Source organism: Novosphingobium nitrogenifigens DSM 19370 (genome assembly GCF_000192575.1).
GTDB lineage: Bacteria > Pseudomonadota > Alphaproteobacteria > Sphingomonadales > Sphingomonadaceae > Novosphingobium > Novosphingobium nitrogenifigens.
This window is the reverse complement of the sequence record NZ_GL876935.1, coordinates 26,894-84,564: the sequence shown is the minus strand read 5'-3', so window position 1 is coordinate 84,564 and position 57,671 is coordinate 26,894. Positions and strand designations below refer to the sequence as shown.

General features: G+C 63.4%; 48 protein-coding genes (1 of these 48 cut by a window edge). 33 read left to right on the top strand and 15 right to left on the bottom strand.

Features of this window, described 5'->3' with window-relative positions; genetic code table 11:
• Positions 1-583, top strand: the 3' portion of a protein-coding gene (locus tag Y88_RS16575) for a cytochrome c biogenesis CcdA family protein (protein ID WP_008071315.1). 143 nt of this gene lie to the left of the window's left edge; 583 of the gene's 726 nt are visible here — the last part of the coding sequence; its start codon lies beyond the left edge, outside the window; its stop codon occupies positions 581-583.
• On the opposite strand, the gene Y88_RS16570 is transcribed toward Y88_RS16575, so the two are convergent.
• The 4 genes from Y88_RS16570 to Y88_RS16555 all read right to left on the bottom strand — a co-directional run bounded on the left by Y88_RS16570 (position 580) and on the right by Y88_RS16555 (position 7,333).
• Positions 580-2,007: an efflux transporter outer membrane subunit gene (locus Y88_RS16570; RefSeq protein WP_008071314.1), complete on the bottom strand. Its 1,428-nt coding sequence runs from the start codon at positions 2,005-2,007 to the stop codon at positions 580-582. The genes Y88_RS16575 and Y88_RS16570 overlap by 4 nt on opposite strands.
• 28 nt (positions 2,008-2,035) lie before the next feature.
• Positions 2,036-3,241: an efflux RND transporter periplasmic adaptor subunit gene (locus Y88_RS16565; protein ID WP_008071312.1), complete on the bottom strand. Its 1,206-nt coding sequence runs from the start codon at positions 3,239-3,241 to the stop codon at positions 2,036-2,038.
• A complete protein-coding gene (locus tag Y88_RS16560) occupies positions 3,234-6,410 on the bottom strand; it encodes an efflux RND transporter permease subunit (RefSeq protein WP_008071309.1) in 3,177 nt (1,058 codons plus the stop codon). Before Y88_RS16560 ends, Y88_RS16565 begins: the two co-directional genes overlap by 8 nt.
• Positions 6,411-6,574: 164 nt before the next feature.
• Positions 6,575-7,333 carry an IclR family transcriptional regulator gene (locus Y88_RS16555; RefSeq protein ID WP_008071306.1) on the bottom strand — a complete coding sequence of 253 codons (759 nt, stop codon included), beginning with the start codon at positions 7,331-7,333 and terminating at the stop codon, positions 6,575-6,577.
• Between the two features lie 105 nt (positions 7,334-7,438).
• Here Y88_RS16555 and Y88_RS16550 point away from each other — a divergent pair, with 105 nt between their 5' ends.
• The 3 genes from Y88_RS16550 to dmpG are packed head-to-tail and all read left to right on the top strand — an operon-like array spanning position 7,439 to position 10,223.
• Positions 7,439-8,221, top strand: coding sequence for a 2-keto-4-pentenoate hydratase (locus Y88_RS16550; protein WP_008071304.1), 783 nt, complete (start codon positions 7,439-7,441; stop codon positions 8,219-8,221).
• Positions 8,222-8,226: 5 nt separating this feature from the next.
• A complete protein-coding gene (locus Y88_RS16545) occupies positions 8,227-9,180 on the top strand; it encodes an acetaldehyde dehydrogenase (acetylating) (RefSeq protein WP_018075636.1) in 954 nt (317 codons plus the stop codon).
• Entirely contained in the window at positions 9,177-10,223 is a 1,047-nt protein-coding gene (dmpG, locus tag Y88_RS16540; RefSeq protein WP_008071300.1) for a 4-hydroxy-2-oxovalerate aldolase, read from the top strand. Before Y88_RS16545 ends, dmpG begins: the two co-directional genes overlap by 4 nt.
• Positions 10,224-10,270: 47 nt before the next feature.
• Here the strand turns inward: dmpG and Y88_RS16535 are convergent, their stop codons facing one another.
• Together Y88_RS16535 and Y88_RS16530 are read right to left on the bottom strand one after the other, a co-directional pair.
• Positions 10,271-11,047: an enoyl-CoA hydratase-related protein gene (locus Y88_RS16535; RefSeq protein WP_008071297.1), complete on the bottom strand. Its 777-nt coding sequence runs from the start codon at positions 11,045-11,047 to the stop codon at positions 10,271-10,273.
• Between the two features lie 2 nt (positions 11,048-11,049).
• The gene (locus Y88_RS16530; protein WP_008071295.1) at positions 11,050-12,078 is read right to left on the bottom strand and encodes a zinc-binding dehydrogenase; all 1,029 of its coding nucleotides are present in this window, start codon (positions 12,076-12,078) and stop codon (positions 11,050-11,052) included.
• Between the two features lie 135 nt (positions 12,079-12,213).
• Between Y88_RS16530 and Y88_RS16525 the strand changes: the two genes are divergently transcribed.
• The gene (locus tag Y88_RS16525) at positions 12,214-13,380 is read left to right on the top strand and encodes an acyl-CoA dehydrogenase family protein (protein WP_008071293.1); all 1,167 of its coding nucleotides are present in this window, start codon (positions 12,214-12,216) and stop codon (positions 13,378-13,380) included.
• 37 nt (positions 13,381-13,417) lie between these two features.
• Here Y88_RS16525 and Y88_RS16520 read toward each other — a convergent pair whose 3' ends face one another.
• Complete coding sequence (locus Y88_RS16520) at positions 13,418-13,930, bottom strand: MarR family winged helix-turn-helix transcriptional regulator (RefSeq protein WP_008071291.1); 513 nt, start codon at positions 13,928-13,930, stop codon at positions 13,418-13,420.
• 230 nt (positions 13,931-14,160) lie between these two features.
• Between Y88_RS16520 and Y88_RS16515 the strand changes: the two genes are divergently transcribed.
• From Y88_RS16515 to Y88_RS16465, 11 genes are all read left to right on the top strand, one after another.
• Positions 14,161-14,931, top strand: coding sequence for an SDR family NAD(P)-dependent oxidoreductase (locus Y88_RS16515; RefSeq protein ID WP_026166905.1), 771 nt, complete (start codon positions 14,161-14,163; stop codon positions 14,929-14,931).
• 12 nt (positions 14,932-14,943) lie between these two features.
• Positions 14,944-15,726: a 2-ketocyclohexanecarboxyl-CoA hydrolase gene (gene badI, locus Y88_RS16510; RefSeq protein WP_008071280.1), complete on the top strand. Its 783-nt coding sequence runs from the start codon at positions 14,944-14,946 to the stop codon at positions 15,724-15,726.
• Between the two features lie 264 nt (positions 15,727-15,990).
• Positions 15,991-17,151 carry a cyclohexanecarboxyl-CoA dehydrogenase gene (gene aliB, locus Y88_RS16505; RefSeq protein WP_008071278.1) on the top strand — a complete coding sequence of 387 codons (1,161 nt, stop codon included), beginning with the start codon at positions 15,991-15,993 and terminating at the stop codon, positions 17,149-17,151.
• Positions 17,152-17,178: 27 nt separating this feature from the next.
• Positions 17,179-18,849, top strand: coding sequence for a cyclohexanecarboxylate-CoA ligase (locus Y88_RS16500; RefSeq protein WP_008071276.1), 1,671 nt, complete (start codon positions 17,179-17,181; stop codon positions 18,847-18,849).
• On the top strand, positions 18,846-20,897 hold the full coding sequence (locus Y88_RS16495) for a 3-hydroxyacyl-CoA dehydrogenase NAD-binding domain-containing protein (RefSeq protein ID WP_008071275.1): 2,052 nt from the start codon (positions 18,846-18,848) through the stop codon (positions 20,895-20,897). Before Y88_RS16500 ends, Y88_RS16495 begins: the two co-directional genes overlap by 4 nt.
• Complete coding sequence (gene pcaF / locus Y88_RS16490; protein ID WP_008071273.1) at positions 20,894-22,096, top strand: 3-oxoadipyl-CoA thiolase; 1,203 nt, start codon at positions 20,894-20,896, stop codon at positions 22,094-22,096. Before Y88_RS16495 ends, pcaF begins: the two co-directional genes overlap by 4 nt.
• A gap of 20 nt (positions 22,097-22,116) precedes the next feature.
• A complete protein-coding gene (locus tag Y88_RS16485) occupies positions 22,117-23,337 on the top strand; it encodes an acyl-CoA dehydrogenase (protein WP_008071271.1) in 1,221 nt (406 codons plus the stop codon).
• A 13-nt stretch (positions 23,338-23,350) separates the two neighbouring features.
• A complete protein-coding gene (locus Y88_RS16480; protein WP_008071269.1) occupies positions 23,351-24,097 on the top strand; it encodes an electron transfer flavoprotein subunit beta/FixA family protein in 747 nt (248 codons plus the stop codon).
• A gap of 2 nt (positions 24,098-24,099) precedes the next feature.
• On the top strand, positions 24,100-25,026 hold the full coding sequence (locus tag Y88_RS16475; protein ID WP_008071267.1) for an electron transfer flavoprotein subunit alpha/FixB family protein: 927 nt from the start codon (positions 24,100-24,102) through the stop codon (positions 25,024-25,026).
• 6 nt (positions 25,027-25,032) lie between these two features.
• Positions 25,033-25,470 (top strand): acyl-CoA thioesterase, encoded by a 438-nt coding sequence (locus Y88_RS16470; protein ID WP_008071265.1) that lies wholly within the window; start codon positions 25,033-25,035, stop codon positions 25,468-25,470.
• A gap of 156 nt (positions 25,471-25,626) precedes the next feature.
• Positions 25,627-27,978, top strand: a complete 2,352-nt coding sequence (locus tag Y88_RS16465) for a TonB-dependent receptor (protein ID WP_018075637.1) — start codon at positions 25,627-25,629, stop codon at positions 27,976-27,978.
• Positions 27,979-28,078: 100 nt separating this feature from the next.
• Here Y88_RS16465 and Y88_RS16460 read toward each other — a convergent pair whose 3' ends face one another.
• The gene (locus Y88_RS16460) at positions 28,079-30,880 is read right to left on the bottom strand and encodes a TonB-dependent receptor domain-containing protein (RefSeq protein WP_232281124.1); all 2,802 of its coding nucleotides are present in this window, start codon (positions 30,878-30,880) and stop codon (positions 28,079-28,081) included.
• Here Y88_RS16460 and Y88_RS19655 point away from each other — a divergent pair.
• Entirely contained in the window at positions 30,879-31,307 is a 429-nt protein-coding gene (locus tag Y88_RS19655) for a hypothetical protein (RefSeq protein WP_232281123.1), read from the top strand. The two genes, Y88_RS16460 and Y88_RS19655, sit on opposite strands and share 2 nt — an antisense overlap.
• 96 nt (positions 31,308-31,403) lie before the next feature.
• On the opposite strand, the gene Y88_RS16455 is transcribed toward Y88_RS19655, so the two are convergent.
• Complete coding sequence (locus Y88_RS16455; RefSeq protein ID WP_232281122.1) at positions 31,404-31,973, bottom strand: hypothetical protein; 570 nt, start codon at positions 31,971-31,973, stop codon at positions 31,404-31,406.
• 68 nt (positions 31,974-32,041) lie between these two features.
• Complete coding sequence (gene uvrB, locus Y88_RS16450) at positions 32,042-34,234, bottom strand: excinuclease ABC subunit UvrB (protein WP_008071257.1); 2,193 nt, start codon at positions 34,232-34,234, stop codon at positions 32,042-32,044.
• A 149-nt stretch (positions 34,235-34,383) separates the two neighbouring features.
• Between uvrB and Y88_RS16445 the strand changes: the two genes are divergently transcribed.
• The 8 genes from Y88_RS16445 (at position 34,384) to Y88_RS16410 (ending at position 42,919) form a co-directional block, all read left to right on the top strand.
• Entirely contained in the window at positions 34,384-34,956 is a 573-nt protein-coding gene (locus tag Y88_RS16445) for a DUF3617 domain-containing protein (RefSeq protein ID WP_008071255.1), read from the top strand.
• A gap of 107 nt (positions 34,957-35,063) precedes the next feature.
• Entirely contained in the window at positions 35,064-35,921 is an 858-nt protein-coding gene (locus Y88_RS16440; RefSeq protein WP_018075638.1) for an alpha/beta hydrolase family protein, read from the top strand.
• 97 nt (positions 35,922-36,018) lie between these two features.
• Positions 36,019-37,335: an MFS transporter gene (locus tag Y88_RS16435; RefSeq protein WP_232281121.1), complete on the top strand. Its 1,317-nt coding sequence runs from the start codon at positions 36,019-36,021 to the stop codon at positions 37,333-37,335.
• Between the two features lie 232 nt (positions 37,336-37,567).
• On the top strand, positions 37,568-39,001 hold the full coding sequence (locus Y88_RS16430; RefSeq protein ID WP_008071242.1) for a circularly permuted type 2 ATP-grasp protein: 1,434 nt from the start codon (positions 37,568-37,570) through the stop codon (positions 38,999-39,001).
• Positions 39,002-39,092: 91 nt separating this feature from the next.
• Positions 39,093-40,040 (top strand): alpha-E domain-containing protein, encoded by a 948-nt coding sequence (locus tag Y88_RS16425; RefSeq protein WP_008071241.1) that lies wholly within the window; start codon positions 39,093-39,095, stop codon positions 40,038-40,040.
• A 23-nt stretch (positions 40,041-40,063) separates the two neighbouring features.
• Positions 40,064-40,894, top strand: coding sequence for a transglutaminase family protein (locus Y88_RS16420; protein ID WP_008071240.1), 831 nt, complete (start codon positions 40,064-40,066; stop codon positions 40,892-40,894).
• A 110-nt stretch (positions 40,895-41,004) separates the two neighbouring features.
• A complete protein-coding gene (locus tag Y88_RS16415; protein ID WP_008071239.1) occupies positions 41,005-41,826 on the top strand; it encodes a proteasome-type protease in 822 nt (273 codons plus the stop codon).
• A gap of 475 nt (positions 41,827-42,301) precedes the next feature.
• Positions 42,302-42,919, top strand: a complete 618-nt coding sequence (locus Y88_RS16410) for a response regulator transcription factor (protein ID WP_008071238.1) — start codon at positions 42,302-42,304, stop codon at positions 42,917-42,919.
• 206 nt (positions 42,920-43,125) lie between these two features.
• Here the strand turns inward: Y88_RS16410 and Y88_RS16405 are convergent, their stop codons facing one another.
• The gene (locus Y88_RS16405; RefSeq protein WP_408637199.1) at positions 43,126-43,806 is read right to left on the bottom strand and encodes an extensin family protein; all 681 of its coding nucleotides are present in this window, start codon (positions 43,804-43,806) and stop codon (positions 43,126-43,128) included.
• Positions 43,807-43,931: 125 nt separating this feature from the next.
• Positions 43,932-44,546, bottom strand: coding sequence for a TetR/AcrR family transcriptional regulator (locus tag Y88_RS16400; protein WP_008071236.1), 615 nt, complete (start codon positions 44,544-44,546; stop codon positions 43,932-43,934).
• A gap of 233 nt (positions 44,547-44,779) precedes the next feature.
• On the opposite strand from Y88_RS16400, the gene Y88_RS16395 reads away from it, so the two are divergent.
• The 4 genes from Y88_RS16395 to Y88_RS16380 all read left to right on the top strand — a co-directional run bounded on the left by Y88_RS16395 (position 44,780) and on the right by Y88_RS16380 (position 50,594).
• Positions 44,780-46,324: a DcaP family trimeric outer membrane transporter gene (locus tag Y88_RS16395; protein ID WP_008071235.1), complete on the top strand. Its 1,545-nt coding sequence runs from the start codon at positions 44,780-44,782 to the stop codon at positions 46,322-46,324.
• 213 nt (positions 46,325-46,537) lie between these two features.
• Positions 46,538-47,677, top strand: coding sequence for a phosphoserine transaminase (locus tag Y88_RS16390; RefSeq protein WP_008071234.1), 1,140 nt, complete (start codon positions 46,538-46,540; stop codon positions 47,675-47,677).
• 136 nt (positions 47,678-47,813) lie between these two features.
• Entirely contained in the window at positions 47,814-49,400 is a 1,587-nt protein-coding gene (gene serA / locus Y88_RS16385) for a phosphoglycerate dehydrogenase (protein WP_008071233.1), read from the top strand.
• A 75-nt stretch (positions 49,401-49,475) separates the two neighbouring features.
• Positions 49,476-50,594, top strand: coding sequence for an ATP phosphoribosyltransferase regulatory subunit (locus Y88_RS16380; RefSeq protein WP_008071231.1), 1,119 nt, complete (start codon positions 49,476-49,478; stop codon positions 50,592-50,594).
• 16 nt (positions 50,595-50,610) lie between these two features.
• On the opposite strand, the gene Y88_RS16375 is transcribed toward Y88_RS16380, so the two are convergent.
• Complete coding sequence (locus tag Y88_RS16375; RefSeq protein ID WP_018075641.1) at positions 50,611-51,534, bottom strand: alpha/beta hydrolase family protein; 924 nt, start codon at positions 51,532-51,534, stop codon at positions 50,611-50,613.
• Between the two features lie 196 nt (positions 51,535-51,730).
• Between Y88_RS16375 and Y88_RS16370 the strand changes: the two genes are divergently transcribed.
• The 3 genes from Y88_RS16370 to Y88_RS16360 all read left to right on the top strand — a co-directional run bounded on the left by Y88_RS16370 (position 51,731) and on the right by Y88_RS16360 (position 54,663).
• The gene (locus tag Y88_RS16370) at positions 51,731-53,020 is read left to right on the top strand and encodes an adenylosuccinate synthase (RefSeq protein WP_008071227.1); all 1,290 of its coding nucleotides are present in this window, start codon (positions 51,731-51,733) and stop codon (positions 53,018-53,020) included.
• Positions 53,021-53,023: 3 nt separating this feature from the next.
• Positions 53,024-53,548: a L,D-transpeptidase family protein gene (locus Y88_RS16365; protein WP_008071226.1), complete on the top strand. Its 525-nt coding sequence runs from the start codon at positions 53,024-53,026 to the stop codon at positions 53,546-53,548.
• An 86-nt stretch (positions 53,549-53,634) separates the two neighbouring features.
• Entirely contained in the window at positions 53,635-54,663 is a 1,029-nt protein-coding gene (locus Y88_RS16360) for a winged helix DNA-binding protein (RefSeq protein ID WP_050805649.1), read from the top strand.
• A gap of 15 nt (positions 54,664-54,678) precedes the next feature.
• Here the strand turns inward: Y88_RS16360 and Y88_RS16355 are convergent, their stop codons facing one another.
• Positions 54,679-55,641, bottom strand: coding sequence for an NAD(P)/FAD-dependent oxidoreductase (locus Y88_RS16355; protein ID WP_008071224.1), 963 nt, complete (start codon positions 55,639-55,641; stop codon positions 54,679-54,681).
• Entirely contained in the window at positions 55,634-56,287 is a 654-nt protein-coding gene (folE, locus tag Y88_RS16350) for a GTP cyclohydrolase I FolE (RefSeq protein WP_008071223.1), read from the bottom strand. The genes Y88_RS16355 and folE overlap by 8 nt, the downstream gene beginning before the upstream one ends.
• A 104-nt stretch (positions 56,288-56,391) precedes the next feature.
• On the opposite strand from folE, the gene Y88_RS16345 reads away from it, so the two are divergent.
• A complete protein-coding gene (locus Y88_RS16345; protein ID WP_008071222.1) occupies positions 56,392-56,982 on the top strand; it encodes a PAS domain-containing protein in 591 nt (196 codons plus the stop codon).
• The last annotated feature ends 689 nt before the right edge of the window (positions 56,983-57,671 follow it).

Sequence of the window (57,671 nt, the reverse complement as noted above, 5' to 3'; positions counted from 1 at the left end):
GCTGGTCGTGTCGTTCACGGGTGTCGGGCTTGCGGTGGCATCGGCCGGGACGCTCGCGGGCCTCGATGCCGACGGGTTGCGGGTGGTCGGCGCGGTCATGCTGCTGCTCGCCGGGATCGTCCTTGCCATCCCCATTGCGCAAGGACGGCTGGCCGCGCTTGCGACGCCGCTGGCGGGGTGGGCGGCCCGGCGTCAGGCGGGGCTTGCCGCCTATGGCCTTGCCGGACAGGCGGGCATCGGCGTGCTGCTCGGCTTGGTCTGGAGCCCCTGCGTCGGTCCGACGCTCGGCGCGGCGACGGTGGTGGCGAGCCAGGGCGGCAGCCTTGGTGCAGCGGCCGTCGTCATGGTCGCGTTCGCGCTGGGGATGGTGGTCGTGCTTTTGGGCTTGTCCTTTGCCACCCGGACCCTGCTTGCCCGGCGCGGCAGCCAGATCATGGCAGCGGCAAGCCGGGGCAAGCTGGTTCTGGGCGGCGTGATGATCGCGGTCGGGTTGATGGTCCTGACCGGCACCGATCACCTTGTCGAAGGGCTGATCCTGTCGCTCTCCCCCGACTGGTTGGTCGATGCGTCCACGAGCATCTAACGCGCAGGTTTCACGCCGCAGCCGGTCCCGCATTCGATCGGTCCGCCGAGCGCACGGACGATGGCAACCGTCGCCTGCGCACGGCGGGTTTGTACGGTGAGGAACGCGCGCTGGGCGGTCAGGGCGTCTGTCTGGGCGGTCACCACTTCGAAATAGTTTGCGGCCCCTTCGCGATAGCGCGTGAAGGCAAGGCGGCTCGATGCCTCGGCAGCTTCCGCAGCGGCCTTCTGATCGACCGCTTCGAGCTTCAACTGGCGTGCGGCGGCAAGAGCATCCTCGACTTCGCGGAAAGCGGTCAGGACGCTGGTGCGGTAATTGGCGGCAGCCTCGTCAAGTTGCGCACGGGCCAGCCGCACGCCCGCGATCCGCTTGCCCGCGTCGAAGATCGGCGCGCTGACGCCGAGCGGGCCAAGCGCCCAGAAGGCATTGGGCGAGGAAAGCAGACCCGATCCGGTGCTTTCGAAACCACCGGCAAGGCCGAGCGTGACCGTTGGGAACAAGGCCGCACGGGCAACGCCGATGCGGGCATTGGCGGCAGCGACCCGGCGTTCGGCGGCGGAAATGTCGGGACGACGCTGAATGAGCGTCGAGGGCGTGCCGACCGGAACTGCGGGGGCATCGACCACCCGCGGGACCGGAGCGATGCGAAAACCGCTGGCAACTTCGCCCACCAGAGCCGCCAGTTCATGCTCCGTCGCGGCGCGCTGGGCGGCAACGTCGGAGACTTGCGCGCGGGCATTGCCGAGCACGGTGCGCGCGCGGTTTTCGTCGAGCCCGGTGGCGACCCCGCCTTCATGCCGCTTGCGTGTCAGGTCGAGCGCGCGGGTATAGGCTTCGACCGAGCGGATCAGCAGGTCTTCTTCCGCGTCGAGACCGCGCAGCCGGGCATAGGCATCGGCGACCGAGGCTTGCAGGCTCAGGCGGATCGAGGCGAGATCAGCGTCGCTTGCCTTTGATTCAGCCCGTGCGGCCGCGACCGAATTGCGCACCCGGCCCCACAGGTCGACTTCATAGGAAAGCTGCGAACCGATGCGGTAGTCATCGTACGTCGCGCTGTGTCCGGCACTGAGCGGGCGATCACGGGCCACGCGGTTGCGTGCGGCTGAGGCGGTCGCGTCGATTTCGGGCAGGTATTGCGCGGCCTGTTGATGGAGGACGGCGCGGGCTTCCTCGCGGCGGGCAAGAGCGGCCTCAAGCGTCGGGCTGGCTTTCGCTGCGCGGGTTTCGAGATCGTCGAGAACCGGATCGCCGAACCCGGCCCACCATTCGCCGCGATCCGATCCGTCGAGCGGCGTCGCCTGTGCCCAGTTGGCCGGGGTCTCGGCGAACGTGTCAGGCGTGCTGATCGCGAGCGAACGCGGCTTGGGCGCAAGCGAGCATCCGGCAAGAGCCAGGGGCACGAGAAGCGGTGCGAGCCGCGCCATGCGGCGTGCCGGGGGCGTTCGGCGTCTCTCAGCCATGCGGCTTGCCCTTGGCATCGTCCTGCGGGTGAAGGACTTGCGTCACGCGCACCTGCTGCCCGTCGTGGATGGCGTCGGGGGGCGTGTCGACGACTGAATCCGAGGCGGTGATGGCGCCGTTGACGCGCACCTGATTGCCTTCGTCGCGCAGAATCATGACCTTGCGCATGGCGACCTTGCCGCTCTTGTCCACCACGGCGACGCGCGGGCCGTCCGAGCCATAGAGAATGGCGCTGCCGGGCAGGGCGAGCGTGCCGACGCTGCCCGAGGCGTGGAAATGGACCTGGGTAAAGGCGCCGGGCTTGAGCAGACGCTCGCCATTGTCGGCCTGCAATTCGACGAGGACCGAGCCCGACTGGGTGTCGACCGCATTGGCCGAGCGCGTCAGGTCCGCGTTGAATTCCCGGCCCGGAAATTCGGGCAGGATCAGGCTTGCCGAAATGCCGGGATGGATCATCGCCGAATAGTTCTGCGGCACGCGGACATAGACGCGCATGCGATGGACGTCGGCAACCGTGAACAGCGGCTGGGCCGTGGCATTGCCGGTGACGACGAGAGCGCCGATCTGCGCCGCGCGGCTGGTCACGACGCCGTCGAACGGCGCATAGACCCGTTCGAACCCCTGCATCGCGCGAAGACGCTTCACATTGGCGAGCGCGGAATTGGCGAGCGCGGATTTTGCCGCAAGGTCGCCCTGCTTCTCGTCGTTTTCCTGTCGCGAGACGGCATCCTGTCCGAGCAACTGGGTCCAGCGGTGGGCCGTCGTTGCGGCAAGGCGCTGGTTGGCAAGCGCGGTCTGGTAATCGGCTTCGGCCTGGGCCAGCGCCTGATCGACTTCCGGCGCGTCGAGGACGGCGAGCGGCTGTCCTTCGTGGACATGGTCGCCGATGTCGGCAAGCCAGGTCCGGACATAGCCATTGGTCCGCGCGTTGATCGCCGCGTTGTTCCAGGCCTGGATCTGCCCGGGCAGGACGATTTCGTCGCTGGGGGCGGCCGGCATGGGATGGACCACCGCGACATCGGAAACTGCGGCCGTGCGCGCTTCCTCGCCCGCCGTGGTGACCGAGCGTTCGCGCAGGGCAATGCCCAGAGCCGCAGCCCCGACCGCGCCGACGGCCAGCAGGATGCCCAGACGTCCGAGACGGCGGCCGTCAGGAAGGGGGGCGTCGAGATCGACGGGCGAATGCAGATCAGACATGGGAGGGCACCGGTTCAAGAGAAGGTTGGTTGCCGACGCGGCGGCGATGGGCAATGCTGAACACGACAGGCACGAACATCAGCGTGGCGACGGTGGCAAAGAGCAGGCCGCCGATGACCGCACGGCCGAGCGGGGCATTCTGTTCGCCGCCTTCGCCAAGGCCGAGTGCCATGGGCACCATGCCGATGACCATGGCAAGCGCGGTCATCAGCACCGGGCGGAAACGGACGATCCCGGCCTCGATCGCGGCCATGGTCGCATCGCCGGTCGCGACAAGGCGTTCGCGGGCAAAGCTGATGACGAGGATCGAGTTCGCCGTTGCAATGCCCATGCACATGATCGCGCCGGTCAGCGCGGGGACCGAAAGCGTGGTTCCCGACACGAACAGCATCCAGATGATCCCGGCAAGCGCGGCGGGCAGGGCCGAGATGATGACCAGCGGGTCGAGCCAGCTCTGGAAATTGACGACGATCAGCAGGTAGATCAGCGCGATCGCCCCGATGATCCCGAGACCCAGCCCGATGAAGGCGGTGTTCATCGTTTCGTACTGGCCGCGAATGGTGACGGTCACGCCCTTGGGCTGGTCCTTGGTAAGCTTGGCCAGAACCTTGTTGATGTCGCCCGCAACGCCGCCCAGATCGCGGCCCGAGGTCGTCGCATAGACGTCGAACACGGGCTGGATGTTGTAGTGCGAGATTACCGCCGGGGTCGCGGTCCGGCGGATCTGTGCCACGCCGCCCAGCAACTGGCTCGCGCTGCCCGCCTGACCCGAGACGGGGACATTGGCGAGCGAATTGACCGAATCGACGAGGTATTCCGGCGCCTGCGCGACGACGGGATATTGCACGCCGTTGTTCGGGTTGACGAAATAGACCGGTGCCACCTGCGACGTCCCCGCCAGCGCGTTCGCCAGGCTGTTGGTCACGTCGCGCTCGGTCACGCCATATTGCCCGATGCGCGAGCGGTTGACGTCGATGTTGAATTCCGGCGAGCTTTGCGGCTGCTGGATACGGGTGTCGGCGATGCCGGGAACCGAGCCGATGGCGGCCAGGATCTTTTCGGCAAAGGCGCGCGCGGCCTTGGGATCGCGCGCGGAAACCTGAACGTCGATCGGCGCGGGGCTCCCGAAATTCAAGATCTGGCTGGTGATGTCGGCAGGCAGGAACGCGAATGTCGTGCCGGGGAAGCGGCGCGGCAATTCGCGGCGCAGGCGGGCAATCACGCCGGCGGTGGGCTCGTGCCCTTCGCCCATGGTGATCATGATGTCGCCGTCCTGCGATCCGATCGTGCCGCTGTTGTTGTAGGTCACGTTGATCGCGCTGACCGGAAGGCCGATGTTGTCGGTGATCGAGGTCAGTTCGGCAGGCGGGATGATTTCGCGGATGGCAAGGCCGATGCGGTCGAACCGGGCGGAGGTTTCCTCGATCCGCGATCCCATCGGCACGCGCACGTGCATCAGGATCTGGCCGGAATCGACCGAGGGGAAGAAATTGCTGCCCAGGAACGGCAGCAGCCCGAACGAAGCGACCATGGCAAGGAGAAAGCCGATGACGAACCGCTGCCGTCCGGCAAGGGCCAGCCGCAGCAGGCCGATGTAGCCGGCGCGAAGGCGTTCGAAGTGGCCTTCGAACCCGCGCTGGATGCCGACGAAGAACGCCGAGATGCCGGTATGGACGGCATGGGGCTCATGCGGCTTGAGCAGGTACATCGCCATGGTCGGGACCAGCGTGCGCGACAGGATAAAGCTCGCCATCATCGAGAACACGACCGCCAGCGCCATCGGCACGAAGAGGTAGCCCGCAACGCCGGGCAGGAAGAACATCGGCACGAACACGATGCAGATGCACAACATCGAGACGAAGGCCGGAACGACAATCTGCGCGGCGCCGTCGGTGATCGATTCGATCACGCCCTTGCCCTGTTCGAGGTGCCAGTTGATGTTCTCGATGGTGACGGTCGCTTCGTCGACGAGCAGCCCGACCGCGAGCGCCAGCCCGCCCAGCGTCATCACGTTGAGCGTCTCGCCAAAGACATAGAGCGTTGCGATCGCGGCCAGCACAGCCAGCGGGATCGAGGTGACGATGATGAGCGTCGAGCGGACCGAGCCGAGAAACAGCAGGATCATCAGGCTGGTGAGGCCTGCCGCGATCAGGCCTTCGCGAACGACCCCCGACACGGCGGCGCGCACGAAGACCGACTGGTCGCCGACGACCAGGACCTTGAGCGAATCAGGAAGGCCGACAACGACTTTGGGCAGGCGCGTCTTGACCCCGTCGATGATCGACAGCGTCGAGGTCGCACCGTTCTTGAGCACGGTCAGCAAGACCGAGCGGCGCGCGTTGACGTGGACGACGTTGGTCTGCGGCGGAGCCCCATCGCGGACGTGGGCGACGTCGCGCATGGTGATGGTCGCGCCGTTGACGACCTTGACCGGCAAGTCGTTGAGCGCCTCGATCGAGGTCGGCGCGTTGTTCAGCCGGACGCTGTACTGCGTCGGCCCGATCTTGACGAAACCGGCCGGATTGATCTGGTTCTGCGCGGCGATCGCGTCCGAGACGTCCTGTGCCGACAGCCCCTTGGACTGAAGCGCGGACGGGTCGAGATCGACCTGGACCTGGCGCATCTTGCCGCCCGAGGGGAACGGCATGGCAAGTCCGGGAATGGTGACGAGCTGGGGCCGGATCTGGTTCTGGCCCATGTCGAACAACTGTTGTTCGCTCATCCCCGCGCCCGACAGCGCCAATTGCAGGATGGGCACGGTCGAGGCGTTGTAGTTGAGGATCAGCGGCGGCGTCGTTCCGGGCGGCAACTGGCGCAGCAAGGTCTGCGAAATGGCGGTGACCTGCGCATTGGCAGTGGCGATGTTGGTACCCGGCTGGAAATAGATTTTCACGATGCCGATACCGACCATCGACTGGCTTTCGATGTGTTCGATATTGTTGACGGTCGTGGTCAGCGCCCGTTCATAGGGTGTGACGATACGATCGGTCATGTCCTGCGGGTTGAGCCCGGAATAGCCCCAGGCAACCGCGATCACCGGGATGCGGATTTCGGGGAACATGTCGATCGGCGCACGCACGGCGGAGATCACACCGAAGATCGCGATCAGAATCGCCATGACGATGAACGTCAACGGACGATGCAGTGCAATCTTCACGATATCAAACATCAGGGAGGCTCCGGGGCAGGACGGAAAGGGGGATGGGCTTCCGGCCCGACAGTGCTCGTTGCTTTACCCGCGCCCGTCGCGCAAGCTCCTCCTTGGCCTTAAATAAATGTCATCTCGTCAAAGTCTGGTACAAACTGCGCACAATGCGCGGGATCGGCTGTCGCTCACGAGCTGAAGCAGGACTTCTCGATCTCGGCGGCCGTGGTGTGGAGCGCAGCCAGCACCGCGTCGGTCTTCATGCCGCCTTTGCCGCGCAGGCGCGAAACCGAGATGGCGGCAGGAACGCTGCCGTCCGGACGGCGGATGGGGACCGCGACGCAGGAAATGGCCGGATCGATTTCGCCCCGATCCTCGGCATATCCGGCCTTGGCCACTTGTTCGAGTTCGTGGGCAAGATCGGCCGGATCGGTGATCGTCGTTTCGGTGAGGGCAACGAAAGGCCCCCCGGCAAGATAGGCGTCGCGCTGGGCCTGGGGCAGATGGGCAAGCAGGACCTTGCCGATTCCCGAGCAATAGGCTTCGAGCTGCATGTCGACTTTGGTGAACAGCGAATTGGCGCCTTCGCCGGTCTTGATCCGATAGGTCACCATGTCATTCTCGAACGTGCCCAGTTGCACCACGGCGCCCGTCCGGGCAGCAAGGCGATGGAGCAGGGGAGCTGCAACATTGGTCACCAGCTGCTTGTCATCGACACGCGCAAGAATGGCGCGCAGGCGGGGCCCCGCGATGTGGCGCCCGCCGCCGGTGGGGGCAAGAAACCCTTCGGAAACCAGCGTTGCGACTTGTCGGTGCGCGGTCGCGACAGGCACGTCATGCTTGCGGGCAAGGGCCGAAACGCTGCTCGCGCCGCCGTCCTCGATCACGGCTTCAAGCATGGCAAGAGCACGGCTGGTGGCGGCAAGAAGGGGAATCTGCTTTCTCATATGTTGAGATATTGGCGCGGCCTGTGGCTGGTGCCAAGACCCCCTTGCGCCTAAAAAATAGTCCTGCGGTCTGGAGAGCCAGCGGTCTGGAGAGGACGTGAATGCATGAGTGAGACCTGGGAAGCGGCGGCAAAGCTGCTGCGCGACGCTTATACCGGGGGCGTGGTTGCGCCCTTGCGCGATTATCTCGATCCGGTCGATGTGGTCGGGGCCTATGGGGTTCAGGAAATCAACACCCGCTTCTGGGAAGCACAGGGACGGCAGATCGTCGGCCGCAAGGCGGGCCTGACGGCCAAGGCCGTGCAGAAGCAGCTCGGCGTGGATCAGCCCGATTTCGGCGTGCTGTTCGACGACATGCGCGTGGCTGACGGCGGCGTGCTGCCTGCGGGAAGCTGCATCCAGCCCAAGGCCGAAGCCGAGATCGCCTTCATTCTCGGCACCGATCTGCCTTCGGCGGAAACGACCGCGGACGACGTGGCTGCGGCGGTTTCCTCGGTTCATGCGGCGATCGAGATCGTCGATTCCCGCATTGCCGACTGGAAGATCACGTTCGCCGACACGGTTGCCGACAACGGCTCGTCCGCCTTCTTCGTGCTCGCCGACGAAGGGCGTTCGCTCGAAGGGACGGATATCTACACCGCCGGGATGGTGATGGAAGTGAACGGCGAGATCGTCTCGGTCGGGGTCGGTGCGGCCGCTCTGGGCAATCCGCTCAACGCTGCTGCCTGGCTTGCGAGCACGCTTGCCGCGCGCGGCGAACCGCTCAAGGCCGGGGACGTGCTTCTGGCCGGGGCCCTGGGGCCGATGGTTCCGCTCAATCCCGGCGATCATGTCGTTGCCCGCGTCGGCGGCATCGGCACGTGCAGCTTCACTTACGCAAAGGGCTGAAATCCATGGGTAAGATCAAGGTGGCCATTATCGGCTCGGGCAATATCGGCACCGACCTGATGATCAAGATCATGCGCCTGTCCAAGGTGCTGGAAATGGGTGTCATGGTCGGGATCGATCCGGCCTCGGACGGTCTCGCCCGCGCCCAGCGCATGGGTGTCGCGACCACGCACGAGGGGATCGACGGCCTTGTCGCGATGCCCGAGTTCAAGGACATCGGCATCGTCTTTGACGCGACCAGTGCAGGCGCGCACAAGCGCAACAACGAGATTCTGCAGGCGCATGGCAAGCGCGTGATCGACCTCACGCCCGCTGCGATCGGGCCTTACACGATCCCGTCGGTCAACGGGGACGCCAATCTCGACGCGCTCAACGTCAACATGGTGACGTGCGGCGGGCAGGCGACGATCCCGATGGTCGCGGCAGTCAATCGCGTCGCCAAAGTGCACTACGGCGAAATCGTCGCCTCGATCTCGTCGAAGTCGGCGGGCCCCGGCACGCGGGCCAATATCGATGAATTCACCGAGACCACCAGCGAAGCCATCGTCAAGGTCGGCGGCGCCACGCGGGGCAAGGCGATCATCATTCTCAATCCCGCCGAACCGCCGCTGATCATGCGCGATACGGTCTATTGCCTGTGTGAAGAGGCCGATCCCGAAGCGATCCGCAAGAGCGTCGAGGACATGGTGGCGCAAGTGCAGGGCTATGTTCCGGGCTATCGCCTGAAGCAGGCGGTGCAGTTCGAGCACATCGGATCGAACCGGCCGCTGCACATTCCCGAAATGGCCGCAACCGGACAGACCGATTTCACCGGGCTCAAGGTCACGGTCTTCCTCGAGGTCGAAGGGGCGGCGCATTACCTGCCCGCTTATGCGGGCAATCTCGACATCATGACGTCGGCGGCGTTCAGGACCGCCGAAAAGATCGCGCTGCGCCATTTCGTGGGAGAAGTGGCATGACACTCAACGGTTCCTTCAACGATCCCCGGACGCAGAAGCTCTACATCCAGGACGTCACTCTGCGCGACGGCATGCACGCCATCCGTCACCAGTATAGCCTCGACCACGTCAAGGCGATCGCCAAGGCGCTCGATGCGGCCAAGGTCGATGCCATCGAAGTTGCCCATGGCGACGGTATCAACGGTTCCTCGTTCAACTACGGCTTCGGTGCCTTTACCGACTGGGACTGGATCGGGGCCGTGGCCGAAGTGCTCGAGCATTCGGTGCTGACCACGCTGCTTCTGCCCGGCATCGGCACGGTTCACGACCTGAAACATGCCTATGACATGGGCGTGCGCAGTGTGCGCGTCGCCACCCACTGCACCGAGGCGGACGTGTCGAAGCAGCATATCGAGGCCGCGCGCGGTTTCGGCATGGACGTTTCGGGCTTCCTCATGATGAGCCACATGACCAGTCCCGAGGCACTGGCCAAGCAAGCCAAGCTGATGGAGGAATACGGCGCGCATTGCGTCTATGTCACCGACAGCGGCGGGGCCATGAACATGGACGACTATGCCGCCCGGCTTCAGGCCTATGATCGCGTGCTCAAGCCGGAGACCCAGCGCGGCGTCCATGCGCACCACAACCTCTCGCTCGGCGTCGCGAACTCGTTGATCGCGGTGCAGAACGGTGCGGTGCGCGTCGATGCCTCGCTCGCCGGGATGGGCGCGGGCGCGGGCAATGCGCCACTCGAAGTCTTCATCGCGGCGGCCGATCGCTATGGCTGGAACCATGGTTGCGATCTCTATGCGCTGATGGATGCGGCCGACGAGCTGGTCCGGCCTTTGCAGGATCGCCCGGTCCAGGTCGATCGCGAAACGCTGACGCTGGGCTATGCCGGGGTCTATTCCTCGTTCCTGCGTCATGCGGAAAAGGCGGCCAAGGACTATGGCGTCGATACCCGCTCGATCCTCGCTGAAGTCGGTCGTCGCAAGATGGTCGGCGGTCAGGAAGACATGATCGTGGACATCGCGCTCGACCTCGCCAAGGAAGGCGCGCTCTGATGGGAATGCCGCCCCGGACGGTCCTTGCGTCCGGGGCGCTCCCCTTTTCAGCGATGACGGAAGTGCGGCGTGCGTTTTTCGGTGAAGGCGGTCATGCCTTCCTTGCGGTCTTCCAGCGCGAACGTCGCATAGAGCAGGCGCCGCTCGACATAGAGCCCTTCGGAAAGATGGGTCTCATAGGCCTTGTTCACGGCCTCCTTGGCCAGCCGCAGGATCGGGCGTGAGGATCGGGCGATGCGTTCGCCGATTCCGATCGCTTCGGATAGTTCCTCGCCGGTCGGAACCATGCGGCTGACAAGGCCGTGGGCAAGGGCTTCGGCAGCGGTGAGCGCCCGCCCGGTCAGGATCATGTCCATCGCCAGAGCCTTGCCCGCAATGCGGGTCAGGCGTTGGGTCCCGCCCGCGCCGGGGATCACGCCCACGGTCGTTTCGGGAAGAGCGAAGCGCGCGTTTTCGGCCGCCACGACGATGTCGCACATCAGCGCGAGTTCGCATCCCCCGCCAACGGCATGACCGGCAACCGCCGCGATCGTCGGTTTGCGCACGCGGGCAATGCCTTCCCACGAGGCGGTGACGAAATCCTCGTCAAAGACCTCGGCAAAAGTCTTGTCGCGGATTTCCTTGATGTCGGCCCCGGCGGCAAAGGCGCGGGGGGAGCCGGTGACGACGATCGCCGCAATGGTGGGGTCGGCGTCGAACGCCGCCGCCGCGTCGGACAGTTCGCTGGTCAGGCGGAAATTGAGCGCGTTGAGCGCCTCGGGGCGGTGCAGGGTAATGATCCCCACCGACCCTTCACGGGATACCAGAACGGTTTCGTAAGGCATGGTCAGTCCTTCGCGATGGAAATGAGGATCTTGCCGAGCCGGTCGGGAGCACCCAGCCGGTCGAAGGCGGCGGGCACCTCGGTCAGCGGGAACACGCTGTCGATCGCCAGTTGAAAGTGGCCTTGTGCCGCAGCGCGGATCAGCCGCCGCATGTCGCCGAGCGAACCCATGGTCGAACCGTGGACGGAAATCTGCCGGACGAAGAGACGCTGGATGTCCGCCGAAGGATGGGCTCCGGTGGTGGCGCCGCAAGTGACCAGCCGTCCACCTTTGGCAAGCGAGCGCAGGGATGCGGGCCAGGTTCGTTCGCCGACAGTGTCCACCACCACATCGACGCCTTCGCCGCCGGTCATGGCCATGACGCTGGCGACGATGTCGTCACGGGCGTGGTCGATCGTTTCGACGCCGCGTGCGGCAAAATGGTCGAGCTTGGCGGTGCCGGTTGTCGTGGCGATGACCCGTGCGCCGACCATGCGGGCCAATTGCACGGCGGCATGGGCAACGCCGCCGCCGGCGCCTTGTACCAGTACGGTCTGTCCCGGGCCGAGCGCCCCGTTGCCCAGTACCATGCGCCATGCCGTCAGAGCGGCGACGCCGAGAGCGGCGGCGACCTCCACTGCCATGCCGTCGGGCAGGGGGATGAGCGAGCGGGTAGGCATGGCAAGGAATTCGGCGAAAGTGCCGTGGCGATGTTCGCCGGGAATGCGCAGCGTCCGGCACAGTGACTGGTTGCCCGACAGGCATCCGGCACATTCGCCGCAGAATTCGGCCGGATAACAGGCGACCCGAACCCCGGGGGCAAGGCCCGACGCCGGGGGTGCCGCGACCACTTCGCCCACGCCGTCGACACCCATGATGAGGGGCAGGGTATGCGTGATCCCGACGCCGGAATCGCGCATGTAGAGATCGACCCGATTCACCGAGGCGGCGAGCATCCGCACAAGAGCCCAGCCGGGCGCAGGCTCGGGCCGTGCCGTGTCGACCAGAGCGACGCCCTGTTCCCCACGTTGCGTCAGCATGATCGCCTTCATGGCGTTCTCTCTCCTGTCATCATGGCAATGCCATGGTCTTTTCGTTGTCGATAGAGCTTGATGATATGCGTCTTGCGGACCCATCGGCAAGCGAATATATGGAAATATATTTACATAAAACGGTGAGGAAATGCCATGGCGCTCGACGCAGATACCCAGTCCCAGCTTCTCGAGACGATTCGCAGCTTCGTCGACGAACGCTTGATCCCGGCCGAGGCTGAAGTGGCCGAAACCGATGTCATTCCGGAAAGCATCGTCGCCGACATGCGCGCGCTCGGCTTGTTCGGCCTGACTGCGCCCGAGGAATTCGGCGGCCTTGGCCTCACCATGGAGGAAGAAGTCCTCGCGATTTTCGAACTGGGGCGGGCGGCCCCGGCCTTCCGGTCGATGTTCGCGACCAATGTCGGCATCGGCATGCAAGGGATCGCCATCGACGGCACGCCTGAACAAAAGGCGAAATATCTGCCGCGGCTGGCTTCGGGCGACTTGATCGGGTCTTTTGCCCTGACCGAGCCGGAAGTGGGTTCCGATGCGGGCTCGGTGCGCACGACCGCGCGGCGCGACGGCGATGATTATGTGATCAACGGGACCAAGCGCTTCATCACCAATGCGCCCCATGCCGGGCTGTTCACGGTCATGGCGCGGACCGATCCGGCGCAGAAGGGCGCGGCGGGCGTTTCGGCGTTCGCGGTTGAACGCGGCACGCCGGGGCTGTCGCTGGGCAAGCCGGAAAAGAAGATGGGGCAGCAAGGCGCCCACGTCTGCGACGTCATTTTCGAGGATTGCCGCGTGCCCGCCACCGCGCTCATCGGCGGGGTCGAGGGGCAGGGGTTCAAAACCGCGATGAAAGTGCTCGACAAGGGACGCCTGCACATCGCGGCAGCCTGCGTCGGGCTGTCGGATCGCATCATCGAGGACATGGTGGCCTATGCAGTGGGGCGTCGCCAGTTCGGGCGGCCGCTAGCCGACTTTCAGTTGCTCCAGGCCTTTTTTGCGGATTCGAAGGCCGAGGCTTATGCCGCGCGCTGCATGGTGATCGATGCGGCGCGCAAGCGTGACGCGGGGCAGAACGTGAGCGTCGAAGCTTCGTGCGCCAAGATGTTTGCGTCCGAAGCGGTGGGCCGGATCGCCGACCGCAACGTGCAGGTGCATGGCGGCATGGGGTATATTCGCGAATACCGGGCCGAGCAGCTTTTCCGCGATGCGCGGCTGTTCCGCATTTATGAAGGCACGACCCAGATCCAGCAGATCATCATCGCCAAGGCTCTGGCGACCGACGCGCGCGAGCGACTGGGGATGTGAGGCGTTGCGTCGCGCCGGGGCTTTCCTCGCGCGGCGCCTACTTTCCGCCGGTGGGGTCGGGGTCGATCGCCTTGAAATTGCGGAGCATCTTGTCGAGGTAGTGGACGAGGTGGATCTTGTCCTCAGTCGAAAATCCGGCCAGCGCCTCGCGGTAATAGTCGGCAATGACTGGGCGCATGTTGGCGTCCCACAAGCTGCGCCCCTTGGCTGTCAGCAGGATCAGGCGCGATCGGCTGTCCTTGGGGTCCACCACGCGTTCGATATAGGCCATGGCTTCGAGCCGTTGCAGCACACCCGCCAGATTCTGGCGGCTGACCAGAAGGAACGTGGCAAGGTCGCCGACCGCGACACCGGGCACGAAGGTCGGGCGGGTCAGTGCGCCCAGAACGGCCCATTGCTGCGTCGTGATCGAGTGCGCCTCCAGCGCCTTGGTCCCGGTTTTGTGCAGCATGTTGGTGCATTGATAGAGCCGGAAGAACAGCCGGTTGCTGAGCCCCCACGACAGATCGCGGGCCTGATCGGGGATTGGCGTGGCTGGATCGTCGTTCATTTCTGCATTGTGTCTGCGCATCTCGGGAAGGTCAAGCAAGGCATTGCGGGCTTTTTTTGTGAAAGAACGTAAATATATTGACATAAAATCCGGCGCGGTTATCCCTGTCTTCAAGAGATCGATCGGCAGATTCGCTCAAGGCCCCGAGAAAGGGGCGGCGCCAGCCGACAGGATGCGGACGTCCGGCCTTCCGATCCCCTCAGGGGCCGGGCGAAGAGAGGAGAGATGCTGTGCGAGGTTTGAAAGGAAAGGTCGTTGTCGTGACCGGCGGCGGCGGCGGTATCGGGTCCGCCACCTGTCTGCGCTTTGCCGAGGAAGGTGCGCGCGTCGTCGTTGCCGATGTCAGTGCAGAGGCAGCGGGGAAAGTCGTCGATGCGATCATGGCCGAAGGTGGTGAAGCAACCGCGCTCGTCGTCGATCTGACCGATTATCAGGCGGTGGCTGCGGGCATTGCCGATCTCGAAGCGAATTTCGGGCCGGTCGATGTGCTGGTCAACAACGCAGGTTGGGACCTCTTCGTCCCCTTCCTCAAGTCCGAACCCGATTTCTGGACGAAGATCATCGACATCAATCTGCGCTCGGTGCTCAACATCACCAAGCCGGTCGTCGCCTCGATGGTGGCGCGCGGGAACGGCGGCCGGGTCGTGTCGATCGCATCGGATGCGGCGCGCGGCGGATCGTCGGGGGAATCGGTCTATGCCGCGTGCAAGGCCGGGGTCATCGCCTTTTCCAAGACATTGGCGCGCGAACATGCCCGCCATGGCATCGTCTTCAACTGCGTCTGCCCGGGCGTCACCGAAACCGGGATGCTCGAGAATTTCATGGAAGCGGCGGGCGACAAGGAAAAGCTGCGCACGGCCTTTACCCGCGCGGTTCCGCTCGGTCGCCTCGGCAAGCCCGAGGATTTGCCCGGCGCGATCCTGTTCCTGTCGAGCGACGACGCATCCTTCATCACCGGCCAGGTCATTTCGGTGTCCGGCGGCCTGACCATGCACGGCTGAGGAACCCCTTTCATGGCATATACCGACATTCTCTATGAACTGCGCGGCGGTGCGGCGTGGATCACGATCAATCGTCCCGACAAGTACAATGCCTTTCGCGGGCATACCGTCGATGAACTGATCCATGCGTTCCAGACGGCGGGCTGGGACCGCGATGTGGGTGTGATCGTGCTGACCGGTGCGGGGGACAAGGCGTTCTGCACCGGGGGCGACCAGTCGGCCCATGACGGGCAGTACGACGGGCGTGGCGTCATCGGCCTGCCTATCGATGAATTGCAAAGCCTGATCCGCGATGTGCCCAAGCCGGTCATTGCCCGCGTCAACGGCTTTGCCATCGGCGGCGGCAATGTGCTGGCGACCATCTGCGACCTCACCATTGCGTCGGACAAGGCGCAGTTCGGGCAAGTGGGGCCCAAGGTCGGCTCGGTCGATCCGGGGTTCGGAACGGCCTATCTCGCCCGTGTCGTCGGGGAAAAGCGCGCGCGTGAGATCTGGTACCTCAACAAGCGGTACTCGGCGCAACAGGCGCTCGACTGGGGCCTCGCCAATGCGGTCGTCCCGCACGAGGAGCTCGATGCCGAAGTCGATCGCTGGGTCGCAGAACTGATGGACCGCTCGCCGACCGCGCTCGCGCTCGCCAAAGTCTCGTTCAATGCCGACAGCGAGAATATCCGGGGCATTTCCGCGATGGGGATGCGCGCGCTCAGCCTCTATTACGATACCGACGAAAGCAAGGAAGGCGGCGTGGCGTTCCGGGAAAAGCGCAAGCCGGATTTCCGACGCTTCGGAAAATGATGCCGATCGGATTGCGCTTCGCCTGAACGAAGTGTCATGATGACAACGAAACAACAAGAACAAGCAAGGGACAAGAGGATGATGACTGAAGGGAGCTGCGCGTCGTTCTGACCCGGCCCGGTGTCGGGCCCGGCTGCATGATGGCTATCCTGATCGGTATCGACGGGCACTTGCGCCGTATCGGCGGCGCGAGCGGCGCGATCGCGTCCCCGTCGCGTCCTCCTCTCCCTTGCCGGTTCGGTGATCGAACCAGAGGGATCTCCAATGTACCCGACCGTTTTCGACAGTGATGATCTGGTCGCCCTGCGCGATCTGGCCCGCAAGTTCGCGACCGAACGGCTTGCCCCGGGATACCGCGCACGGGAAACCACTGGGGCCTTCGGCGCCGACCTCGTGCGGGAAATGGGCTCGCTCGGCCTGATCGCGCCGGAATTGCCCGAGGAATTCGGCGGGCTGGGCGCGGGCGCGATCTATTCGGGCGTGATTATCGAGGAAATCGGGCGAGCCGATTTCAATTTCGGCTACGTCAACATTCTGGGGTCGCTCAACGGGCAGATCCTGGCCAATTTCGCCAATCCCGAGATCAAGCGGCACTGGTTGCCCCGGCTGATTGCGGGGGAATGCATGGTGGCGATCGCCCTGACCGAACCGCGCGGCGGGTCGGACGCGGCCAATCTCGGGCTGCGGATGGAGCGGGACGGGGACCACTATGTCATCAACGGGGAAAAGACCTCGATCTCCTGCGCGGATCAGGCTTCGGGCGCGGTGGTCTTTGCCCGCACCGGCAGCGTCGAGGACAAGGCGCGGGGCATTTCGGCCGTGTTCGTGCCGATGGATACGCCGGGCGTCAGCACCACGCGCTTTCACGACATGGGTCAGCATTGCGTCGGGCGCGGCTCGATCTTTTTCGACAATGTGCGCGTGCCGGTCGATCACTTGCTGGGCGGAGAGAACCAGGGCTTTGTACAGGTCATGCAGGGGTTCGATTTCTCCCGCTCGCTGATCGCGTTGCAGTGCCTGGGTACCGCGCGTCAGTCGCTGACCGAGACATGGGACTATATTGGCGGGCGCAAGGCTTTCGGAAAGCCGCTGGCCGCGTTTCAGGGGATCACCCACCAGCTTGCCGATTTCGACACCAAAGTCGAAGGCGCCCGGCTGCTCAGCTACAACGCGCTCTGGCTCAAGGATCGAGGCCTGCCCCATGTTGCCGAAGCGGCCATGGCCAAGTGGTGGCCCCCGCTGCTCGCCTATGAGACGATCCATGCCTGCCTGCTGATCCACGGCCATGCCGCATGGTCGACCGAGCTGCCGTTCGAGCAACGCCTGCGCGATGTGCTCGGGCTTCAGATCGGCGACGGCACCGCGCACATCATGAAGAACATCATCGCCCGCGAACGCGCGGGACGCGTGGCGGTTTCCGCCTGACCACATAATCCGGGAGCCGGGACCGTCATGAAATTCGATGCCGTCCTGATCGAACCGCGCAGAGCGGAGATGGAAGCGCAGGGCTATTGGCCGGGCAAGACGCTGCTTGATTATTTCGAGCAGTTCCTGGCCGCCAAGCCCGACGATCTCGCGCTTACCAGCGTTATCGCCGCGACCGGTGCGCGTCGCGACCTGACTTATGCGCAGATCGATGCGCTGGCCTGGCGCGCGGCCGTTGCTCTGCACCGGATGGGGCTGGGGCGTGACGATGTGCTTGCCTGCCAATTGCCCAATTCGTGGGAATTCGTGGTTCTTTATGTTGCCTGTCGCCGTTTGGGCGTGGTGTTCAATCCGGTCATGCCGATCTTCCGCGAACGGGAGCTGGGCTTCATGCTGCGCCATGGCGAGGCAAAGGCGATCGTCGTCCCGCACCGGTTCCGCAATTTCGACCATGTCACCATGATCGAGGGGCTGCGCGGGGATCTGCCCGATCTCGCCCATGTCATTGCCCTTGGTGATGAGGGTGATCTGGGCGAGCGGGCGGTGGGCTTTTCCGCGCTGCTCGATCCGGCGCTCGACCATGGGGTGGAAGCCTTGCGCCCGATCAGCGAACGCGACCGGGGCGATGCCGACGACGTGTGCCAGCTGATCTATACTTCGGGCACCACCGGTGAGCCCAAGGGGGTCATGCATACCGCCAACACCATGTATTCCAATCTGGTCGCTTATGCCGACCGGCTCGGGCTGGGGGAGGGGGACGTCATGCTGATGGCCTCGCCCATGGCGCACCAGACGGGGTTCATGTACGGCCTCTTGCTGCCGGTCATGCTTGGCGCGCGCATGGTTCTGATGGATGTGTGGGACAAAGTCCGGGCCGCGCACCTGATCGCATCGGAACGCATCAGTTTCACCATGGCGTCCACGCCATTCCTGCTCGACCTTGCCGATGCAGTCGAGGAAACCGGAACGGACTCATCGGCCTTGCGCATATTCCTGTGCGCCGGGACCGCCATTCCGGGGGCTCTGGTCGAACGCGCGCATCGCGTTCTGGGAACCAAGATCATTTCGGCCTGGGGCATGACCGAGAACGGCGCGGTGACTGTGGTCGCTCCGTCCGATCCCGACGAACGATCGGTCAACAGCGACGGCTTTGCCTTGCCCGGGATGGAGTTGCAGCTCCGCGATGTCGATGGCCGCGTGCTGGGCCCGGGTGAGGAAGGCGAACTCTATGTACGCGGCTGTTCCAACTTCGTCGGCTATCTCAAGCGGCCGGAATGGAACAATACCGATGCCGACGGCTGGTTCGACACCGGCGACATCGCCCGGATCGATGCGCAAGGCTATATCCGCATCTGCGGCCGGTCGAAGGACGTGATCATTCGCGGCGCGGAAAACATCCCCGTCGTCGAAGTCGAGGCGCTGCTCTACAAGCATCCCGCGATCCGGCAGGTCGCCATCGTCCCTTATTCTGACGAGCGGTTGGGGGAACGGGCCTGTGCCTGCGTTGCGGTCAAGCCCGGCCATGACTTCGACTTTGCCGGGCTGAAGCGGTTCCTCGACGGACAGCACCTCGCGCGCCAATATTATCCCGAACGGCTCGAAATCATGGACGAATTGCCCACCACCGCGTCGGGCAAGATCCAGAAATTCATCCTGCGCGATCTTGTCCGCGCCCGTATTGCGGAGGAAACGGCATGACCGGACCTGTCCGTCTTTCCCTTGCCGGGGGCATCGCCCATGTCGTCATCGACAATCCGCCGGTCAATGTAACGTCCGAAGCGGTGCGGGCGGGGCTGATGCAGGCTTTCGATACCGTGGAAGCGCAAGGCGCGGACCGCGTCATTCTGACCGGCGCGGGCAAGGCCTTTGTCGCCGGGGCCGATGCGCGCGAATTTTCCTCTGCGCCCCGACCGCCGCATTTGCCCGACGTGGTCGCCCGGATCGAGGCTTTCCCGGTTCCCGTCGTGGCGGCAATCAACGGCGTCGCGCTGGGCGGCGGGCTGGAACTTGCTCTGGCCTGTCATGCGCGGGTCGCGGCCCCTTCGGCCAGTCTCGGCTTGCCCGAAGTCACGCTGGGCGTGGTGCCCGGTGCAGGCGGGACGCAACGCTTGCCGCGCCTGATCGGCCTCGGTCCGGCGCTGACCATGATTGCGCAGGGGAGCAGCGTTTCGGCAGGGGAGGCCCTCTCGCTCGGGCTCGTCGATGCGGTGGACGAGGATGTGGTTGCGGCTGCGCAAACCCTGCCTTTGCCCGATCGCCTGCCGACCGGCTCCTTGCCCGCTCCGCTCGGGGATGAGGCTGCCCTTGCTGCTGCCCGTGCCGGAGCCGCGCGGCGGATGCCCGGACAGGTCGCGCCGATCCGGGCGATCGAACTGGTCGCTGCGGCCTGCCATCTGCCTCTGAACGAAGGGCTGGCGATGGAGCGCGCGACGTTTCTCGCGCTCAAGACTTCCGATCAGGCAGCCGCGCTGCGCCATGTCTTTTTCGCCGAGCGTGCGGCCATGGCTCAGACTCGCAAGGGTGAGGGCGCGGAGATCGCATCGGCGGTCGTGGTTGGCGGCGGCACCATGGGCGCCGCGATTGCCTATGCCCTGTCGTCGGTCGGCATTGCCGTGGCGATGGTCGAAACCGATGCTGCGGGGATCGAGCGGGCACAGGGCAATGTGGGCAGGCTCCATGCCGACGCCGTATCGCGCGGCAAGATGAGCGCCGAAACCGCAGCCCGGCGCATGGCCGAGCGATACACCTGGCATGTCGGCTATGGCGATTTGCCCCCCGCCGACATTGCGGTCGAGGCGGTGTTCGAGGACTTGGCCGTCAAGGCGGGGGTCTTTGCCGCGCTCGACGCGTCCTTGCCCGAGATGACCATTCTGGCGACCAATACGTCCTATCTCGATGTCGACCGACTGGCGGGGACAGTGCGGGCGCCCGAACGCTTCATCGGCCTGCATTTCTTCAGCCCGGCCCATGTGATGAAGCTGCTCGAAGTGATCCGGGCGCAGACGACTTCGCCCGCGACGCTTGCGACGGCCATGCGGCTTGCCGGGCGGCTGGGGAAAATCCCGGTTCTGGCCGGGGTCTGCGACGGCTTCATCGGCAATCGCATCCTGACCCGCTATCGCCAGACTTGCGACATCATGCTGCTCGAAGGGGCGCTGCCCTGGCAGGTCGATGCTGCCATGCGTGGGTTCGGCATGGCGATGGGGCCTTACGAAGTACAGGATCTGTCGGGTCTCGACATCGCGTACGCCAATCGCAAACGGCTCGGCTGGCGGACGAAAGCGGGATTTCGCTACGTGCCGATCGCCGATCGCATTGTCGAGGAAACCGGGCGACTGGGGCGCAAGACCGGCGCGGGCTGGTACGACTATGGGGGCAAGGCGGGACGGCCCGCTGCCATTGTCGAGCGGATCGTCGTCGAGGAATCCGCGCGCGCCGGGATCGCGCGTCGCGCCTTTGCGGACTCGGAAATCGTCGAGCGCGCCACCACGGCGATGATCGAGGAAGGCTGGCGTATTCTCGACGAAGGCATCGCGGCCACTCCGTCCGACATCGATCTGGTTCTGGTCCATGGCTACGCGTTCCCGCGCTGGCGGGGCGGACCGATGCACTATGCGCAGGCCCTGGGTCTGGAAACGGTACGCGCGCGGATTGCCGCCTATGCGGACGAGGACCCGTTGTCCTGGGGTGTCCCAGCCGCGCTCGACCGCGCCATCGAGCGGAATACTTGCGGAGAAGCAGCATGAGCGAAGCATTCCTGTGCGACACCATTCGTACGCCCATCGGTCGTTATGGTGGCGCGCTGGCGACGGTCCGGGCCGATGATCTGGCGGCGATCCCGCTGGCGGCCTTGCTGGCGCGCAATCCCGGGCTCGATCCGGCGGCGATCGACGAAGTCTGGATGGGCTGCGCCAATCAGGCGGGCGAGGACAATCGCAATGTCGCGCGCATGGCGCTCCTGCTCGCAGGCCTGCCGGAAACGGTGCCGGGGGTGACGGTCAACCGCTTGTGCGGTTCGGGGCTGGAAGCGGTGGCAGCCGCCGCGCGCGCGATCCGCGCAGGGGAAATCGAGCTTGCCGTGGCAGGAGGCGTTGAAAGCATGACCCGTGCGCCGCTCGTCATGCCCAAGGCATCGGGGGCCTGGTCGCGACAGGCGGAAATTTTCGACACGACCATTGGCTGGCGCTTCGTCAACCCGCGCATGGCAGCTGCCTATGGCACCGATTCCATGCCGGAAACGGCCCAGAACCTTGCCGACGAGCTGGGGATCAGCCGCGAGGACCAGGACGCCTTTGCCTTGCGCTCGCAGCAAAAGGCGGCTGCCGCACAGGCCAGCGGGCGCCTTGCCGTTGAAATCGTGCCGGTCACGGTTGCAGTGGGACGCGGCAAGACGGTCGAGGTTGCGATCGACGAACATCCCCGCGAAACGACCCTTGCCGACCTTGCCCGGCTCAAGCCGATCACCCGGCCTGACGGGTCGATCACGGCGGGCAATGCCAGTGGCGTCAACGATGGTGCCGCAGCCTTGCTGGTTGCCTCGGAAAGCGCGGTGAAGCGTCATGGATTGACCCCGCTGGCGCGGATCGTGGGCGGGGCGTCGGCAGGGGTAGCACCGCGTGTCATGGGGATCGGCCCGGCTCCGGCAGTGCGCAAGCTGCTCGACCGGACGGGCGTCGGGATCGATGTGATCGACGTGATCGAACTCAACGAAGCGTTCGCGGCGCAGGGACTTGCCGTGTTGCGCGCGCTCGGCGTTGCCGACGCTGACCCTCGCGTCAATCCCAACGGCGGGGCGATCGCATTGGGGCACCCGCTGGGCATGAGCGGCGCCCGCATTGCCGGATCGGCCGCACTGGAACTCGCGCGCGGCACTGGCCGTCATGCGCTGGCGACCATGTGCGTCGGCGTCGGGCAGGGGGCCGCGCTGCTGCTCGAAAGAGTCTAGGATTCAATGGAGAAAAGAACATGACCGAGACGAGGACGCTGAGGGCCAAGGATGCTCCGGATCTGGCTCGGTTCGAGTGGGACGACCCGTTCCGCCTCGAATCCCAGCTTTCCGAAGAAGAACGCATGCTGCGCGATGCTGCACGCGCCTATGCTGCGGAAAAACTGCAACCGCGCGTGATCGCCGCCTTTCGCGATGAGACCACCGATCCGGCAATTTTTCGCGAAATGGGCGAAATGGGGCTGCTCGGCCCGACCACGCCGGAAGCCTATGGCGGGATCGGGGCGTCCTATGTCGCCTATGGCCTGATCGCCCGCGAAGTGGAACGGGTGGATTCTGGATACCGCAGCATGATGAGCGTGCAGTCGAGCCTCGTCATGTACCCCATCTATGCCTACGGCACCGAGGAGCAGCGGCTGAAATACCTGCCTCGGCTGGCGAACGGGGAATGGATCGGCTGTTTCGGCCTGACCGAGCCCGACGCGGGATCGGACCCGGCGGGGATGAAGACGATCGCGCGCAAGACTGCGGGCGGATATGTCCTCAACGGCAGCAAGACGTGGATTTCCAACGCGCCGATCGCGGATGTTTTCGTCGTCTGGGCCAAGAGCGAGGCCCATGGCGGCAAGATCCGGGGCTTCGTTCTGGAAAAGGGGGTGAAAGGCCTGTCCGCGCCCAAGATCGCGGGCAAGCTGTCTCTGCGCGCTTCGATCACCGGCGAGATCGTGATGCAGGACGTGGAAGTGGGTGAAGACGCGCTCTTGCCCCATGTCGAAGGGCTCAAAGGGCCGTTCGGTTGCCTCAACCGCGCGCGTTACGGCATTTCGTGGGGTGTTCTGGGGGCTGCGGAATTCTGTTTCCACGCGGCGCGGCAATATGGGCTCGACCGCAAGCAGTTCGGAAAGCCTTTGGCCGGGACGCAGCTTTTCCAGTTGAAGCTGGCCGACATGATGACGCAGATCACGCTGGGGCTACAGGCTTCGTTGCAAGTCGGGCGTCTGCTCGACCGGGCTGAGGCGGCGCCCGAGATGATCTCTCTGGTCAAGCGCAACAATGCGGGCAGGGCGCTCGAAATCGCGCGGATGGCCCGCGACATGCACGGCGGCAACGGCATTCAGGAAGAATACCAGGTCATCCGCCACATGGTGAACCTCGAAACGGTCAATACCTACGAGGGGACGCATGACATCCACGCCCTGATCCTCGGGCGCGCCATCACCGGCCTTCAGGCCTTTTTCTGACACGAGGTGGGCAATGAAAGTTCTGGTCCCGGTCAAGCGGGTGATCGACTACAACGTCAAGGCTCGCGTCAAGGCGGACGGGTCGGGTGTCGATCTCGCCAATGTGAAGATGTCGATGAACCCCTTCGACGAAATCGCGGTCGAGGAAGCTATCCGGCTGAAAGAACGGGGTGTCGCAACAGAAGTGCTGGTCGTGTCCATCGGCGCGAAGCAGGCGCAGGAAACCTTGCGCACGGCGCTCGCGATGGGTGCGGATCGCGCGATCCTGATTGAAACCGACGATGTGGAGCCGCTCGCGGTCGCAAAGCTTCTGGCAAAGGTCGTTGCCGAGGAAGAGCCCGGCCTTGTCCTGACCGGCAAGCAGGCGATCGACAATGACATGAATGCCACCGGGCAGATGCTTGCGGCGCTGCTCGGGTGGCCGCAGGCGACTTTCGCGTCGGCGGTGACGGTCGAGGGCGATGGCGTGACCGTCACTCGCGAAGTCGACGGCGGGTTGCAGACGATCCGCCTGCGGCTTCCGGCCGTGGTGACGGCGGACTTGCGGCTCAACGAGCCGCGCTACGCCAGCTTGCCCAATATCATGAAGGCCAAGTCCAAGCCGTTGGCAACGCGTGTGCCCGCCGATTTCGGGGTCGATATCACGCCGCGTCTGACGGTGGTGGATACCCGCGAACCGGCGGCGCGCAAGGCGGGGATCAAGGTGGGTTCGGTCGAGGAACTGGTCGCGAAATTGCGCGATGAAGCAGGAGTGCTCTGACCATGACGGTATTGTTGATGGCCGACATGCGCGATGGCGCGCTGGGTGTGGATGCGACGGCCAAGGCTCTGGGTGCGCTTGCCGGATTGAGCGAGGTTCATGTCCTGGTCGTGGGCGAAGGGATCGGTGATGCCGCGGTTGAGGCTGCCGGATTGGCCGGGGTGACAAAGGTTCTTGCTGCCGACAGTGCGGCGCTGGGCAAGGGACTGGCCGAGCCTCTGGCGGATCTGATTGTCTCGCTCGCAGGCGATTACACGCATATTGCCGCGCCCGCGACGGCGGTCGCCAAGTCGGTCCTGCCGCGTGTCGCCGCTCTTCTTGACGTGATGATCATTCCCGACGTGATCGAGGTTGCGGGCGAGGATCGTTTCGTCCGGCCGATCTATGCCGGAAATGCGATCCAGACAGTGACTTCGGCCGATCGGATCAAGGTCTTCACGATCCGCACCGCGACGTTCCGCGCGGTCGGGGCAGGGGGCCCGGCTCCGGTCGAAACGGTTGCGGTGCCGTCCGGAAGCGGATTGTCGGAATGGGTCGCCGATGAAGTGGCGGTCAGCGACCGGCCGGAACTGACGGCGGCGCGGGTGGTCGTCTCGGGCGGTCGCGGGCTGGGCTCGCAAGCCAATTTCGCCCTGATCGAAGGCCTTGCCGACAAGTTGGGCGCGGCGGTCGGTGCCTCGCGCGCGGCGGTCGATGCCGGATTTGCACCCAACGATTGCCAGGTGGGGCAGACCGGTAAAGTCGTTGCGCCCGAGCTTTATCTCGCGGTCGGGATTTCTGGCGCGATCCAGCATCTGGCGGGGATGAAGGATTCCAAGGTCATCGTTGCGGTCAACAAGGACGAAGATGCGCCGATCTTCCAGGTCGCCGATTACGGCCTTGTCGGGGACCTGTTTCAGGTCGTGCCGGAGCTCGTGGCGAAAGTCTGACGCCCCATGTTGCGCACCGGCGTTCCCTTTACCGTGCAGCGGCGTGTCAGCTTCGTCGACTGCGACCCGGCGGGCATTGCCTATACCGGGCGGCTCGTCGACATCGCGATCCAGTCGATCGAGGTCTTCTGGCACGCGGTCCTCGACGGGCAGGGCTGGTATGAATTGCAGGAAGAGCACGGACTCGGCATGCCTTTCGTGCAGTTGGAAAGCCGGTTTCGCAGTCCGGTGACGCCGCGCGGGCTGCTTGACTGCACGGTCGAGCCGGTGGCGCTCGGGCGAAGTTCGGTCTCGTTCTGCGTCACCGCGCAGCAGGATGGGCTGCACTGTTTCGAATTGCGCAGTGTGTCGGCCTTTGTCGCCATTCGCGACCGGGCGCCGACGCCCATTCCCGATTGGGTTCGTTCGGCCTTTCGCCGATATTATCCCGCCCTTTCCCAGTAACTTGGACGTCAATGCGACGGGTCGTTGCAGGTTGATATAGCAATGCATTGACATTGCGTATGTATATGACAATGTATTTGCATAAATAGAAAACTCGCCAGCGACGCCAAAAAGTCGCGGCGGGACAGAGGATCGTATTTTGGGAGGAGTATGCCGATGAAACGCAAGGGCATGATTTGTCTGTTTTTCTCGACCGGTCTCTTGACCGGCGTGACCCCGGTCCTGGCTCAGGACGCCGCTCCGGCCCAGCCGCAGGCAGATGCCGCAACCGTTGGGGAAATCATCGTAACTGCGCAAAAACGCAGCGAATCCATCAATAACGTCGGCATGGCGATTTCCGCACTCGGCGGGGCCGATCTCATCAAGAAGGGCATCGCGGACACCGGCGATCTTGCCAAAGTGGTTCCCGGGTTCGTGTATACGCAAAGCCAGAAGGGCGCTCCGGTCTTCTCGTTGCGCGGGGTGGGGTTCTACGAGGAAAGCCTCGGCGCGTCCCCTGCGGTCAGCATCTATGTCGATGAAGTCGGCTATGCCTTTCCGATTACGGCAAAAGGGGCGAGCATCGACCTTCAGCGCGTGGAAGTGCTGAAAGGGCCGCAGGGCACTTTGTTCGGGCAGAATTCAACAGGCGGCGCGGTCAACTATATCGCGGCCAAGCCGACGCAGGATTTCACCGCGGGGATCTATACCTCGGTCAACAATTTCGGACGGGTTCAGGTCGGTGGGCACGTTTCGGGCGGGATCACCAATACCTTGACGGTGCGCCTTGCCGGGGAAGCGACCGAAGGCGGCGCGTGGCAGAAAAGCGTGTCGCGCGGAGATCGCAACGGATCGGCCGATATTCTCAAAGGGCGCTTCCTGGCCGAATGGAAGCCGAGTTCGACGTTCAAGGTCTCGCTCAACCTCAACGGCTTTCGCGATCGTTCGGACTCGCTTGCCGCTGCGCTGGTCGCGGTGACGCCGCAGACGCCCTCGCGCGCCAGTGCGGCGCTGCTTGCCCAGACGCCGGTTCCGGCCCGGCCGGGGCTGGTCGAATGGTCGCCGCAAGCAAAGCTGCGGGTCGATGAAAACTTCGTGCAGGGGGCGTTGCGCATCGATGCCGAACTGATGCCCGCGCTCAAGCTGACCTCGATCACCTCCTTGTCTCATTTCGACCTCAGCGATTATCGCGATACCGACGGCAGCGTGCTCAATGTCTTTGCCGTGCAGCAGGTCGGGCGCATCAACAGCTTTTCGCAGGAATTGCGCGCGTCGGGCGCCACGGCGGACGGGCGCCTGCAATATGTCGCGGGCGGTTTCTATGCTAACGACCGCACTTGGGAAAACAATCGGTCGATCCTGCCCGACAGCACCAGCGCCAATCCCTTTGTCGCGATCACCGGCGCGCCGTTCCTGGGCGTGGAAGTTCCAACCAACCAGAAGACCTTGACCAAGGCCGTGTTCGGCAATGTCGATTTCAAGCTCAATTCGTGGATCTCCTTCCATGCAGGTGCGCGCCACACCTGGTCGAGCGTGGATTTCAGCGGGTGCATGAAGGATATCGATGGTCTCTTCGCACCGGGCGCCAATCTGATCCTTGGCCGGATCAATCCCGGCGCGTCCCCGGCGCAGGCCTATTCCTGCGTCACGGTCCTGCCCGACAAGACTGTCGGCAGCCCATATGCCGCCAGTCTCGACGAGCAGAATACGTCGTGGCGGGCCGGCCTCGATCTCAAGCCTGCGCGCGGCACGCTTGTCTATGCAACGATCAGCCGGGGCTACAAGTCGGGGAGTTTCCCCAATATCAATGCCACGACTTATGCCTCGTTCCAGCCGGTGAAGCAGGAATCGCTGACCGCCTATGAAGTGGGGCTCAAGTCGAACCTGGGCACGCATATCGCCCATCTCGACGCCTCGGTTTTTTACTATTCCTATCGCAACAAGCAGTTCCGGGGGCGCATTGTCGATCCGCTCGGCGTGTTCGGGGCGGTTGAGGCGCTGGTCAATGTGCCCAAGTCGCGGGTCGTCGGGGCCGAAGCGAGCCTGCGTGTCGATCCGATCCCCAGTTTGACTCTCAATACCGGGGTCACGTTCCTCGACACCAAGGTGACGTCGAGCTTCGACAACTACAATCCCTTCGGCGCTCCGGCCAATTTCCAGGGCGAAGCCTTTCCCTTCACGCCGAAATGGACGGTGCAGGGGGGCTTTGAATATCACCACGCGGTGACGCAGCGCCACGAGGTCTTCATCGGTGGCAATGCTTCGTACCGTTCGGCAACTTCGAGCGCATTCGGCGCCGTCGCTCCCGCTTCGCTCTATCCCTACAGTCTCTTGCGCGTCGCGCCTTATGCTCTGGTTGATGCGCAGGCAGGGATCCGCAGCAGCGACGGGCACTGGCAGGCAACGGTGTTCGTGAACAATCTCTTCAACAAGTATTACTGGACCGACGCTTTCCGCCAGATCGACAACGTCTCGCGGCACATCGGCGAACCCCGCAGTTTCGGCCTGCGCTTCAGCCACGACTTCTGACTGCCCGAAACCTCTCCTTCACCCTGACTTCCGGCGCACATCACCCGATGTGCGCCGGATTTTTTAAGGGATGTGCTTTTGTTCCGTGCTGACGTGTCGGTCAGAATTTTACTTTGACCGAGACGCGCACATAGCGCCCCATGATCGCATCGTAGTAGCGGTTCGAACTGTTCAAGATGGTTGAATAAGGAAATGGCACGCCTCGGTCGAAGACGTTGTTCACGTTGACCGAGAACGTGTAGTGCTGATTGACGATGAAGCTCATGGCACTGTTGACAACAAGGTAGGGCGACTGGCGCGGGTATTGGTACGTGCTGTCGGGAGCGTTCACATCGAGGCGGGTCGGGCCGTAATAGATCCCCTGCCACAGCCAGCTGAAATGCTTGTTGTTATAGGTGATCGTTGCGGTGACATTGTCGATGGGGTCGGTGATGCCGCCCGCGACCTTTTGCAGGTCCCCGGTGCCGACCTGATAGTAATGGCGGTAGGTGTGGAGAAAGTCGGCGCGGAAAGACAGCGCCCCGAACCGTTCGGGCAGGCCGACCCGATGCAGGGGGAGGTCGTAACTGATCGCGCCTTGCAGGGCGCGAAAGTTCTCGGCCCCGATATTGTAGTTTCCTTCGGCGAAATCGATCACTTGGCCGGTCGAATCGCGAGTGAAGGTGTTGCAGAATGAATTGGGATAGCCCGGGCTGTCATAGCAGGCGTCCATCAGGTCTGTTGGTCCGAGCGTGGCGATCTCGTTGGCGATGCTGATGCTGATGTAGTCGGCCGTGATCTGAAGCCCTGGGATGAAATGCGGCTCTATGACAGCGCCTGCGGTCCAGCTGCTGGCGATTTCATTTTGCAGTCCGGCATTGCCGCCGCTGGTGCCCTGAACGGTATAGTCGACGATGTTCGATGTGAAATTCGACGGCAGGCCTGCCGCCGCGCAGTTGGCTGCCCGCAGTGCCGGGTTCGGTCCTTGTTGAATGTAGCGGTGATCGCAAGGATCGTTGCCGGTGTCGTAGACGGTCCCGCGTGGGGCATAGAGTTCGGTCAGGGCCGGAGCGCGGAACGAGCGGGTGTAGTTGCCGCGGAACGTGATGTCCCTCACCGGCGCGTATGTGCCGCCGCCGGTATAGGCCCAGAAATTGCTGGTCGAACTGTTGGTGACATAGCGGGCAGCGCCATTGATTTCGAGGCGATGCACGAAGGGGACGTGATTGGATGGCGAAATCAGCGGCAGGCTGAGTTCGCCGAAGGCCTCGTGCGTGGTGAAGGCGCCGCCGACCGGGTCAATTGTAGTCGATGGGCCGTATTGCGTGCGTGACCCGTCGTCGGCCACTTGCCCATAGAAGAAGGCACCGGGGTCGAAATGGGCGGTTTCATGCCGTTGTTCGTAACCGAGGGCAAATTTGGCGAAGCCGCCCGGCAGGCGGATGATGTCCCCCTTGATGTCGGCAACGATGTCGTATTGCGTGTTGACCTGGTGAGTTTGGGCAATCGATGTGACATAGGCGACAGACGCCGCGCTGGCCGTATTGGTGCCGAAGACGTCGAGCGGGGCGCAAGTGCTGCTGAGAGTCGGATAGGGTGAATTGACCGGGTTTCCGGCGCAAACGATGTTGCCCCCGGCATCGGTCGTCGCATCGAGCGCGTTTGCGAAGTTTTGCAGATTGAGTTCGCGCGACGTGGTGGCCGAGACCGATCGACCGTAATTGACGGTCACGTCCCAATTGAATTTGCGTTCGCCTGCTTCGAAATCGCCTTTCAGTCCGGTCACGACGCGCAGGATGTCCGTCCGCGAACGGAACTGGCCGGTGGTCAGGTCGGTGTTCGCGCGGGCGAGGTAGAACGTGCCGGGGCCGCCCAGTGCGTTTTCGATCGTGGCACGGTCGGCCGCGTTCAGGAACGGATTGGACGTGTTGAAGACAAGATTTCCGCTCAGCTCTCCGGCATTGCCGAAAATGGCGGTCGAATAATAGGGTTGCGACGAGACATTGGTTCCGAAACTGCGCCCCCACCATACTTCGCTGAAAATCTGGATATGGTCGGTGATGTCGTAATGGGCGAGCATCGTTGCCGAATACCGTTCGGTATCGGCAAGGAAGTTGTCGTAGTTGGCGATCGGAAAGCCGTCGCCCCCTGCTTGATAAAGCGCGCTTCCGGTCGCGGCGCCGTTGACGAAGGGCACGAGGCGGCCGTTGCGGTTGAAGCGCAAGGCATTCCCGTTGGCGTCGGTCACCGAAGCATAAGGACTGGTTCCCAGGATTGGATAGGAATCCGCCACCAGCGGAAGGCCGCCATCGGTAAAGAGGCCGTAGCGCTTTCCACCCGAATAGAGTTGATGCGTATAACCGGCGGAATTGGTTCTGGCCGAGCCGGTGAAGGGCGAATTTCCACCGACGATGTCGGGCCGTTGCCCATCGCTGATCCCATGCTGGCGGTCGTAGTAGAAGTTGAGCGTAATGTTGCCGCGACCTTCGGCAAAATTCCGACCGAAAAGCAGCGAGCCGTTGGTGTCTCGTCCATCCCCGTATTTCGAGATACCGGCCGAGACCGTGCCCGAGATGCCTTCGTAATTCTTCTTGAGAATGACATTGACCGTGCCCGCAATCGCGTCCGACCCGTAAATCGGCGCGCCGCCGACGGTCACCACTTCGACCCGTTCGACAAGGTCGGGAGCGATTTGGGACAGGTCGACCGGATCGCCGGCAACAGGTCCGAACAGCGAACTGCTCGCGGCACTGACAGAGCGGTTGCCGTTGACCAGCGTCAGCGTTCGTTGTGCGCCGAGATTGAACAGATTGACGAATGTCTCGCCTGCACTGAAGCTGCCTTGTGAACCGACGGGGCCGTTGGCGGGAACACCGAAAGCGGGAAGCTGGGTCAGGGCGGTGCCTATATTGGTGTAGCCCATGGCGTCGATTGTCGCGCCGGTCAGCGTCGTGACAGGTTGGTCGACGACTTTGGCATGGGCGATGCGTGAGGCGGTAACGACAATCTGGTCGTCATTTGTGTCGGGCGCGGCGTGTCGGGTGTTTTCCGGAGGTGTCGTTGTTTGCGCGGTCGCAATCGTCGCAAATGGAAATGGAGCCGAAAGAAGCAGGCTTGTTGACGCCAGGAATCGAAATGGCGAACGAGTTCTGTGGCTGTGCATCGTGTCCCCCAAAGATACGAATGGCCATTTGATGCGGGCAATTCGTATCATTCGCAACAACCTGTCGGTGTCGCGATGCTTGGGGCGGTTTGACTATTGCATAAAAGATACAGGTGCGCGGAGGGTTGGTTTTCGACGCGGAACTGTAGTCGGATTTCGACAAACGTTCGCGCACTTCGAGGATTGAATGCCTGGTTTCGATACCTGACTTATCCAAAGCTGCGGTGAGAGACGATCACCGCAGCTTGGTATTATTCGAAAATTTCAGAATGATTTGAGACAATCACGCCTTGGTCGCGGCGCCTTGGGCATGGCAGCGGCGGACGATTTCGCGGGCGGCGTCGCCTGCGGTGACCTTGATCAGGCCGCCGCCGGGGAGCGTGCCGGTGAACGGGCTGTCGAAGACGTCGTTGTCCTTGTCCGCGCCGGGCAGGCTGCCTTGCCAGACATAGCCACGCTGGCCGGGAAGTGCGGTGGCATCGACGGGCACGCGGATGATCTTGCGCGGGCCTTCGATCGCGAAGAGAGCGCTTGCGCCGACTTCGGCCGCGATCGGGCGAGTGATGACCAGTTGTCCGTTTGCACAGGCGAGTGTGAGCAGGGGATCGGTCCCCGCAACGCCGAAGCGGGCAGTGTTGCCCTCGAGCGACCAGCTTGCCTTGCCGTCGGCATTGGCGGGGGCGGGCGGAGCTTCGTTGGCGGGAAGTTCCAGCCGTCGCGCGTCGAGCGGGCCTTCCTCTGCCTGCGCCTTGGCCGCAGGAACCACGCGCGAACAGGCGCCGAGCGTGAGTGCGGCGGGAAGAGCCAGCAAAAGGGCAGCCGCAAGGCGGCGAGAAGGCATGGAAGTCGTCACGGCGAAATTCATACCCCCTCTGTCGGGGTGTTCGCAAGCCGGGGAAGGCCCCCTCGTTGACCCTGTCGTCATTTCTTTTGCCCCCATTTGCGTTGGGATTTGCCGAAGCGGGTCTTGCGGGTTCCGGGCTTGCCCTCGTTGCTGCGGCCGACAATCGGAGCCTTGTGCTCGTGCTCGGGCAGGCCCAGTTCGCTGGCTTCGAGCCTGCGGATCTCGTCGCGCAGGCGTCCGGCTTCCTCGAATTCCAGATCGGCGGCGGCGGCCCGCATGCGCTTTTCCAGATCCTCGATATAGGCGCGCAGGTTGTGGCCGACGAGGTGCGTGGTTTCCTCGTCTTCCAGCTCCACGACGACGCCGTCGCGGCTCGCGGTATCGGCGATGATGTCGGCGATCTGACGCTTGATCGTCGCCGGGGTGATGCCGTGTTCCTCGTTATAGGCCTGTTGCCGGGCCCGGCGTCGATCGGTTTCGGCAATCGCGCGTTCCATCGAGCCGGTCATGCGGTCGGCATAGAGGATCACGCGTCCATCGACATTGCGCGCGGCGCGGCCGATGGTCTGGATCAGGCTGGTTTCCGAACGGAGGAAGCCTTCCTTGTCCGCGTCGAGAATGCACACGAGGCCGCATTCGGGAATGTCGAGCCCTTCGCGCAGCAGGTTGATGCCGACAAGCACGTCATAGACGCCCAGCCGCAAGTCGCGGATCAGTTCGATGCGCTCGAGCGTTTCGACGTCCGAATGCATGTAGCGGACTCTGAGGCCCGCTTCGTGCATGAATTCGGTCAGGTCCTCGGCCATGCGCTTGGTCAAGGTGGTGACCAGCGTGCGATAGCCCTTTTCGGCGGTGGCGCGGCATTCGGCGATGCAGTCCTGCACCTGATCCTCGACCGGGCGGATGAAGACCGGCGGATCGATCAGGCCGGTGGGGCGGATCACCTGTTCGGCAAAGACTCCGCCCGACTGTTCCATTTCCCATGAGCCGGGCGTTGCCGAGACGGCCACCGTCTGCGGACGCATGGCGTCCCATTCGTTGAAGCGCAGGGGGCGGTTGTCGATGCAACTGGGCAGGCGAAAGCCATATTCGGCGAGCGTGATCTTGCGCCGATGGTCGCCTCGCGCCATCGCCCCGATCTGCGGGATCGTCTGGTGGCTTTCGTCGATGAACAGCAGCGCGTTCTCGGGCAGGTATTCGAACAGGGTCGGCGGCGGTTCGCCCGGCAGGCGCCCGGTCAGGAAGCGGCTGTAATTCTCGATCCCCGCGCACGATCCCGTCGCGGCCATCATTTCTAGATCGAAATTGGTGCGCTGTTCCAGCCGTTGCGCTTCGAGCAGGTGTCCTTCGGAAGTCAGTTCCTTGAGCCGTTCAGACAGTTCGAAACGGATCGCGTCCATCGCCTGCTTGAGTGTGGGGCCGGGAGTGACGTGGTGCGAATTGGCGTAGACGCGCACACGGTCCAGCCGCGCGCCCGCCTTGCCGGTCAGAGGGTCGAACTCGGCGATTTCCTCGATCTCGTCTCCGAAGAAGCTGACGCGCCAGGCCATGTCTTCATAGTGCGAGGGGAAGATTTCGAGATTGTCACCGCGCACGCGGAACGACCCGCGGGCAAAGGCATGGTCGTTGCGCTTGTATTGCAGGGCGACCAGCTTGCGGATGATCTCGCGGCTGTCGACGGTGTCGCCTTTCTTGAGATCGAAGACCATGGCCGAATAGGTTTCGACCGAGCCGATGCCGTAAAGGCACGAGACCGAGGCGACGATGATGACGTCGTCGCGTTCGAGCAAGGCGCGCGTGGCCGAGTGGCGCATGCGGTCGATCGCCTCGTTCACCGAGCTTTCCTTCTCGATGTAGGTGTCCGAACGCGGCACATAGGCCTCGGGCTGGTAATAGTCGTAGTACGAGACGAAATATTCGACGGCGTTGTCGGGGAAGAAGCTCTTGAATTCGCCGTAGAGTTGCGCCGCGAGGATCTTGTTGGGGGCAAGGATCAGCGCGGGGCGCTGCACCGCCTCGATCACTTTGGCCATGGTAAAGGTCTTGCCCGAGCCGGTGACGCCAAGCAGCACTTGCGTGCGGTCGTCATCCTCGATCGAGGCGACGAGATCGGCGATTGCGGTCGGCTGGTCGCCGCTGGGCTGATAGTCGGACACGACGGTGAAAGGCTTCCCGCCTTCCGACTTTTCCGGCCGATGCGGCTTGTGCGGCACGAACGTGCCCGTGGTGTCGGGCTCGGCAAGCCCCCTGCGAATGACGAGTTCTGCCATGATGACGGCAATATGGGGAATGGTTCCCGCTTGTGCAATCGGAGCGAGGGGCGCGCGTGGTTTTCTGCTATGCCGGACGCGGGAAAAAGGGGGTACGACTCATGGGGCAGACAATGAGGGGCCAGACAACGAGAGATTGGGCAACGAAAGTGTCGACGATCGCCGTGCTGGTCGCGGGTGTGGTGGTGCTGGGGGCTTGTGGGCAGCGCAAGACTGTCGAGGCGCAGAATGCGACGGTCGGCGAAGTCGGGGCCAAAGTCGCGCAGGCCGGGATCCAGTTTCATCCCGGCGCCTGGGAAACCACGATCCGGACAATGGACGTTTCGGTCGAGGGGATGCCGCCCGAAATGGCCGATGCCATGAAGCAGGCGATGACGGCGCGGGCGACGGGCGAAGCCAACAAGACGCGCAATTGCCTTACACCGGAAAAGGCGGCCAAGCCCGATGCCGAGTTCTTCGGCAAGGAGAACAAGGACTGCCGCTACAAGGATTTCTCGATGGGCGGGGGCAAGATTGCCGCGAATCTCGTCTGTTCCGGAGAGCACGGGCACAGCACCGTCACAATGAACGGCGTCTATACTCCCGACAGCTATACCATGGACATCAACGTCGGCAGCACGATGGGGCCCGAGGATGGAATGGCAGGCAAGGCCATGAAAATGCACGTTGTTGCCGAGTCCCGTCATGTCGGGGAGTGCAAGCCGGACGATGTTCGGGAGTGATGGAAAAAATTTTCCCATGATGGTGCTGTGGGAGATTTCTGACATCAATTTGAAACAATCCGAAATAGCTGGTGTTCATGCTGCGTTGATCCGACAGAGCGCAGACCATGACGATGCTCGAACGACTTCCTCTTCCCCGGATGGGTTTGCCCCGGTTGGCTGTGGTCGACGGGTTGGCGCCGTTGCGTGATGCCGGATCGCGGATCGCGGCCTGGGGGCGGGAAGTCGAAAGACGCGGCGCGCTCGCGTTCCAGCCGCGCCCGTCGGATGCGCGCGGTCCGGCCTTGCCGCGCCTGCTGGCCGAACTGAAGACGCCTTATGAACTCTGGGCCGCCGGGCGCCGTCGCGAAGAGGCGTGCGAGAGCGAGCCTGTCCATGCGCGCGCGGTCATGCTGCTGCCCGGTTTCGGCACGCATCCGGCGCGGATGCGGGGACTTGGCAAGGCACTGGAAGCTGCCGGCCATCGCGTCAGCGACTGGGGGCTGGGTTTCAATTTCGGACCGAGCGAGGATCGTTTCACGCGTCTGTGCGAACGGGTGGTCACACTGTCCCGCCGCGAAGGCCAGCCGCTGGTTCTGGTCGGATGGAGTCTGGGCGGACTGTTCGCGCGCGAAATTGCCCATCGCCATCCCGAAGCGGTCGCCATGGTGATCACCATGGGGACGCCGTTTTCCGGTGATCGCCGCGCCAACAACGCCTGGCGCGCCTATCAGTTCATTGCGGGTCATCCGGTCGATGCGCCGCCGGTCGGTGACCGGTGTTTCGGGGACAAGCCGCCGGTGCCCACGGTCGCGTTGTGGAGTCCGCGCGACGGGATCGTTTCTCCGCGCAGTTCATGCGGGCGTCCGGGCGAACGCGATGTCGCCCTGCCGGTGCGGTGCACCCATCTGGGCTTTGCCGGGCATCCCGAGGTGTCCCGGACGGTCGCTGCGTTGATCGCAACGGTCGGACAGGACAACATCTGATCAACGCTGCCGCATAGAAGAGTCGTGCGAATGCCGCTTGGCAGGCACGCCACCGCCGCGCCATAGTCCCCGCCAAACGAGACACGGTGGGGAAAACGTGAGCGGCAGGACGGTGGAGGATTCGAAGCGGGTCGACGGCGGGGCAGTGCTTGCGCGGGCGGGGTGGCGGATCATTCCCCTGCTGGGCCTCGCCTATCTCGTCGCATTCATGGATCGCTCGAACATCAGTTTCGCGGCGCGCACGATGAATGCCGACCTGGGGTTCAGCGCGACGGTCTACGGCATCGGCGGCGGGGTGTTCTTCCTCTCCTATGCGCTGTTCGAGGTGCCCTCCAACATCCTGCTCGAACGCGTGGGGGCAAGGTTGTGGATCGCGCGGATCATGATCACCTGGGGGGTGATCGCGGCAGCGATGATGTTCGTGCGCAATGCGACGACCTTTTACGTCCTGCGGTTTCTGCTGGGTCTTGCCGAGGCGGGGTTCTTTCCCGGGGTGATCTTTTACCTGTCGCTGTGGTTCCCCCGGGCGGCGCGGGGAAGGGCGATCAGCCGGTTCTATATTTCCGGTCCCCTGACGCGCGTGGTCATGGGGGTGGTTTCGGTCTGGCTCCTCGCGCTCGACGGGGTTGCCGGGCTCAAAGGCTGGCAATGGCTGTTCTGCGTGGAGGGGTTGCCCGCCGTTCTCGTCGGCTTGCTGGTGCTGTGGTTGCTTCCCGACGGGCCGGACAGGGTCGACTGGCTGAACGAAGAGGAAAAGGCCTGGTTGGCCGGTGAGCTTGCCCGCGATGCGGCAGAAGCCGGGCCTCGGGGGCATCATCATCCGCTGGTCGCGTTGCGGCGTCCGGCCGTTCTCCTGCTTGGCATGGTCGGGTTCCTGACCGGCGGGGCTTATTTCACGTTCACTTTGTCCGAGCCGCAGATTCTGGCACTGACGACGGGATGGTCGACGCCAAGCGTGGGCTATCTCGTGAGTGCGGGAGGTCTTGCGGGAGCCGCCGGGATGCTGCTGACCGGGTGGGCGTCGGACCGGGTGGGGACGCGGATGCCGTTTCTGGCGATCAGTGCGCTGATCGTGCTGGCGGGATACATGTCCTTTGCGCTCTTTTCCGGGAAGACGGCGGGCCTCATCGGCTATGGTTGCTATGTGTTGGCCTGGGGGTCGGTCACGTTGTCGATGTGGATGCTGTGCACCGATCTGGTCGTGCCGGGGGAAATGGCGGTGGCAACCGCGATGGTGAACACCATGGCCCAGACGGGCGCCTTTGTCGGACCGATCCTGTGGGGCATGGCGCGGGATGCGACGGGCAGCTTTCGTGCGGGGTTCTGGGGGCTGGTTGCGGCGCAGGTGGCTGCATTGGTTTTTGTTGCGGTTCTGGCCCGGCGGCATGGCGCGGGGCGAAGAGCCGTGAGCTGACTATTTGCCTCCGACTTGGGACAATTTGCATCATAACTGGGGAAAACATCCCCATTTGCCAAAAAGGGCGTTGCGGCTCTCCGGCTGCTTGGCATGGTTAAACGGCAAAGGAGGAAAAGCGCGACGATGATTGTCTGATTTGTCATGCGCCGATTTGTTTTGCCGGTGCAGCAGGAACGCTTGCGGGGAGGCAAATCCTGTGCAAGCAATGAGGTCCAGACGGGATGAGCCTATGAAAAGAACCTCGCCCTCGTCCTATGACGAGATGCTCGATGCCGATGGTTCGGTGCGCGCCGCCTATGCCGGTTATTCCGACTGGCTGGACGAGCAGCCACCCGGACTTCTGAAACGGAAAGGGATCGAGGCAGAGGCGTTCTTTCGTCGCACGGGGATCACTTTCAACGTCTATGGCGCCGCCGATGCTGAAGAACGGCTGATCCCGTTCGATCCGGTGCCGCGCATCATCACCGCGAACCAATGGCGCAAGCTGTCGCGCGGGATCGAACAGCGCGTCCGGGCACTCAACGCCTTTCTCCACGACCTTTATCATCGTCAGGAAATCGTCCGTTCCGGACGCCTGCCCGAACGCCTCTTGCGCGACAACGCGGCCTATCTGGCACAGATGGCCGGCTTCACGCCGCCCGGCGGGGTCTATACCCACATCGTCGGCATCGACCTCGTCCGCGTGGGCGAGGATGATTTCATGGTTCTCGAAGACAACGCCCGTACGCCCTCGGGGGTCTCCTACATGCTGGAGAACCGCGAGACGATGATGGCGATGTTCCCCGAACTGTTCACCCGGGTGCGGGTGCGGGAAGTGTCGGACTATCCGCGCCGTCTTGCGCGCAGTCTGGCAGCCTGTGCTCCGGCGGCCTTTGCCGGGGACAAGCCGACTGTCGCGGTGCTGACGCCCGGGATCTACAATTCGGCCTATTTCGAACATGCGTTCCTGGCTGACCAGATGGGCGCCGAACTCGTCGAAGGCAGCGATCTCAAGGTCGAGAACGGGCGTATCGCCATGCGCACGACCAAGGGGTGGCAGCCGGTCGACGTGATCTATCGCCGGGTCGACGATGAATTCCTCGATCCGCTCTCGTTCAATTCGAGCAGCGTTCTGGGCGTTGCCGGGATCATGGACGTCTATCGCTCGGGCGGTGTCACCATCGCCAATGCGCCGGGGACGGGCATTTCCGACGACAAGGCGATCTACAGCTTCATGCCCGAGATCGTCGAATTCTATACCGGGGAAAAGCCGATCCTGTCGAACGTGCCGACCTGGCGTTGTTCGGAACCCGATGCGCTGGCCTATGTTCTCGACAATTTGTCCGAACTGGTGGTCAAGGAAGTGCACGGGTCGGGCGGCTACGGCATGTTGATCGGGCCGACGTCCTCGAAAAAGGAAATCGCCGCGTTCGAGGCCAAGTTGCGCGCGCGTCCGGACAATTACATTGCCCAGCCGACGCTGTCGCTGTCGACCGTGCCGATTTTTACCAAGGCGGGGTTGGCGCCGCGTCACGTGGACTTGCGGCCTTTCGTGCTGGTCAGCCCGCACGGGATCGACATCACGCCCGGTGGCCTGACGCGCGTCGCGCTCAAGAAAGGCTCGCTCGTGGTCAACTCGTCGCAGGGCGGGGGGACCAAGGACAGCTGGGTGCTCGACGACTGATGGCGCGGGCACGGCATCGCGGGGGCATCCCCGAACAGGCGCGCGGCCAAGGCCATGCGTGCGGTGAGGCGTACAGGACCGGGAACAAGGCATGCTAGGCAGATCGGCGAACGGGATTTTCTGGCTGTTCCGGTATCTTGAGCGTGCCGAGAACACGGCGCGACTGGTTGACGCCGGGTTCCGCATGGCGCTTACCCGCGACAGCCGCGACGCGCGCGAGGAATGGCGCTCGGTCGTGACCACGCTCGGCATGCAGGAGGATTTCGAGGAAGCCTGCGGCACCGAGTATCAGGGCGCTCAGGTGTTCAACTTCGTGCTGCGCGACAAGGGCAATCCGGCCAGCGTTCTGGCGATGATCGAGGCGGCGCGGACCAATGCGCGCATGGTGCGCACCGTCATTACCCGCGAAGTGTGGGAAGCGGTCAACGAAAGCTGGATGCTGTTGAAGGAGATCCTCGGCCGCACGGTCAACGAGACGCGGCTGGGGGATGTGCTCGACACCATCCGTCGCCAGTCGACCCAGGTGCGCGGCGCGATGGAAGGCACCATGCTGCGCAACGACATCTACAATTTCGCGCGGCTGGGGACGTTCATCGAACGGGCGGACAACACGGCCCGTATTCTCGACGTCAAGTATTACGTCCTGTTGCCCAGCCTCTCTCCGGTCGGGTCCAGCCTCGATAACGTGCAGTGGGAAAATGTGCTGCGCTCGGTCGCGGGCGAGCGGGCCTATCGCTGGCTCAATGCCGGGCAGATGGATCCCAAGGGGATTGCCGAGTTCCTGATCCACGACGAGCGGTTCCCGCGCAGCCTTGCCTTCTGTTACGGCAAGTTGCGGTCCAATCTGGATTACCTCGCCCGCGATTACGGCACGACGATGGATGCCCAGACTATCCAGCGGGAATGCCAGGATCGGCTGTTGGCGACGGGGATCGAGGCGGTGATCGAGCAGGGCCTGCACGAGTTCATCGGCGATTTCCTCGCCTGCAACAATCGTCTCGCGCAACAGATCCAGCGCGATTACCGTTTCATCGACTGAACACAGGCTCGGGACACCAGCGGATGCGCCTCGCCATCGATCACGTCACCACTTACCGCTTTGCCCAGCCGATCACGCAGGGCATGCAGCGATTGCGCCTGACCCCGGTCACCGGGAAGGGGCAATCGGTCGTTGAATGGGCTATCGACCTGGTCGGGGCCCGGGCCGAAGCCGGCTATGACGACGAAAACGGCAATCGCGTGACGCTCGTCGCGATTACGCCGGGCGTGGAGGAAGTCACGATCCGTGCACACGGTGTCGTCGATACCACTGACGAGGCCGGGGTTGTCGGGCGTCACGTCGGTTATCTGCCGCTCTGGCATTTCACGCGGGAAACCGAACTGACCAAGGTCGGTCCGAAAATCGAGGCCTTGATCGAGGCGCTCGCGGACAGGACGACGAGTGACCGTCTGGCGACGCTCCATGCTCTGACCGCGCTGATCCGCGACGCGGTGGCCTATGAAACCGGGCATACTGACGTGGCGACTTCTGCCGAAGCGGTTCTGGCGGCCGGGCATGGCGTCTGTCAGGATCACGCCCACGTCTTCATCGCGAGCGCGCGGGCACTGGGCATTCCTGCCCGCTATGTCAGCGGGTACTTGCTGATGGACGACCGGGTCGAGCAGGATGCCGGGCATGGCTGGGCCGAAGCCTTTGTCGAAGGACTTGGCTGGGTCGGGTTCGATGTTGCCAATGCGGTCTGCCCCGACGCGCGATACGTTCGTGTTGCGACGGGGCGCGACTATGTGGAGGCTGCGCCGGTCAAGGGACTGACATTCACTGCTTTTGGCGATGCGGAGTCGGACGAGACGTTGACCGTCGAACTTTCCATCCTGCAGGTTGTCCCCGCCTGATCGGCCTGCGCCTTTTCGAATCGCTCCCTCGGCCTTAAAGCAGCCATTTGCACCGACGCGAGCGGACAGGACGGCCCCTGTCCGCGATGTCGCCGGACGGGAGCGCACGAATGACCTATTGCGTGGGGATGATGCTGGACGCCGGACTGGTGTTGATGAGCGACACCCGCACCAATTCCGGCGTCGATAACATTTCGACGTTTCGCAAGATGTTCAGCTGGAACGTGCCGGGCGAGCGTATCATCACCCTGATGACGGCCGGCAATCTTGCGACGACCCAGGCCGTCGTGACCCAGCTTGAAGAGCGCAACAAGGTTCCCGGCGACCGTCACCCCTCGATTCTCGAGGCGCCGACGATGTTCCAGGTGGCCGGGGAAGTCGGTCGCCTGTTGCGGCAGGTGGTGGAAGGGCCGGGGGCGCTTGCCGAACCGGGCTCCGGGGCGAAGGCGGAAGGGCCGCGTTTTACCGCTTCGATCATTGTGGCCGGGCAGATTCGCGGAATGACGCCGCGCCTGTTCCTGATCTATCCCGAAGGCAATTTCATCGAGGCCACGTTCGATACCCCGTTCTTCCAGATCGGCGAGACCAAGTACGGTCGGCCGATCCTGCTGCGCGGCTATGACCGTACCATGCCTTTCGAGGACGCGGTCAAATTGCTGATGGTGTCGTTCGATTCGACCCTGGCCGCCAATCTGTCGGTCGGACTGCCGCTCGATCTCATGGTGATCGCCCGCGATCGTTTCACGCCGCTCCATCATCGCCGGATCGGGGCGGATGACACCTATTTTCGCTCCATTTCGAAGGGGTGGGGAGATGCCCTGCGGCGGGCGTTCCACTCGCTTCCATCTTACGATCTGGGGACGCCGATGCCGCTGGAACAGCAGGTCGACGAAGTGGAAGCCGCGATTCCGGAAATCCTGAATCAGGCCTGAGGCTTCGAACACTCCGGACGCACGGGGTCTTGTCGTTCGGCGTGCCCGTTCCACGGGGCTTGTGTGTATCCATGCACGCCAATGATGCGGCGCGGCGCAGGATCTCGTCCGTCGCTCGTCCGTCATACCAGATACTTACGTTGAAGGACGTGGACCGCATTGGGCAAGTGCGGTCGTTTCATTGTGCAGTACGGTAACTCACTTGCGAGCAGAGTATACGTAATTGCACTTAGCTTATTTGGTTAGGGCGTTCAGCGTCTCGGCAAAGGATTACAAGAGGATTACAGGGGTAAATCACGGGTGTGAGCCCGATTTTCCCTTTTTCCGAATGTCCGTTGGACGCCGATCTGCTCCGTTCCAGAGGGAATTACCCTAAGGGTGTTGGAGTAATTCACCGGATTTTGGGTCTGGGTTGGGTTCGTATTGAAACTAACCACGTTGGCCACTGGCCCGGATTCAATGGTTGATAGTCCTCATGATCGACCGCGTCACACTCCACATCCTCGATGGCGATTCTGCCCGCCGTGCGCAGCTCGCCCGTCTCGCCTTTGCCGCAGGGCATCATGCCGAGATATACGCCAACACCGATGAGCTGCTGGCGCATGCTCCGTCCGGTGGGCTGGTTCTCGCCAATGACGATCCGCCCGGTGACGGAGTTGCCAGCCTGATCGGTGCGATGACGCGCGCGGGGCAGTGGCTTCCGGTGATCGCCATTTCAGAGGAGCCGAGTACGGCTTCCGTCGTCAATGCGATCAAGGCCGGTGCTCTCGATTATCTTGCCGTTCCGCAGCAGATCGGCCCGCTCAATGAAGCCATTGCCGGTGCTGCTCGTGAAGCCGAAACGCATCGGGCCCAGCGTGCTCGCGCGGCTGAAGCCCGTCAACGGATCGCTCGTCTGTCGTTGCGCGAACGCGAAGTGCTCGACCGTCTTGCCGAAGGGTGCAGCAACAAGGCGATTGCGCGCGAGCTTGATATCAGCCCGCGTACGGTCGAGATCCACCGCATGAAGATGATGGGCAAGCTGGGCGCCCGTCATGCGGCCGAAGCCGTTCGCTTGCGTATCGAAGCAACCGGTCTGGGCGACGCGGCCTGACATGCGGGACCGGGCAGGGCGTGTTTTTCGCTCTGACCCCGGGGTTGATCAGGCAAGCGGATGGCGTCTTGCCGAGGCTCCCCGCCCGTCATCCGACAAGGGGGCGTTGCGGGAAGCTCAAAAAAACGAAAGCCCGATTGGCGTTATGCCGATCGGGCTTTCGTTTTGAAGCGGCGAGATAATTTGAAGAGGTCGGGGAATCGGCGTCAGTGGCAGACGGTGTGGGGCGCTCCGACTTCGAGATGGAAATGGTCGCGGTGCGCGGGATTGTAATCGGGACTGAGAACCACGGAAAACCGCTTGCAGGCGCTGGCCCGGATGATGTGCAGGAAATTGCGCGTGGCCGGACTTCCCTCGTTCCAGTCACCCTTGATGCTGACATGGCGACCGTCGGCCAGGATGAAACCGGCGATGTCGATGGCATTGGCCGTGGCGTGGGCGCTGCGGTGGTCGCTTCCGGCGATGTTGCGGCAGTTGTAGCTGCCGAATGTCTCGATCCGTTGCAGCGGGCTGCCCATGGCCAGCCGCGCGGCGCGATCGACTCCATAGCGAGCCCATCCTTGCAGGGCTTCGGCCAGAGGGCAGGTAACGGGCCCGAGATTGGCAAGTTGCAAATGCGCGTCGTCGCTGCGCAGCCATGACAGGCGCACGGTGTTCACCGTCGAACACCCGGCGCCGTAATACTGATCGGGAAGAGTCGTGAAATTGGCCTGGCTCTGGCCAAGTTCCGCCAAGCATTGTCGCGAGCTGGGCGCAGGTGCAAGGCGATCCATCGTCGCGCGCTGGGGCGCGCGATGTTCTGTCGGGCTTCCGCCGATGCACCCGGCCAGGCACAAGGCAAGACCGGATACCGGGACGAGCCGCAGGGGGGCAATTCGTCGGGCCATGATCAGTGCATCGCCGATTATGGTAAAAACTTGCTGAACAAGCACCCGAAAAATGTGTGGTCGGAAATTACCATTCGGCCATGATTGCGGCGAAGCCGATCAGGACATCGTGCTATTTTCGAAAATCAGCTCGTGTGGCGGAAAATCCGTACGATCTGACCGGCGATTTCGCGGCGGGTCAGGCGGCCTTCGCGATACCAGCCGTCGGCGGTGTTGAGCAGGCGCAGGAGCAGAATGCGGTAGATGCTGCGGTCGATCCCGTCCTCGAGCGGAAGTGCATCGACGAGGCGGCGGAAGATCATTTCGAATTCGTCGCGCTTGCGCACGAGAGCGTCGGTGATCTCGTCAGGGACCGAGCGCAGATTGTTCATGATCGGCAGGGTGAGTGAGGCGGGGTTGAGCTGGATGTCCAGCATCTCGGCACAGGCCGCTTCGAGTCGTTCCCAGGGGTCGGTGAAGGGGGCGATTGCGGCCTCGATCCGTCCGGCCGTTTCGTTGAGTGCCCGGTCGTGGATATCGACGAAGAGCTCTTCCTTCGACCGGATGTGATAATAGAGCGAGCCGGGCAGCATCCCGACCTTTTCCGCGATGTGTCGGATCGACGTGCCGCGATAGCCGCGCTCGGCGAAGAGCTGCGCCGCGATTTCGAGAATCTCGCGTCGGCGTTCGGCTGCGTCGTGGGATGCAGCGGCATTGTGGCTGCCGCCGTTGGTGGCGGAATGGGAGCCGGATGGGGGCATCGGGTCTTCGCTCGTGAGGCGGGCCGGGGGAGCCGGTCTGAAGATGGAAAGCGGCACGCCTAACCGAACCGGACGGTTGAGGCAATCGGCTCTGACACGGCTCGCGCTTGACAGGTGTATCACTCGCCGTCACTTCGCCAAACAAATGTTTGGTTGAGTCGCAGGTCATGGTGATGCCGAGATTTTTTCCCCTACGTTCGCTTGGCCTGCCCCCGGTGCAGGCTGTCAGATGCATGATGCTGGTCGGGACGATCCTGGTCGGGGGAGGGTTGCCGGTCGAGGCGCGCGCCCAGGAAGTCGATCAGGCCATGGTCAGGGCCCTGCTCGACCGGGTGAACCGGCTCGAGGCCGAAGTGGCACGTTTGCGCGCTGCGCAAGGTGGAGCAGGCGCTTCCCCTGCGCAGACGGGTGCCCAGCCGGCGGTTTCCGCGCCGACGGCCCCGGCCAGGGTGGACCTTGCTGTCCCGGCACCGGCCATGGCGGCGACCACTCCCGGAGATTCGCTTGAAAAGGGGGATTCTGCTGTCGGTGTCGTACTTTCCCCGGTCGCAGTGGCGTCGGAAAGGGCGACCGAGCCCAAAGGATTGCTCGGATTTCACTCGGGCAACAGTCGGGTGGTCCTGTCAGGCTATGTGAAGCTGCTGATGACGACCGCGCGGTACAGCGGTGGCAACGATGCGACCGGGACGCTCGGGCGCGATGTCTATGTGCCGCAATCGATCCCGGTCTATAATCCTGCAAGTCCGACTTCGTCCACGCGGGTTACCGACATTGCAGCCAAGCAAACCCGGTTCTGGGTCGATGCCGATACCCGGATCGGGCATCACGTCCTTAAAGGTTATATCGAAATGGACTTTCAGGCCGCGCCGGGGACGCCGATGGCCTTGGGGCAGGGCACGCAGCGCACCACGAATGCCTATGATCTGGCCATGCGGCGCGCGTTCGTACAGTTCGACCGTTGGACTTTCGGGCAGGACTTCACGACGTTTGCCGAGCCGACTGTCATGCCGGAGAGCACCGATTACCTGGGGGCGATCGATGGGCTGGTCTTCGTGCGCCAGCCGCAAGTGCGTTACACCATGCCGTTGGTGCGTGGCGTGAAGCTCAATCTGTCGGTGGAAAATCCCGAAACAGCCTCGGCCACGCTGGTGCCGGATTCGACGACGAAGACGGTGTCGGCCTCGCTCACCGAGAATGGCGAGGATCATGCGCCGGACTTTGCGGTGCGCGTCGATTATTCGGGCAAGGTCGGGCAGATCTATCTGGCGGGGCTCGTGCGGCAGTTGCGGGTCGACAATGCGGGAGTGGGGGCGGCCCATGTGGTCGACGATCGCCTCGGCTGGGGTGTCAGCACGGCGGGCAAGATCGTGCTCGGCGGCGGCGCCGACTGGCGTTTCCAGGCGACCTACGGCTCGGGCATCGGGCGTTATCTTGGGCTGAACTTCGGGCCGGATGCCGTGCTGACGACGCAAGGGCGCCTCGCTGAAGTGCGCAATCTCGGGCTTTATACCTCGTTCCATCTGCCCCTGACGGACAAGGTGCGGTTCAACCTGCTCGGCAGTTTTCAGCGTATTGTCTATGATCGCACGCTCGATCGCGGGACGCTCGGCGTCGGGAATTACAATGCCGAGGCATGGAGTGCTGCTGGCAACGTGTTCTATTCGCCGGTTTCGAACATCGATCTGGGCATCGAATATCGCCATGGCGAACGCTGGCTGGTCAACAGTCTCAACGGGGCGGTCGATCGATTCGATTTTGCCGCGAAGTACAGCTTTTGAAGCAGTCGAATCGATTGGCGACAGGGGTTCGCCGAACTTTCCGATTTTTGCGCATATGGCAAACGCCCGGTTTCCGGGCGTTTGCCGGGAACGGCTCGCCGGCTGGTCAGAGGTGTCCAGACTCTTTTGTTGACACCGTCCGGTTCGCCTCTATTCCCGGCTCCGGGCCACGCGGTCCCAACGCCGCGCGAGCTCTCTGCGAGGAGAGTCTACATGACTGATACACGTCCGACCGCCAAACCGGCGCGTCCTTTCTTTTCGTCCGGCCCGTGCGCAAAGCCGCCCGGATATTCCCTTGACAAGCTTGCCACGGCCTCGCTCGGCCGCTCGCACCGCGCCAAGATCGGCAAGGAGCGTCTCGCTCTTGCGATCAATCTGATGCGCGAAGTGCTTGAGCTGCCCGATACGCATCGTATCGGCATTGTTCCCGGTTCGGATACCGGTGCCTTCGAAATGGCGATGTGGACGATGCTCGGCGCACGTCCGGTTACGGCGCTTGCCTGGGAAAGCTTTGGTGAAGGTTGGGTCACCGATGCTGTCAAGCAGCTGCGTCTCGAGCCGACTGTCGTTCGCGCCGACTATGGCCAGCTTCCCGATCTCGACAAGATCGACTGGACCAACGACGTCCTGTTCACTTGGAACGGCACGACTTCGGGCGTCCGCGTTCCCGACGGCGAATGGATCCCGGCTGACCGCGAAGGCCTGACTTTCGCCGACGCTACCAGCGGCGTGTTCGCCTATGACATTCCGTGGGACAAGATCGACGTCGCCACGTTCTCTTGGCAGAAGGTGCTGGGCGGCGAAGGCGGTCACGGGGTCATCATTCTCGGCCCCCGTGCCGTCGAACGCCTTGAAAACTATACCCCTGCATGGCCGCTGCCGAAGGTGTTCCGCCTGATGGCCAAGGGCAAGCTTGCCGAGGGCGTCTTCAAGGGCGAAACCATCAATACCCCCTCGATGCTGGCTGTTGAAGACGCGATCTTCGCGCTCGAATGGTCCAAGCAGGTCGGTGGTCTCGAAGGGCTCAAGGCGCGTTGCAAGGCCAATGCCCATGCTCTCGACAAGATCGTTGCCGAACGCGACTGGCTCGGCCACCTCGCGGTCGATAGCGGCATCCGTTCGCACACCTCGGTCTGCCTGACTGTCGAAGGTGCCGACGCGGACTTCATCAAGAAGTTCGCTGGGCTGCTCGAAAAGGAAGGCGCAGCCTATGACATCGCGGGTTATCGCGATGCTCCTGCGGGCCTGCGTATCTGGTGCGGTGCGACCGTCGAAACGGCCGACATCGAAGCTCTTGGTCCCTGGCTCGACTGGGCTTGGGCACAGCTCAAGGCTCCGGCCGAAGCCGCCTGAGGCTTTTTGAAAGGCGCCCTTTCCTCTCGTGTGTTGGGAGGAAAGGGCAGCCTCTTCGATCCGAAACATTCCCGATACATGATGCCCGCGCCCGGCCGATTGCCTGCGTGCGCCGGCGCTTGACCAGAGGTTTACCATGACCAAGCCCAAGGTTCTCATTTCCGACAAGATGGACCCCAACGCCGCGCGCATTTTTGCCGAAATGGGCTGCGACGTTGACGTCATCACCGGCAAGACGCCGGAAGAATTGAAGGCCATCATCGGCCAGTACGACGGTCTTGCCATTCGTTCTTCGACCAAGGTGACGAAGGACATCCTCGAAGCCGCGACCAATCTGAAAGTGATCGGCCGCGCCGGGATCGGCGTCGACAACGTCGATATTCCGGCCGCTTCGGCTCAGGGCGTTGTTGTCATGAACACGCCGTTCGGCAACTCGATCACCACGGCCGAACACGCGATTGCGCTGATGTTCGCCCTGGCGCGCCAGCTTCCCGAAGCCGACCTGTCGACCCAGGCAGGCAAGTGGGAAAAGAACCGCTTCATGGGCGTCGAAGTCACCGGCAAGACGCTTGGCCTGATCGGCGCGGGCAACATCGGTTCGATCGTTGCCAGCCGCGCGCTGGGCCTGCGGATGAAGGTCGTTGCCTATGACCCGTTCCTGACGCCCGAACGCGCCATCGAAATCGGCGTGGAAAAGGCCGACCTCGACACGCTGCTGGCCAAGGCCGACTTCATCACGCTGCACACGCCGCTGACGTCGGAAACCCGCAACATCCTGAGCCGTGAAAACCTCGCCAAGACCAAGAAGGGCGTGCGCATCGTCAACTGCGCCCGCGGTGGTCTGATCGATGAAGCCGCGCTCAAGGATCTGCTGGATTCGGGCCACGTCGCTGGCGCCGCACTGGACGTGTTCGAAACCGAACCGGCGAAGGAAAGCCCGCTTTTCGGCACGCCGAATTTCATCTGCACCCCGCACCTGGGTGCGTCGACGACCGAAGCGCAGGTTAATGTCGCGCTGCAGGTTGCCGAGCAGATGGCTGAGTTCCTTACCACGGGCGGCGTTACCAACGCTCTCAACATGCCGTCGCTTTCGGCTGAAGAAGCGCCCAAGCTCAAGCCGTACATGGCGCTTGCCGAAAAGCTCGGCGCTCTGGTCGGCCAGCTTGTCGGCGACAGCGTCAAGAAGATCGCAATCGAAGTCGAAGGCGCTGCTGCCCAGCTTAACCAGAAGCCCATCACGGCGGCGGTTCTGGCCGGTCTGATGAAGCAGTATTCGCAGACCGTGAACATGGTCAACGCGCCGTTCCTCGCCAAGGAACGCGGTCTCGACGTGCGTGAAGTGCGCCATGAACGCGAAGGCGAATACCGCACCCTGGTCCGCGTGACGGTCGGCACCGACGAAGGCGAAAAGGCGGTTGCCGGGACGCTGTTCGGCAATGGCCAGCCGCGCCTGGTCGAAATCTTCGACATCGCGGTCGAAGCCGACCTCGACGGCGACATGCTCTACATCGTCAACACCGACGCGCCCGGCTTCATCGGTTCGATCGGGACACTGCTGGGCCAGTCCAACATCAACATCGGCACCTTCCACCTCGGTCGTCGTCAGGCTGGTGGTGAAGCCGTGCTGCTGCTTTCGGTGGACAGCCCGGTCAGCGACGAAGTGCTGGCAAAGGCCAAGACCCTCAATGGGGTGCGGCTGGTCAAGGCGCTCAAGTTCGCCTGATCCAAACGGTGAAAAGCGAGGGGGGCTGCAAGGCCCCCCTTTTTTTGTCTGCTATTCCGGCTAAAGGCGGCCTCCATGAGCATCAGCGATCGCGATCTCCTGCCCGAAGGTCTTGAGGACCGCCTGCCGCGTGAAGCGGCGACCACCACGCGTGTCATGCGCGCGATTCATGGGGTGATGCATGCGCACGGCTATGACCGTGTGCTGCCTCCGATGATCGAATTCGACGAAACGCTTGCCCATCGCATGGCGGGCATCCGTTCGCGGCGCATGTTCCGCTTCGTCGATCCGCAAAGCCTGCGCATGTTGATGATGCGGGGCGACCATACGCCGCAGATCAGCCGCATCGCGGCGTCGCGTCTGGCTGGAGCGCCGCGTCCCTTGCGCCTGTGCTACGGCGGGCAGGTTCTGTTGATCCGTGGCGATGGTCTCGACCCGGCCCGGGAAAAGCTGCAATGCGGCGCTGAATTGATCGGCGTCGACAATGTCGCTGCGGCCAGCGAAATCGTCGCTCTGGCGATCGAGGCTGTGCAGGCGGCCGGGGCCACCGGGGTCAGTGTCGATTTCACTCTCCCCGATCTGGTCGATGTCCTGGCCGAGCAGGCCTTCCCCTTGCCGCCCGAGGCGATCGAGGGTGTTCGTCGCGAACTCGACACCAAGGATGCCGGTGGTCTCGTCGATGCCGGTGGGGCCGCTTATGTGCCTTTGCTCTATGCGGCCGGTGAATTCGACACCGCGATTGAGCGACTCGCAGGGTTCGATGCCGGGGGCGTCCTCGCGGGGCGGATTGCGGCCTTGCGCGAAATCGCGGCACGCCTCGGTGGCACGGCGCGGCTCACTCTCGATCCCAGCGAGCGCCACGGTTTCGAATATCAGTCCTGGTTCGGCTTCACGCTCTATGCCGAAGGCGTGCGTGGGGTTCTGGGGCGGGGTGGTACCTATCGCATCGGTGGGGCCAACGGCGGCGAAGTTGCGACGGGGTTCTCGGTGTTCCCCGATGCCCTGATCGATCAGATCTCGGGTGCCGAACCGGTCGAGGACAGTGTGTTCCTTCCCATCGGTCACGATGCCGAGGCTGCCGCGCGTTTGCGTGCGATCGGCTGGCGCACGGTTGCCGCGCTTTCGGAAGACGACAGCGCAAGGGCGCTCGGCTGCACCCACGTCCTGACTGTGGAAGGGCCCGAGCCGCTGTGATGGCTCGCCATCCCCGTCAGGGGGTGGCGAGCACGCGGTCTAGCCAGTCGTCGACAGCTTTCGTGCCGGGATAGTCGGGTATGCCCAGGCGCCGGTTGCTGGCGACATGCCCGGAAAGGCCCTGGCCCGGCAAGGCAACGACGTCGACGCTGCTTCCGGCGCGACGGAGTGCGGCGGCAAGCGCCTCGGTCTGGCGGGTGCCGTCCGGACGATCGACGTGCAGCAGCAGCCAGTTTGCGGCATTGGGTGCGTTGCTCTGACGCAATGGCGAGAGCGCCTGTTGGCGTTCCGGGTCGTCGCCAAAGGCTTGGCGATAGAGCGAACGCATGAGCGGTGCCCCCGCACGCAGTTGTTCGGGAACATCGTAGGCCGCGCCATCGATCGCGACGACGCCCCGCAACGCTGCAAAGGACAGACCAGTCGCATCGAGCCAGCGCGGATCGGTGCCGACGAGGGCGACGAGATGCGCCCCCGCGCTGTGTCCCATCAGGATTACGCGTCGGCGGTCGATGTGCAGGCGTTCGGCTTCCGCAAGCAATCTGGCGATGGCGTGGGCGACATCGCTGGCCTGATCCTCGACCCGGGAATCGGGTACCAGTCGATAGCCGATCGTCGCAAAGGCGATTCCCTTTGAGGTGAAGTGAACGATCTTGGCATTGCCGGTCGCGTTTTCGCGTGACCCCATGCTCCAGGCACCGCCGTGGACGAAGACGATCAGCGGCGAGGCGCCGGACTGTGCGGCAGGCAACGGTTCGTAGAAGTCGATCGCCTGGACGGGGTCCGAGCCATAGACCAAAGTCTGTGGAGCCGGAGGTGGCGCTATCCCGGCGCGTGCTTCGGCCAGTTGACCGGCGGCAAGGCCGATGCCGACGATCAGGGCGACCAGTGGGTTGCGGGTCCGTGGGGGAGGGATTCGGCGCGTTTTCCGGTTCGCTGTCATGATGCGATGATGCCATGCGGGGCGGTCGCCGGGCAGGGGGTTTTTGGCGCTCGCCCCCTTGACGACTCCCTTTCTCTGCTCCTAGTGCGCCAGCCGCAAGCGGGGCCGCGCCAGTCGGTTCCTTCATTCCATCCGCGGCGCCGAGTCCTGTCGAAGGGCGTCTTGCGGATCACCCGGCAGGGGGAAAGTTGTATCCATGGCAAACGTTACTGTAATCGGTGCCCAGTGGGGCGACGAGGGCAAGGGCAAGATCGTCGACTGGCTCGCCAGCCGCGCCGATGCTGTTGTGCGTTTTCAGGGCGGTCATAACGCCGGGCACACGCTGGTCGTCGGCGACCAGACCTACAAGCTGAGCCTGCTGCCTTCGGGCATTGTCACGGGTACGCTGTCGATCATCGGCAACGGCGTGGTGCTCGACCCCTGGGCGCTCAAGGCCGAAGTCGAGAAGCTGAGCGGACAGGGGGTCAAGATCAACCCCGACAACTTCGCGCTTGCCGACAATTGCCCGCTGATCCTGCCCTTGCACCGCGATCTCGACGGGTTGCGTGAAAGCGCTGCGGGCGCCGGCAAGATCGGGACCACCGGGCGCGGCATTGGTCCGGCTTATGAAGACAAGGTCGGTCGTCGCGCCATTCGCGTTTGCGATCTTGCTCATCTCGATGCGCTCGACGCGCAATTCGATCGTCTTTGTGCGCACCACGATGCCCTGCGCGCCGGGTTCGGGCAGAAGCCGGTCGATCGCGAGGCGCTGCTCGCTGATCTGCGCGAAATTGCGCCTTTCGTCCTCCAGTTCGCCCAGCCGGTGTGGAAGCGCTTGCAGACCGTGCGCAAGGCCGGCGCGCGGATCCTGTTCGAAGGGGCGCAGGGCGTTCTGCTCGATGTCGATCACGGCACTTATCCGTTCGTCACGTCGTCGAACACCGTGTCGGGGACGGCAGCTTCGGGTTCGGGCCTGGGGCCGTCGGCGACCGGCTTCGTGCTCGGAATCGTCAAGGCCTATACCACGCGCGTGGGTTCCGGGCCGTTCCCGACCGAACTCTCCGACGAAGTCGGCCAACGTCTGGGTGAGCGCGGTCATGAGTTCGGCACTGTCACCGGGCGCAAGCGCCGCTGCGGCTGGTTCGACGCGGTGCTGACTCGCCAGTCGTGCGCCATTTCCGGGGTCACCGGGATTGCGCTGACCAAGCTCGACGTTCTTGACGGGTTCGACAAGGTGAAGATCTGCACCGGCTATCGCCTGCGCGGCAAGGTGCTGGACTACTATCCCGCACATGCCGCCGATCAGGCCGAAGTCGAGCCGATCTATGAGGAAATGGACGGCTGGCACGGCACGACGGCCGGTGCCCGTTCGTGGGCCGATCTTCCGGCGCAGGCGATCAAGTATATCCAGCGCGTGCAGGAACTGATCGAGACGCCTGTGGCGCTGGTTTCGACGTCACCCGAACGCGAGGACACCATCCTCGTTCGCGATCCTTTCCTCGACTGACTTATGACGGGCTTCCGATCCGGCGCTGCGATTGCATGTCGCGCCGGACGGGGGCTTGTCGCTCTGGCATTTCTGGCTCTGGCGACAGCCAGCCATGCCGGGGCAGAGCATGGCGTCGAGCGCGTTCTGATCGAGAAGGGCGCGCGCAGGCTGACCTTGCTCGATGCCGAAGGTGGGGCGGTCAGGGTTTACGACCATATCCGCCTTGGCTGGGAGCCTGTTGGCCCCAAGCGTTTCGAAGGGGACGGGCGAACCCCCGAAGGTCACTATCGCATCGATTGGGGGCTGGAGAGCAGTGCCTATCATCTGTCGCTGCATATTTCCTATCCGGGGCCAAGCGATCAGGCGTATGCGCGCTCAAGGGGGCGTTCGCCAGGAGGCGCCATCTTTATTCACGGGTGGCCCAACGGGGCGAGGGATGCACCCGAAGGCGATTGGACCGCTGGCTGTATCGCTTTGGACAATGCGGAAATCGAGGAAATCTGGGGCCTCGTCGGGGACGGTACCCCTGTGGACATTGTTGCTTGATCCATATTCGAGATATCCGTAGTTGAACTTATTGCTCAATGTTCCAGTTGTGTTCGGCATCGGCGCGAACGGGGATGTTGAGCGACATGGGACAAGTGATACCGCAGTTCGAATACGGCAGCGGCGACGGTGGTTCGGGTCAGGGTTTCGGCCATGGCGGAGGCCGCTCTTCCCTCGCAGTATCGATTTACGCGGATCGCGGCTACCTGCGCGCCGAAATGGCGGAGGACGCAGCAGCAGCTGGCTTGCGTGTTGCCCAGACGACGGATCTTGGTCGTCTTCTCGAACCGGGTGAGCCGCCTGCATTGGCTGATCTTGTTCTGGTCGATTGTCCGGTCATCGACGGGGCCGAGCTGGCCGCGTTGTCGCGGCTGGATCAGCGCGCGTCTCAGACGGGATCGCATTTGGTGGTCTCCACGTCGATCGGCTCTCTGGACGATGTCTTCGGGTGTCTTGATCAAGCGGATGCCCAGATCCTGGTGACGCCGACGCGTGCGGATCGCGTCATCGCCTTGGGGCGTGTGCTGGCCCGTAGCGGCAATCGCGTTCGGGAACTGTCCGACGAGGATCGTCTCAGCCTGCTGCGTCTGACCGAACAGGTCAGCCAGATCGCGCAGAAGCTGGAGCAGCTTTCGGGACAGGGTGCTGCCGATACCGGCGGGGCCTTCCGCTTCGAAGGCGAGGTGGCGTTCGGCAAAGGGGATACCAAGCTCGATCCGCAGTTCGACAACGGCAGTGATCGCCTTGTCCGCGCTTCGCGTCCGCCGCTTCCCGATCCGCGTCTCGTGCGCAAGATTATTCGGCAGCGGCAATTGCGTGCCCGCTTTTTCGAAGGTGACCTTTTTGCCGATCCGGCTTGGGACATGTTGCTCGACCTGACAGCTGCCCGGGTGGAGCATGTGCGGGTTTCGGTCACGTCGCTGTGCATCGCATCGGGTGTGCCGCCTACGACCGCTTTGCGCTGGATCGGGCAGATGACCGATGCAGGGCTTCTGCAGCGTGTCGATGACGAAACCGACCGTCGTCGTGCATTCATCACGCTGACCGACAAGGCGGCAGATGCAATGGCGCGTTATTTTTCCGAATTGGGCAGCAGCGGCACCAGCATGGTGTGATTGCGGGATGGAGAATCACTTTTCGGCGATCATCTTTTTTGCGAGCGAGCGTCCGGAAATCCATGCGTCTTCGAGACGGTGGCCGAGCAGCCAGTCACCGCAGGCACCGAGGTTGAGTTCGGCATTCAAGAGGCAGACCGCTCCGGTCCCGGCCGAGAGGCCATAGCGCCAGCGATGAATCGACTGGGCAATTGGATCGGGAAGCGAGCCATTGCAAGCAGCGGCGAGCGCCTCGAGCAAATGGGGCGCGATGATCTCGCTGGCGTCTTCCAGATGCGCGACGGACCATTGCGGGCGTGCCTGAACCACCCAGCGTTCCGGTCCGCTCCTGCCGGGTTTCGCGTTGTCCCGCGCGGCCCAGCCGATCAGGCCTTGGTCCCGAATGATGTCGGCGTTATGCCGGACGGGTTCTGGAAACACGAACATTCCGGTCCAGCATGGTTGTGACCGCGCGAACAGGGCTGCCTGGGCGAGGTCGAAATCGTGAAGCGTCAGGATCGGGGCGGTTTGCTCGGCGGGAAGAGCAAGGACAACGTCGTCGAACAAAGAACTTTCGTGGCCTTCGCAGAGGAGCCGCCAGTGACGGCCCTCTCGTTTCAGGCCTTTGACGAGCGCGCTGAAATGAACCTCTTGGCGGGCAAGCAGGTGCTTCAGGATGCTATTCATGTTCGGGACGCCGATCAGGGCATCGGGACCGGCGGCGGGCCAGGGCTGGATCAGCCCGGCTCTTTCCCATTCACGGACTTCGAAAGCGAAGCGCTCGTCGCGAACCGTGAAGTATTGTGCGCCGAAGTCGAATGTCGCGATCCCGAGTGGCGTCTCGATACGACGGCTTGCCATGCGCCCGCCCGGGCCGCGTCCCTTGTCGAAGAGCGTGACACGATGGCCGTGGGTGCGAAGCGTTTCTGCGCAGGAAATTCCGGAGAGTCCTGCTCCAACGATAGCAATGTGTGACACGTCCTGGCGCCCTTCACCCACGTCCCATGAGGGCGAGGACTTCCTTGCGGCTGCTCGCGTCGTCGAGGAAGCAGCCGAGCATCCGGCTCGTGATCATCGCGACACCGGGCGTGCGCACCCCGCGTCCGGTCATGCACCCATGCTGCGCCTCGATCACCACGGCAACACCGTGAGGTTGCAGGGCGTTCCAGATGCACTGGGCGATTTCGCTCGTCATCCGCTCTTGGATCTGTAGTCGCCGGGAAAAGCCGTGCAGGACCCGGGCGAGCTTGGAAATGCCGACGACCCGGTGGCGCGGCAGGTATGCGATCGAGGCGCAGCCGGTGATCGGCGCAAGATGATGTTCGCAATGGGACTGGAAGGGAATGTCCTTCAACAGGACGACTTCGTCATATCCGGCGACCTCGCTGAAGGTTCGGCGTAGATGAAGGCCAGGGTTTTCCGTGTAGCCGGAACAGTATTCTTTCCAAGCGCGTGCGACGCGGGACGGGGTATCGCGCAAGCCTTCCCTGTCGGGGTTGTCTCCGGTCCAGCGGAGCAGCGTTCGGATCGCGCTTCGAACTTCCTCGGGAACCGGCGGATGTTCAGCTGCGGTTTCATGAGCCTCGCAATGGTCGAGGGTAAATGCCAGCTCGTTCAAGGTATCCGTTCCTTCCGGCGCGCCCATGGGGTAACAGCGCCATGGAACGCAGGATCGGCGTGGCTCTTCCCGGTCGCAACATGATCGAAAGGGCAATTGCAGAAAGCTCCGGAAAGGCGTTGTGAGGTGACATGGAAATGGACGCGATGATCGAGGACAGTCTCGTGGCTGCCGTGGTGAGCAATCCTCGGCTTCCCGACAATCCGATCGTATCCTGCAATCAGGCTTTTATTGATCTGACCGGATATTCGCGAGACGAGATCATCGGAAGAAATTGTCGATTTCTGTGTGGTCCGGACACCGAAGTGGACCTGACCGAGCGTTTGAGAGCGGGGATCGCGGCGCGGATGCCGGTCATGGTCGAAATCCTCAATTACAAGAAGGACGGAACGCCGTTTCGCAACGCTGTGATGATCGCTCCGATTTTCGGAGCCGATGGCGAACTTGAATATTTCCTGGGGTCTCAGGTCGAGCTTTCCGGCGGCCTTCACGACCAGAACAGGAAACGATCGGAGAGCGCTCGGGAAAAGGTCGAGGCGCTCCCCAAAAGGCAGCGTGAAATCCTGGAATGCATTGCCGCAGGAAAACTCAACAAGCAGATTGCATGGGAGCTTCAGATCAGCGAGCGGACAGTGAAATTGCATCGCGCTGCCGTGCTCAAGGCATTGGGTGTCAAGACCAGTGCCGATGCCATTCGCATGGCGATTGAAGCGGGACTGTAGAGGTGCCCGTCGTCAGTCGAGGTGTTTCAGGGGCTTGGCGTCTGGGGTTGCCGCCGATATAGCGAGCTCGACTGTGCGGGCGTGGCGGAATCGGTAGACGCAGCGGACTTGAGACCAAACGCCAAAATTGAGTGCGCGCGGGGAAACTCGCGCTGCAGAACTGCTCAAATTCGGGGAACCCTGTGAAATGGCGATCCCGAGCCAAGCCCTTCGATGGGAGTCGGAGGGAAGGTGTAGAGACTAGACGGGCAGCACCTAAGTCCTGGGTTCAGGGTATGGTGAAGGGATAGTCCAGACCACAAACGTCGGGGACGGACATCGCCCCTGACGGCGGCGAAAGCCGTAGTCGGTAAGAAAATCCGTTGGGCTTTGCCCGTGCCGGTTCAAGTCCGGCCGCCCGCACCAGTCACTCCCGGGAACGAATTCGATGCTGCCTTCACGAGGTGTGCGAAGCGGCCCAGTCGCGAGCCTCCGGAGCATAGGTCACGGCTGCGGGGCGCGTATTCATCCGGCGTGCCCCGCCTTGTTTGGCGCTGAGCGAACGCTCTTAAGGACGCTCTCGAGAGCGCACTCAGGAGCGGTGGATGCGGCAGATTACGGTTATGGATGGCCCGAGCGTCGTCGGCGCTGGACTGACGAGGAACGGCTGCGGATTCTGTGAATAGCCCCTAGTTTTCTAGACGCCTTCC

Coding starts and splice junctions, on each gene's coding strand:
- Y88_RS16360 (WP_050805649.1), top strand. CDS start 53,635: ATGGGACAAGTGATACCGCAGTTCGAATACGGCAGCGGCGACGGTGGT.
- Y88_RS16480 (WP_008071269.1), top strand. CDS start 23,351: ATGAAAGTTCTGGTCCCGGTCAAGCGGGTGATCGACTACAACGTCAAG.
- aliB (WP_008071278.1), top strand. CDS start 15,991: ATGTACCCGACCGTTTTCGACAGTGATGATCTGGTCGCCCTGCGCGAT.
- Y88_RS16405 (WP_408637199.1), bottom strand. CDS start 43,806: ATGGCCCGACGAATTGCCCCCCTGCGGCTCGTCCCGGTATCCGGTCTT.
- Y88_RS16485 (WP_008071271.1), top strand. CDS start 22,117: ATGACCGAGACGAGGACGCTGAGGGCCAAGGATGCTCCGGATCTGGCT.
- Y88_RS16460 (WP_232281124.1), bottom strand. CDS start 30,880: ATGGGCTACACCAATATAGGCACCGCCCTGACCCAGCTTCCCGCTTTC.
- Y88_RS16395 (WP_008071235.1), top strand. CDS start 44,780: ATGATGCTGGTCGGGACGATCCTGGTCGGGGGAGGGTTGCCGGTCGAG.
- Y88_RS16415 (WP_008071239.1), top strand. CDS start 41,005: ATGACCTATTGCGTGGGGATGATGCTGGACGCCGGACTGGTGTTGATG.
- Y88_RS16425 (WP_008071241.1), top strand. CDS start 39,093: ATGCTAGGCAGATCGGCGAACGGGATTTTCTGGCTGTTCCGGTATCTT.
- Y88_RS16470 (WP_008071265.1), top strand. CDS start 25,033: ATGTTGCGCACCGGCGTTCCCTTTACCGTGCAGCGGCGTGTCAGCTTC.
- serA (WP_008071233.1), top strand. CDS start 47,814: ATGACCAAGCCCAAGGTTCTCATTTCCGACAAGATGGACCCCAACGCC.
- Y88_RS16565 (WP_008071312.1), bottom strand. CDS start 3,241: ATGTCTGATCTGCATTCGCCCGTCGATCTCGACGCCCCCCTTCCTGAC.
- Y88_RS16560 (WP_008071309.1), bottom strand. CDS start 6,410: ATGTTTGATATCGTGAAGATTGCACTGCATCGTCCGTTGACGTTCATC.
- Y88_RS16495 (WP_008071275.1), top strand. CDS start 18,846: ATGACCGGACCTGTCCGTCTTTCCCTTGCCGGGGGCATCGCCCATGTC.
- Y88_RS16400 (WP_008071236.1), bottom strand. CDS start 44,546: ATGCCCCCATCCGGCTCCCATTCCGCCACCAACGGCGGCAGCCACAAT.
- Y88_RS16535 (WP_008071297.1), bottom strand. CDS start 11,047: ATGCCTTACGAAACCGTTCTGGTATCCCGTGAAGGGTCGGTGGGGATC.
- Y88_RS16370 (WP_008071227.1), top strand. CDS start 51,731: ATGGCAAACGTTACTGTAATCGGTGCCCAGTGGGGCGACGAGGGCAAG.
- Y88_RS16550 (WP_008071304.1), top strand. CDS start 7,439: ATGAGTGAGACCTGGGAAGCGGCGGCAAAGCTGCTGCGCGACGCTTAT.
- Y88_RS16530 (WP_008071295.1), bottom strand. CDS start 12,078: ATGAAGGCGATCATGCTGACGCAACGTGGGGAACAGGGCGTCGCTCTG.
- Y88_RS16410 (WP_008071238.1), top strand. CDS start 42,302: ATGATCGACCGCGTCACACTCCACATCCTCGATGGCGATTCTGCCCGC.
- Y88_RS16390 (WP_008071234.1), top strand. CDS start 46,538: ATGACTGATACACGTCCGACCGCCAAACCGGCGCGTCCTTTCTTTTCG.
- badI (WP_008071280.1), top strand. CDS start 14,944: ATGGCATATACCGACATTCTCTATGAACTGCGCGGCGGTGCGGCGTGG.
- dmpG (WP_008071300.1), top strand. CDS start 9,177: ATGACACTCAACGGTTCCTTCAACGATCCCCGGACGCAGAAGCTCTAC.
- Y88_RS19655 (WP_232281123.1), top strand. CDS start 30,879: ATGGCGTCGATTGTCGCGCCGGTCAGCGTCGTGACAGGTTGGTCGACG.
- Y88_RS16345 (WP_008071222.1), top strand. CDS start 56,392: ATGGAAATGGACGCGATGATCGAGGACAGTCTCGTGGCTGCCGTGGTG.
- folE (WP_008071223.1), bottom strand. CDS start 56,287: ATGGGCGCGCCGGAAGGAACGGATACCTTGAACGAGCTGGCATTTACC.
- Y88_RS16365 (WP_008071226.1), top strand. CDS start 53,024: ATGACGGGCTTCCGATCCGGCGCTGCGATTGCATGTCGCGCCGGACGG.
- Y88_RS16500 (WP_008071276.1), top strand. CDS start 17,179: ATGAAATTCGATGCCGTCCTGATCGAACCGCGCAGAGCGGAGATGGAA.
- Y88_RS16525 (WP_008071293.1), top strand. CDS start 12,214: ATGGCGCTCGACGCAGATACCCAGTCCCAGCTTCTCGAGACGATTCGC.
- Y88_RS16570 (WP_008071314.1), bottom strand. CDS start 2,007: ATGGCGCGGCTCGCACCGCTTCTCGTGCCCCTGGCTCTTGCCGGATGC.
- Y88_RS16440 (WP_018075638.1), top strand. CDS start 35,064: ATGACGATGCTCGAACGACTTCCTCTTCCCCGGATGGGTTTGCCCCGG.
- Y88_RS16375 (WP_018075641.1), bottom strand. CDS start 51,534: ATGACAGCGAACCGGAAAACGCGCCGAATCCCTCCCCCACGGACCCGC.
- Y88_RS16520 (WP_008071291.1), bottom strand. CDS start 13,930: ATGAACGACGATCCAGCCACGCCAATCCCCGATCAGGCCCGCGATCTG.
- Y88_RS16555 (WP_008071306.1), bottom strand. CDS start 7,333: ATGAGAAAGCAGATTCCCCTTCTTGCCGCCACCAGCCGTGCTCTTGCC.
- Y88_RS16545 (WP_018075636.1), top strand. CDS start 8,227: ATGGGTAAGATCAAGGTGGCCATTATCGGCTCGGGCAATATCGGCACC.
- Y88_RS16380 (WP_008071231.1), top strand. CDS start 49,476: ATGAGCATCAGCGATCGCGATCTCCTGCCCGAAGGTCTTGAGGACCGC.
- uvrB (WP_008071257.1), bottom strand. CDS start 34,234: ATGGCAGAACTCGTCATTCGCAGGGGGCTTGCCGAGCCCGACACCACG.
- Y88_RS16465 (WP_018075637.1), top strand. CDS start 25,627: ATGAAACGCAAGGGCATGATTTGTCTGTTTTTCTCGACCGGTCTCTTG.
- Y88_RS16430 (WP_008071242.1), top strand. CDS start 37,568: ATGAAAAGAACCTCGCCCTCGTCCTATGACGAGATGCTCGATGCCGAT.
- Y88_RS16475 (WP_008071267.1), top strand. CDS start 24,100: ATGACGGTATTGTTGATGGCCGACATGCGCGATGGCGCGCTGGGTGTG.
- Y88_RS16420 (WP_008071240.1), top strand. CDS start 40,064: ATGCGCCTCGCCATCGATCACGTCACCACTTACCGCTTTGCCCAGCCG.
- pcaF (WP_008071273.1), top strand. CDS start 20,894: ATGAGCGAAGCATTCCTGTGCGACACCATTCGTACGCCCATCGGTCGT.